This window comes from Vibrio sp. JPW-9-11-11 (genome assembly GCF_013369335.1).
In the GTDB taxonomy this organism is placed as follows: domain Bacteria; phylum Pseudomonadota; class Gammaproteobacteria; order Enterobacterales; family Vibrionaceae; genus Vibrio.
Genome location: NZ_SZQJ01000002.1, coordinates 1 through 57,671, shown reverse-complemented (window position 1 = coordinate 57,671; position 57,671 = coordinate 1). Strand labels below are relative to the sequence as shown.

At 48.4% G+C, this 57,671-nt stretch carries 52 protein-coding genes, 1 tRNA gene and 2 rRNA genes (1 of these 55 running past the window's edge); 30 read left to right on the top strand and 25 right to left on the bottom strand.

All coding sequences use genetic code 11. The annotated features are described in order from the left end of the window. From FCU94_RS01180 to crp, 3 genes are all read left to right on the top strand, one after another. Window positions 1–154 carry the 3' portion of a YheU family protein gene (locus tag FCU94_RS01180; protein WP_176286757.1) on the top strand. The gene continues 59 nt to the left of window position 1, outside the view, so only the last 154 of its 213 coding nucleotides appear in the window; the start codon falls outside the window, past its left edge; it ends in the stop codon at window positions 152–154. Window positions 155–245: 91 nt separating this feature from the next. Next, entirely contained in the window at window positions 246–1,115 is an 870-nt protein-coding gene (locus tag FCU94_RS01175) for a phosphoribulokinase (RefSeq protein ID WP_176286756.1), read from the top strand. A gap of 242 nt (window positions 1,116–1,357) precedes the next feature. Next, the gene (gene crp, locus FCU94_RS01170) at window positions 1,358–1,990 is read left to right on the top strand and encodes a cAMP-activated global transcriptional regulator CRP (protein WP_004410522.1); all 633 of its coding nucleotides are present in this window, start codon (window positions 1,358–1,360) and stop codon (window positions 1,988–1,990) included. A 75-nt stretch (window positions 1,991–2,065) separates the two neighbouring features. Here the strand turns inward: crp and FCU94_RS01165 are convergent, their stop codons facing one another. From FCU94_RS01165 to FCU94_RS01140, 6 genes are all read right to left on the bottom strand, one after another. Next, window positions 2,066–2,857 (bottom strand): DUF1338 domain-containing protein, encoded by a 792-nt coding sequence (locus FCU94_RS01165; RefSeq protein ID WP_176286755.1) that lies wholly within the window; start codon window positions 2,855–2,857, stop codon window positions 2,066–2,068. 162 nt (window positions 2,858–3,019) lie between these two features. Beyond that, window positions 3,020–4,477: a succinylglutamate-semialdehyde dehydrogenase gene (astD, locus tag FCU94_RS01160; RefSeq protein WP_176286754.1), complete on the bottom strand. Its 1,458-nt coding sequence runs from the start codon at window positions 4,475–4,477 to the stop codon at window positions 3,020–3,022. Window positions 4,478–4,493: 16 nt separating this feature from the next. Continuing rightward, on the bottom strand, window positions 4,494–5,513 hold the full coding sequence (gene astA / locus FCU94_RS01155; protein ID WP_176286753.1) for an arginine N-succinyltransferase: 1,020 nt from the start codon (window positions 5,511–5,513) through the stop codon (window positions 4,494–4,496). A gap of 138 nt (window positions 5,514–5,651) precedes the next feature. Beyond that, on the bottom strand, window positions 5,652–6,866 hold the full coding sequence (locus FCU94_RS01150; RefSeq protein ID WP_176286752.1) for an aspartate aminotransferase family protein: 1,215 nt from the start codon (window positions 6,864–6,866) through the stop codon (window positions 5,652–5,654). Between the two features lie 400 nt (window positions 6,867–7,266). Then, window positions 7,267–7,854, bottom strand: a complete 588-nt coding sequence (locus FCU94_RS01145; protein WP_176286751.1) for an aminodeoxychorismate/anthranilate synthase component II — start codon at window positions 7,852–7,854, stop codon at window positions 7,267–7,269. Between the two features lie 69 nt (window positions 7,855–7,923). Beyond that, the gene (locus FCU94_RS01140; protein WP_176286750.1) at window positions 7,924–8,403 is read right to left on the bottom strand and encodes a MarR family winged helix-turn-helix transcriptional regulator; all 480 of its coding nucleotides are present in this window, start codon (window positions 8,401–8,403) and stop codon (window positions 7,924–7,926) included. Between the two features lie 121 nt (window positions 8,404–8,524). On the opposite strand from FCU94_RS01140, the gene FCU94_RS01135 reads away from it, so the two are divergent. Then, window positions 8,525–9,415 (top strand): EamA family transporter, encoded by an 891-nt coding sequence (locus tag FCU94_RS01135; protein WP_176286749.1) that lies wholly within the window; start codon window positions 8,525–8,527, stop codon window positions 9,413–9,415. Window positions 9,416–9,432: 17 nt separating this feature from the next. Further along, window positions 9,433–10,026, top strand: coding sequence for an NAD(P)H-dependent oxidoreductase (locus tag FCU94_RS01130; protein WP_176286748.1), 594 nt, complete (start codon window positions 9,433–9,435; stop codon window positions 10,024–10,026). Between the two features lie 62 nt (window positions 10,027–10,088). Here FCU94_RS01130 and FCU94_RS01125 read toward each other — a convergent pair whose 3' ends face one another. Both FCU94_RS01125 and FCU94_RS01120 read right to left on the bottom strand, forming a co-directional pair. After that, window positions 10,089–12,692 carry an ExeM/NucH family extracellular endonuclease gene (locus FCU94_RS01125; protein WP_176286747.1) on the bottom strand — a complete coding sequence of 868 codons (2,604 nt, stop codon included), beginning with the start codon at window positions 12,690–12,692 and terminating at the stop codon, window positions 10,089–10,091. A 350-nt stretch (window positions 12,693–13,042) separates the two neighbouring features. Continuing rightward, the gene (locus tag FCU94_RS01120) at window positions 13,043–13,558 is read right to left on the bottom strand and encodes an FxsA family protein (protein WP_176286746.1); all 516 of its coding nucleotides are present in this window, start codon (window positions 13,556–13,558) and stop codon (window positions 13,043–13,045) included. A 329-nt stretch (window positions 13,559–13,887) separates the two neighbouring features. Between FCU94_RS01120 and aspA the strand changes: the two genes are divergently transcribed. The 6 genes from aspA (at window position 13,888) to FCU94_RS01090 (ending at window position 22,781) form a co-directional block, all read left to right on the top strand. Beyond that, window positions 13,888–15,339: an aspartate ammonia-lyase gene (gene aspA / locus FCU94_RS01115; RefSeq protein WP_176286745.1), complete on the top strand. Its 1,452-nt coding sequence runs from the start codon at window positions 13,888–13,890 to the stop codon at window positions 15,337–15,339. Window positions 15,340–15,487: 148 nt separating this feature from the next. Then, window positions 15,488–16,795: an anaerobic C4-dicarboxylate transporter gene (locus tag FCU94_RS01110; protein ID WP_176286744.1), complete on the top strand. Its 1,308-nt coding sequence runs from the start codon at window positions 15,488–15,490 to the stop codon at window positions 16,793–16,795. 490 nt (window positions 16,796–17,285) lie between these two features. Continuing rightward, window positions 17,286–18,734 carry a YfcC family protein gene (locus tag FCU94_RS01105; protein ID WP_176286743.1) on the top strand — a complete coding sequence of 483 codons (1,449 nt, stop codon included), beginning with the start codon at window positions 17,286–17,288 and terminating at the stop codon, window positions 18,732–18,734. A 673-nt stretch (window positions 18,735–19,407) separates the two neighbouring features. Further along, window positions 19,408–20,631 carry an arginine deiminase gene (gene arcA / locus FCU94_RS01100; RefSeq protein ID WP_176286742.1) on the top strand — a complete coding sequence of 408 codons (1,224 nt, stop codon included), beginning with the start codon at window positions 19,408–19,410 and terminating at the stop codon, window positions 20,629–20,631. Window positions 20,632–20,686: 55 nt separating this feature from the next. Then, window positions 20,687–21,598 (top strand): carbamate kinase, encoded by a 912-nt coding sequence (gene arcC, locus FCU94_RS01095; protein WP_176286741.1) that lies wholly within the window; start codon window positions 20,687–20,689, stop codon window positions 21,596–21,598. 172 nt (window positions 21,599–21,770) lie between these two features. After that, complete coding sequence (locus tag FCU94_RS01090) at window positions 21,771–22,781, top strand: ornithine carbamoyltransferase (RefSeq protein WP_008078865.1); 1,011 nt, start codon at window positions 21,771–21,773, stop codon at window positions 22,779–22,781. Here the strand turns inward: FCU94_RS01090 and FCU94_RS01085 are convergent. Next, entirely contained in the window at window positions 22,778–22,960 is a 183-nt protein-coding gene (locus FCU94_RS01085; protein WP_176286740.1) for a hypothetical protein, read from the bottom strand. The two genes, FCU94_RS01090 and FCU94_RS01085, sit on opposite strands and share 4 nt — an antisense overlap. A 243-nt stretch (window positions 22,961–23,203) precedes the next feature. Here FCU94_RS01085 and pyrB point away from each other — a divergent pair, with 243 nt between their 5' ends. From pyrB to FCU94_RS01040, 9 genes are all read left to right on the top strand, one after another. Next, window positions 23,204–24,133, top strand: a complete 930-nt coding sequence (gene pyrB / locus FCU94_RS01080; RefSeq protein ID WP_176286739.1) for an aspartate carbamoyltransferase — start codon at window positions 23,204–23,206, stop codon at window positions 24,131–24,133. Window positions 24,134–24,150: 17 nt separating this feature from the next. After that, a complete protein-coding gene (gene pyrI, locus FCU94_RS01075; protein ID WP_176286738.1) occupies window positions 24,151–24,615 on the top strand; it encodes an aspartate carbamoyltransferase regulatory subunit in 465 nt (154 codons plus the stop codon). Between the two features lie 294 nt (window positions 24,616–24,909). Then, the gene (locus tag FCU94_RS01070) at window positions 24,910–25,398 is read left to right on the top strand and encodes an arginine repressor (RefSeq protein ID WP_176286737.1); all 489 of its coding nucleotides are present in this window, start codon (window positions 24,910–24,912) and stop codon (window positions 25,396–25,398) included. A gap of 142 nt (window positions 25,399–25,540) precedes the next feature. Then, window positions 25,541–27,340 (top strand): protein-disulfide reductase DsbD, encoded by a 1,800-nt coding sequence (locus FCU94_RS01065; protein ID WP_176286736.1) that lies wholly within the window; start codon window positions 25,541–25,543, stop codon window positions 27,338–27,340. A gap of 245 nt (window positions 27,341–27,585) precedes the next feature. Beyond that, complete coding sequence (locus FCU94_RS01060; protein ID WP_176286735.1) at window positions 27,586–28,221, top strand: response regulator; 636 nt, start codon at window positions 27,586–27,588, stop codon at window positions 28,219–28,221. A 104-nt stretch (window positions 28,222–28,325) separates the two neighbouring features. Continuing rightward, window positions 28,326–28,955: a MarC family protein gene (locus FCU94_RS01055; protein ID WP_176286734.1), complete on the top strand. Its 630-nt coding sequence runs from the start codon at window positions 28,326–28,328 to the stop codon at window positions 28,953–28,955. A 213-nt stretch (window positions 28,956–29,168) separates the two neighbouring features. Then, complete coding sequence (locus FCU94_RS01050) at window positions 29,169–29,432, top strand: DUF4212 domain-containing protein (protein ID WP_176286733.1); 264 nt, start codon at window positions 29,169–29,171, stop codon at window positions 29,430–29,432. A 12-nt stretch (window positions 29,433–29,444) separates the two neighbouring features. Next, window positions 29,445–31,172 (top strand): sodium:solute symporter family protein, encoded by a 1,728-nt coding sequence (locus tag FCU94_RS01045; protein WP_176286732.1) that lies wholly within the window; start codon window positions 29,445–29,447, stop codon window positions 31,170–31,172. Between the two features lie 95 nt (window positions 31,173–31,267). Then, window positions 31,268–31,750, top strand: a complete 483-nt coding sequence (locus FCU94_RS01040) for a hypothetical protein (protein WP_176286731.1) — start codon at window positions 31,268–31,270, stop codon at window positions 31,748–31,750. Between the two features lie 224 nt (window positions 31,751–31,974). Here FCU94_RS01040 and cysE read toward each other — a convergent pair whose 3' ends face one another. The 5 genes from cysE to epmA all read right to left on the bottom strand — a co-directional run bounded on the left by cysE (window position 31,975) and on the right by epmA (window position 36,237). Continuing rightward, window positions 31,975–32,796, bottom strand: coding sequence for a serine O-acetyltransferase (gene cysE, locus FCU94_RS01035; protein WP_176286730.1), 822 nt, complete (start codon window positions 32,794–32,796; stop codon window positions 31,975–31,977). 47 nt (window positions 32,797–32,843) lie between these two features. Beyond that, on the bottom strand, window positions 32,844–33,875 hold the full coding sequence (gpsA, locus tag FCU94_RS01030; RefSeq protein ID WP_176286729.1) for an NAD(P)H-dependent glycerol-3-phosphate dehydrogenase: 1,032 nt from the start codon (window positions 33,873–33,875) through the stop codon (window positions 32,844–32,846). 183 nt (window positions 33,876–34,058) lie between these two features. Beyond that, window positions 34,059–34,526 carry a protein-export chaperone SecB gene (secB, locus tag FCU94_RS01025; RefSeq protein WP_176286728.1) on the bottom strand — a complete coding sequence of 156 codons (468 nt, stop codon included), beginning with the start codon at window positions 34,524–34,526 and terminating at the stop codon, window positions 34,059–34,061. 160 nt (window positions 34,527–34,686) lie between these two features. Continuing rightward, window positions 34,687–35,121: a rhodanese-like domain-containing protein gene (locus tag FCU94_RS01020; protein WP_176286727.1), complete on the bottom strand. Its 435-nt coding sequence runs from the start codon at window positions 35,119–35,121 to the stop codon at window positions 34,687–34,689. 144 nt (window positions 35,122–35,265) lie between these two features. Continuing rightward, window positions 35,266–36,237: an elongation factor P--(R)-beta-lysine ligase gene (epmA, locus tag FCU94_RS01015; protein WP_176286726.1), complete on the bottom strand. Its 972-nt coding sequence runs from the start codon at window positions 36,235–36,237 to the stop codon at window positions 35,266–35,268. Window positions 36,238–36,677: 440 nt separating this feature from the next. Between epmA and frdA the strand changes: the two genes are divergently transcribed. Genes frdA through frdD form a run of 4 tightly spaced genes read left to right on the top strand, consistent with a single transcriptional unit; the run spans window position 36,678 to window position 40,017 of the window. Next, complete coding sequence (gene frdA / locus FCU94_RS01010; RefSeq protein WP_176286725.1) at window positions 36,678–38,483, top strand: fumarate reductase (quinol) flavoprotein subunit; 1,806 nt, start codon at window positions 36,678–36,680, stop codon at window positions 38,481–38,483. Beyond that, window positions 38,483–39,241 (top strand): succinate dehydrogenase/fumarate reductase iron-sulfur subunit, encoded by a 759-nt coding sequence (locus tag FCU94_RS01005; RefSeq protein WP_176286724.1) that lies wholly within the window; start codon window positions 38,483–38,485, stop codon window positions 39,239–39,241. Before frdA ends, FCU94_RS01005 begins: the two co-directional genes overlap by 1 nt. 2 nt (window positions 39,242–39,243) lie before the next feature. Further along, window positions 39,244–39,627: a fumarate reductase subunit FrdC gene (gene frdC / locus FCU94_RS01000; protein WP_176286723.1), complete on the top strand. Its 384-nt coding sequence runs from the start codon at window positions 39,244–39,246 to the stop codon at window positions 39,625–39,627. Window positions 39,628–39,639: 12 nt separating this feature from the next. Beyond that, a complete protein-coding gene (gene frdD, locus FCU94_RS00995; RefSeq protein WP_176286722.1) occupies window positions 39,640–40,017 on the top strand; it encodes a fumarate reductase subunit FrdD in 378 nt (125 codons plus the stop codon). 56 nt (window positions 40,018–40,073) lie between these two features. Here the strand turns inward: frdD and FCU94_RS00990 are convergent, their stop codons facing one another. From FCU94_RS00990 to priA, 6 genes are all read right to left on the bottom strand, one after another. Further along, window positions 40,074–41,477 (bottom strand): SPFH domain-containing protein, encoded by a 1,404-nt coding sequence (locus FCU94_RS00990; RefSeq protein WP_176286721.1) that lies wholly within the window; start codon window positions 41,475–41,477, stop codon window positions 40,074–40,076. A 234-nt stretch (window positions 41,478–41,711) separates the two neighbouring features. Then, window positions 41,712–43,046 carry an HslU--HslV peptidase ATPase subunit gene (gene hslU, locus FCU94_RS00985; RefSeq protein WP_176286720.1) on the bottom strand — a complete coding sequence of 445 codons (1,335 nt, stop codon included), beginning with the start codon at window positions 43,044–43,046 and terminating at the stop codon, window positions 41,712–41,714. Between the two features lie 41 nt (window positions 43,047–43,087). Continuing rightward, a complete protein-coding gene (gene hslV, locus FCU94_RS00980) occupies window positions 43,088–43,630 on the bottom strand; it encodes an ATP-dependent protease subunit HslV (RefSeq protein ID WP_176286719.1) in 543 nt (180 codons plus the stop codon). Window positions 43,631–43,765: 135 nt separating this feature from the next. Further along, window positions 43,766–44,314: an SPOR domain-containing protein gene (locus FCU94_RS00975; protein WP_176286718.1), complete on the bottom strand. Its 549-nt coding sequence runs from the start codon at window positions 44,312–44,314 to the stop codon at window positions 43,766–43,768. A gap of 117 nt (window positions 44,315–44,431) precedes the next feature. Next, window positions 44,432–45,439, bottom strand: a complete 1,008-nt coding sequence (gene cytR / locus FCU94_RS00970; RefSeq protein ID WP_176286717.1) for a DNA-binding transcriptional regulator CytR — start codon at window positions 45,437–45,439, stop codon at window positions 44,432–44,434. A 351-nt stretch (window positions 45,440–45,790) separates the two neighbouring features. Then, window positions 45,791–47,992, bottom strand: a complete 2,202-nt coding sequence (gene priA / locus FCU94_RS00965) for a primosomal protein N' (protein WP_176286716.1) — start codon at window positions 47,990–47,992, stop codon at window positions 45,791–45,793. A gap of 280 nt (window positions 47,993–48,272) precedes the next feature. Here priA and rpmE point away from each other — a divergent pair, with 280 nt between their 5' ends. Both rpmE and FCU94_RS00955 read left to right on the top strand, forming a co-directional pair. Continuing rightward, window positions 48,273–48,491, top strand: coding sequence for a 50S ribosomal protein L31 (gene rpmE / locus FCU94_RS00960; RefSeq protein ID WP_176286715.1), 219 nt, complete (start codon window positions 48,273–48,275; stop codon window positions 48,489–48,491). A gap of 260 nt (window positions 48,492–48,751) precedes the next feature. Next, window positions 48,752–50,029, top strand: a complete 1,278-nt coding sequence (locus FCU94_RS00955; protein ID WP_176286714.1) for a malic enzyme-like NAD(P)-binding protein — start codon at window positions 48,752–48,754, stop codon at window positions 50,027–50,029. 84 nt (window positions 50,030–50,113) lie between these two features. Here FCU94_RS00955 and metJ read toward each other — a convergent pair whose 3' ends face one another. Next, window positions 50,114–50,431 (bottom strand): met regulon transcriptional regulator MetJ, encoded by a 318-nt coding sequence (metJ, locus tag FCU94_RS00950; protein ID WP_176286713.1) that lies wholly within the window; start codon window positions 50,429–50,431, stop codon window positions 50,114–50,116. 215 nt (window positions 50,432–50,646) lie between these two features. On the opposite strand from metJ, the gene FCU94_RS00945 reads away from it, so the two are divergent. The 3 genes from FCU94_RS00945 (at window position 50,647) to metF (ending at window position 55,342) form a co-directional block, all read left to right on the top strand. Next, a complete protein-coding gene (locus FCU94_RS00945; protein WP_176286712.1) occupies window positions 50,647–51,813 on the top strand; it encodes an O-succinylhomoserine (thiol)-lyase in 1,167 nt (388 codons plus the stop codon). Continuing rightward, the gene (locus tag FCU94_RS00940; protein WP_176286711.1) at window positions 51,813–54,227 is read left to right on the top strand and encodes a bifunctional aspartate kinase/homoserine dehydrogenase II; all 2,415 of its coding nucleotides are present in this window, start codon (window positions 51,813–51,815) and stop codon (window positions 54,225–54,227) included. Before FCU94_RS00945 ends, FCU94_RS00940 begins: the two co-directional genes overlap by 1 nt. Window positions 54,228–54,451: 224 nt before the next feature. Next, a complete protein-coding gene (gene metF, locus FCU94_RS00935) occupies window positions 54,452–55,342 on the top strand; it encodes a methylenetetrahydrofolate reductase (protein WP_176286710.1) in 891 nt (296 codons plus the stop codon). A 69-nt stretch (window positions 55,343–55,411) separates the two neighbouring features. Here metF and zapB read toward each other — a convergent pair whose 3' ends face one another. After that, window positions 55,412–55,654 (bottom strand): cell division protein ZapB, encoded by a 243-nt coding sequence (gene zapB, locus FCU94_RS00930; RefSeq protein WP_176286709.1) that lies wholly within the window; start codon window positions 55,652–55,654, stop codon window positions 55,412–55,414. Between the two features lie 315 nt (window positions 55,655–55,969). Here zapB and glpX point away from each other — a divergent pair, with 315 nt between their 5' ends. Then, entirely contained in the window at window positions 55,970–56,977 is a 1,008-nt protein-coding gene (glpX, locus tag FCU94_RS00925) for a class II fructose-bisphosphatase (RefSeq protein ID WP_176286708.1), read from the top strand. Window positions 56,978–57,217: 240 nt separating this feature from the next. Here glpX and FCU94_RS00920 read toward each other — a convergent pair. From FCU94_RS00920 to FCU94_RS00910, 3 genes are all read right to left on the bottom strand, one after another. Then, window positions 57,218–57,294, bottom strand: a tRNA-Asp gene (locus tag FCU94_RS00920). 68 nt (window positions 57,295–57,362) lie between these two features. After that, window positions 57,363–57,478 (bottom strand): 5S ribosomal RNA (gene rrf / locus FCU94_RS00915). A 91-nt stretch (window positions 57,479–57,569) separates the two neighbouring features. Next, a 23S ribosomal RNA gene (locus tag FCU94_RS00910) occupies window positions 57,570–57,671 on the bottom strand; the annotation flags it as partial.

Sequence of the window (57,671 nt, the reverse complement as noted above, 5' to 3'; positions counted from 1 at the left end):
TGTACTTCGAGAGGGCACTGACTACGGCGACAAAGAGATCTCATTGCAAGAAAAGGTTGACCAAATCAAGCCTCAACTTGAGTCAGGCGAGGCCGTCGTGGTCTACTCTGAACTGCATGAGAGTGTTGATATTCAGATGAGAAACAAGTTCTGAGCATTTAACGCACGTCATACAGTGACTCGCAGAAAAAGCGTGTTATAGTGGTCAGCGTTTACAGGAAAGTTATTCACAGACAAGGTTTGTCATGTCAGCAAAACACCCTATTATCGCGGTGACGGGTTCATCTGGCGCCGGGACGACAACGACTTCAGAAGCGTTTCGTAAGATGTTCAATATGATGAACATCAAACCCGCTTGGGTTGAAGGCGACAGCTTCCACCGTTTCACCCGCCCAGAAATGGACGTCGAAATTCGCAAAGCCCGTGAGCAAGGCCGCCATATCAGTTACTTTGGTCCTCAAGCCAATGATTTTGGTGCACTGGCTGAGTTTTTCCGCAAGTACGGACAAGAAGGCATCGGCCAAGTTCGTCGCTATCTACATACTTTCGATGAAGCCGTGCCTTACAACCAAATGCCGGGTACGTTTACGCCGTGGCAAGACCTGCCGGAAAACTCCGACGTGATGTTTTATGAAGGGTTGCACGGTGGTGTGGTCGATGGCGATGTCAATGTCGCACAGCACGTAGACTTCCTGATAGGCATGGTCCCTATCGTTAACTTAGAGTGGATTCAAAAATTCGTTCGAGACACCCGCGATCGCGGCCACTCGCGCGAAGCGGTAATGGACTCGATTGTTCGTTCGATGGATGACTACCTCAACTACATCACGCCGCAGTTTTCGCGCACGCATATTAACTTTCAACGCGTACCAACCGTCGATACCTCTAACCCACTCAACGCCAAAGGCATCCCGAGTTTAGACGAAAGTTTCGTCGTCATTCGCCTACGTGGGATAAAGAATGTCGACTTCCCTTATTTACTCGCCATGATTGACGGCTCTTTTATGTCACGTCACAACACCCTAGTGGTACCGGGCGGGAAAATGAGCTTTGCGATGGAATTGATTGTCAGGCCAATCCTGCAGCAATTGATTGAAACTGGAAAAATTGGCTAGGGCTCACAGCCAAAACACGATTACTTTTCATACCGTGATCATGTGCACATTTTTGCTTACTAAAACCCTATTCGGACCCGATTAAAATCAAGAAATCGTTTTCGAAAAAGGATACTATTTGATACCGAAACACAAGTTGGCTTGCAGCATTGATAAAGTGCTCTTATCCTAGTAAGTCTTGATTTAAGGCTTGCTACAACATGGAAAGCAGCAAGCGTACCCTGCAGAGGAAGTGAGATATTATGGTTCTAGGTAAACCTCAAACCGACCCTACATTAGAGTGGTTCCTTTCACATTGTCATATTCATAAGTACCCTTCAAAAAGCACGCTAATTCACGCGGGCGAAAAGGCGGAAACTTTGTACTACATCGTTAAAGGTTCTGTAGCGGTTCTTATCAAAGACGAAGAAGGTAAGGAGATGATCCTTTCTTACCTAAACCAAGGCGACTTTATCGGTGAACTTGGCTTATTCGAAGAAGATCAAGAACGTACCGCTTGGGTTCGTGCAAAATCTCCTTGTGAAGTAGCGGAAATCTCATTCAAGAAGTTCCGTCAACTGATCCAAGTGAACCCAGATATCCTAATGCGCCTTTCCGCGCAAATGGCAAGCCGCCTACAAGTGACTAGCCAAAAAGTGGGTGACCTTGCCTTCCTTGACGTGACAGGCCGCATCGCACAAACGCTACTTAACTTAGCGAAGCAACCCGATGCAATGACGCACCCAGACGGCATGCAAATTAAGATCACCCGTCAAGAAATCGGCCAAATCGTTGGCTGTTCTCGTGAGACTGTGGGTCGTATCTTGAAGATGCTAGAAGAGCAAAACCTGATCTCTGCTCACGGTAAAACCATCGTGGTCTACGGTACTCGTTAATTTCGTTTAACGTATGAATATTGAAAGCCACCCATGGAAACATGGGTGGCTTTTTCTTTTCATTCCCGAAGCAGGTTAGCCGTTGGTACTCTCGAAAATCTTGTCTGCGGATGCCGCAACAAACCCTGGATACAACTCGCCGTTTTCCATCGGGTATCGCTTAGCAAACTCGTAAAAACCGCCAGGAATCATTTCACTGCCTTCGCTAAACTGCACCGCGACTTTATCCGCCATAGTCGACGACTGCTCGAGTAACACTTCGGGCGTGCCTTTTACTTCACCACCAAACTCGTTAATAGTAAATCCGGCGTCACGAAGATGGTCATTCACCCCTTTCACTTCATCAAACGCATTAAGCTGGTTAACGCTCACGGTAAAGTGGTTGGCTCCGTAGCCATGCGCAGCTAACCAAGCCGCGTACTCGCTCTCTTTAGCAAGCGTTTGAAAATCCGCGTAACTCAGATCCCACAAACGTCCACCGTATAAGAACTCATGACCTTTTAGCTTATCGGTGTCTACTTGCTCTACTAGCTTGGCAACGATCGCTTGTAAATCACTAGAGCACTCATCCACTTTCAGCTCACTGATGAAGACTTTTGGCTGTTTCGGATCTGGGTGCTCGTAGTGCTTAGCGACCAATTTTTTACTTTCAAAAACATAATCGCCACATGGCTTGTAGCCCGCATCTAGAAAAGGCTGAGCTAAGGTTGCGATACCAAGCGGGGCAACATTGAATGTGCGTAGGGCAATGTGGTCATTAATGAGCGCGTCATCCTCTTGCAGCAATTGATGCACTTTTTCAGCAGAGGGACACAAGCGTTGAATATAGTCACTCCATAACGACTGGAATAAAACATCTGGCGACATACCGCCTCCTTGTTGGGGTTGTTTACGTTATATAGTTGTTTGAGTTATAAAAAAGGCTACCGGACCGACGTGTCCAGAAAAGTCAATCCGATAGCCTTCAGCCTGTGACGTTGCTATGCCCCCAGCTCGGGGGCAAAAAAGGGAACTTATTCTATTATTTTTTTAGAGTTCAACACCCGGGCTCAAGCTAGCGGGTAGCTCAGTGGCTTCGCCTTCCATTGAGGCCATTGGGTAAGCACAATAATCGGCGGCGTAAAACGCGCTCGGACGTAAATTGCCCGACGCCCCAGGCCCACCAAATGGCGCATCACCACTGGCTCCGGTTAACTGGCGGTTGCGATTGACGATGCCTGCGCGAATGTGGTCGACAAAGTACTCCCACTCGCTGTCATCGGTTGAAACTAAGCCCGCCGACAAGCCAAACCGCGTGTCGTTGGCCAGTTCAACGGCTTGCTCCAAACCTTGGTAGCGAACCACTTGCAATAGTGGGCCAAAGTATTCTTCGTCTGGTAGCGCTTCAATCGCGGTGACATCAATGATGCCCGGCGTGACGAATGCGGCTTCACCCGCTTTCGCTTCAACTAGGCTGTTACCACCAAGCTGTTGCAAGTTTGCTTGCGCTGCCAAAATAAAGTCGGCGGCGGCTTTCGAGATCTGTGGGCCCATAAACGGAGCTGGCTCGGCAAATGGCTGGTCGACACGAATCTTATTGGTCGCTTCAACCAATTTGTTGACCAACAGGTCACCTTTTTCACCGATAGGCACATACAGGCGACGCGCACAAGTACAGCGTTGCCCCGCACTGATAAAGGCCGACTGAATAATGGTATAAACCGTCGCATCGACATCACCATAGTGATCAGAAATCACCATAGGGTTGTTGCCGCCCATTTCTAGAGCGAGCATTTTGCCTGGTTGTCCTGCAAACTGACGGTGAAGAATATGACCTGTGTTGGCGCTGCCCGTGAATAGCACACCATCAATACCTTTAGACTCAGCTAGGGCGATGCCGGTTTCTTTAGCGCCTTGCACCAAGTTGATCACGCCTTTTGGCAAGCCCGCTTTTTCCCACAACTTCATCGCAAACTCACCCGTTAGCGGGGTTTGCTCTGAAGGTTTGAATACCACAGTGTTACCGGCGAGCAGCGCAGGCACGATATGACCATTTGGCAAGTGCCCCGGGAAGTTATACGGGCCAAATACCGCCATCACACCCAGCGGTCGATGGCGCAATACAATCTGATTGCCCGCCGCTTCGCGTTGTGTCTCACCGGTACGTTGATGATAGGCACGAATAGAAATCGCAATCTTGCCCGCCATCGCCGCGGCCTCAGTGCGCGTTTCCCAAATCGGCTTACCGGTTTCTTTAGCAATGATTTCAGCTATTTGCTCACTGTGCTGTTTGACCTGTTCGGCAAATGCCAGCACCACGGCTTCACGTTCGGCAAAGCTGAGTTTTTTCCAACCGACGAAGGCGTGGCGTGCCGCCGTTACAGCTTGTTCCACTTGATCTGGCGTTGCACTCACGCCTTGCCAAATCACCTCGTTGTTGTATGGGCTCGTCGAGTCCATCGGCTCGCCTTCTCCTGCGAGCCACTCTCCTGCAATCCAATGTGTCATGACTAATATCCTTTATTTACTGAGGCAACATACGCACAAACTCACCCTCTTTCACCTGCAGCGCTTCAGCGACCGTTGGTGAGAGGATCACAGAGTCCGTTTCTTTGTCGTACGCCGCTTTCGCTGCGGTTGCGCGGAAGTGTTCAAATGAGGTATTCGCAATCAGGAAATCTTGCGAGCTTGAGTGTTCGGCAACCGTCACCTTGGCGCGAATTGAGTGGCGTACCGACTCAATATTGCGAAGATCACATTCAACCGTCGGGCCTGCATCAAAAATGTCGACGTAGTTGCGGCAAGTAAAGCCCTCTTTTTCTAGTAGTCTCAGTGCGGGCTTAGTGTTTTCGTGCACTTTACCGATCACTTCTTGTGCTTCTTTGCTCAATAAGTTGATATAAATCGGCAGTTTTGGCATCAGATCTGCGATAAAGCCTTTAGCCCCAATACCAGTCAGATAATCGGCCATGGTGAAGTCAATCGAGAAAAAGTGTTCTTGCAGCCACTGCCAAAACGGCGAGTTGCCGTCGTCATCTGAAACACCGCGCATTTCAGCAAAAATGGTTTTCGAGAAACGGTGCGGGTGCTCGGCCATCATCAAAAATCGACATTTCGACATCAAGCGTCCATTCAATCCTTGACGGAAACTCGGACGTAGAAACAGAGTACAAATCTCACTACAACCGGTGTAGTTGTTACCAAAAGTCAGAAGTTTAACCGTATTATTAACGCCCAGTTTGCGTGATGAATGAACCACGGTACTAATATGGTAGGAGTAAAAAGGCACATCCCACCCGATTGACGCTTCAATACCCGTACAGCCTGCCACTTCGCCGGTTTCATGGTCAAAACCGACCATCAAATAACCTTCGTCACCGGGTTCGGTCACTTTGGGTTTAGCAAAGCTGTACTCTGAATGGGTAATGCGATTGGTTAACAGTTCTTCGTTAACCGGTAGAGATGTGAATCCGTGACCCGACTCCACTGCGCAGGTATGCAGCGCGTCGTAATCCGACATTGCGATAGGGCGAACAACCAGCATCGATACTTCCCTCCTGATGCGGGATACCAATGCTACCAGTCCTCTATTCGTTGTTGCTACGCAATAACCCGAATAGAGGACCAGTAGCACTGGTATTGGGAGAGCTATGACAAAACAGCCCTCCGGTTTGTTGAATTATTATTTAACTAATGTCGCTAGTGCTTTATCTAGGCGATCGAGTCCTTGTTGAATTTCTTCTTCAGTGATAACCAGTGACGGAGTAAAACGCACCACGTTTGCCCCTGCCACCAACACCATCAAACCTTGTTTACCCGCCGCTACAAGTACGTCACGAGCACGGCCCTGCCACGCTTCGTTCATTGCGGCACCAAGCAATAGGCCTTTACCGCGAATTTCGGCAAAGATGTGGTATTTGTCGTTAAGCTTAGTTAACCCCTCACGGAATAGCGCTTCGCGCTTCGCCACACCGGCAAGCGTTTCAGGTTGGCTCACGACATCAACCACCGCTTCTGCTACTGCACAGGCCAGTGGGTTACCGCCATAAGTTGAGCCGTGAGTGCCGACTTTCATGTGCTGCGCGAGCTCAGTCGTGGTTAGCATCGCACCGATTGGAATACCACCACCGAGTGATTTTGCGGTACTTAAGATATCTGGCGTGACACCGAGACCTTGGTAAGCATAGAAATTACCTGTACGGCCATTACCGGTTTGAACTTCATCAAAGATCAGCAGTGCATTGTGCTTGTCACACAGCTCGCGTACGGTTTGAACAAACTCGTCGGTTGGTGAAATGATGCCGCCTTCGCCTTGCAAAGGTTCCATCATAATTGCACAAGTACGGTCTGAGATGTGCTCTCGCAACGCATCCACATCGTTGTAAGGCAAGTGAGTGACATCGCCTGGTTTAGGACCAAAGCCATCTGAATATGCCGCTTGCCCACCGACCGTGACGGTAAAGAATGTACGGCCGTGGAAGCCTTGAGTGAAGGCGATGATTTCTGACTTTTCTGGGCCAAATTTATCGGCCGCGTAACGACGAGCAAGCTTAAGTGCGGCTTCGTTCGCTTCTGCACCTGAGTTAGCAAAGAAGACTTTTTCAGCAAAGCTCACTTCGGTGAGTTTTTTCGCCAAGCGAAGAGCGGGCTCGTTGGTCATGACGTTACTAAGGTGCCAAAGCTTTTGCCCTTGTTCAGTCAATGCATTGACCATCGCTGGGTGACAATGACCTAGACAGCTCACGGCGATACCACCAGCAAAATCGATATATTCATTGCCTTGCTGGTCCCATACGCGAGAGCCCTCGCCTTTTACTGGGATCATTTCCATTGGGTTATAACAAGGCACCATCACCTCATCAAACAAACCGCGTTCTACTTTATTTTCTACAGTCATTGCACATTCCCTCTCGATACCGCATGCATAGCGAATATGGTGTCCTTACTTCGATTCAATGAAATAAGATATTGTTTTGCCATTAAGCAATCACGGCATTGTATTTACATTTAATTAACCATTTCAATAGTGATTTATTCTTTTTAGTTACCCGTTCGGAGGGCAACACTCACCATCTATGAGTATTTATGCATCACGCCATCACTTTTATGAAGCAATATATTCTTATAGCAAAGATAAGCTTAGGTTAATCATAGTCTCAATAAGGGCTGGAGCGTAGGCGCGACAAACTGCTCGCATAGTTTTTCACAGACTATTCAAGTGGGGAATTATGAAAGAAATGTTAAGAAAGGTGATCTTAGTCAGGCTTTAGCATGGCGAAAAAACCTGACTAAAATGTTTAAAGTGGTTGGCGCGCGATAAAATTAGCAAGGATCTGGTGCCCTTGCTCTGTTTTAATCGACTCGGGATGAAACTGCACCGCATCAATCGGCAGAGTTTTGTGTTGGTAGCCCATGATCTCGTCCATTGAGCCATCCTCTCGCTCCGTCCAAGCCGTGAGTTCAAAGCAGTCAGGCAAAGTGCCATTTTTGACCACCAGAGAATGGTAGCGCGTCACGGTAAGAGGATTGTTCAAGCCAGCAAACACACTGCGGTTATTGTGGCGGATCGGAGAAGTTTTACCGTGCATTACCTGCCGAGCGCGCACCACCTTTCCACCAAACACTTGCGCAATCGCCTGATGCCCTAAGCACACCCCTAAAATCGGCAACTTGCCAGCAAAGTGCTCTATCGCCACCAGCGAAATGCCTGCTTCATTCGGCGTACACGGCCCAGGTGAGATAACCAAATGGCTCGGCTTCAGCGCCTCAATCCCTGCGATATCAATCTCATCGTTACGCACCACTTTCACTTCAGCCCCTAACTCGCAAAAATATTGGTAGAGGTTGTAAGTGAACGAGTCGTAATTATCGATAATTAACAGCATTGGCGTACATCGTAGAAACCTGAAAGCGAGTATTGTGCCGCCTTTTTATCTAAACGCAAGTCCGATCCGTTACTCGACTTCAGCTTGTAGGAATTTACTCAGTAAACTCTCTAACGCGGCTCGCTCTGCGGGCTCCAAGCAAGTTAGATGCCGTTCCATACTGGCCACGTGCGCTTCCAATACGTTATCTAAGAAGACGATACCCTCTTGCGTTAATGTCACTCGGTTACTTCTGCGGTCGCTTTCGCTCGCGACACGGTGTACCCAGCCTTTTTGTACCAATCCCTCTAAACGGGTACTGACCGCACCAGACGAGAGCATGAGTGTTTTATAAAGAGTGGTGGGGGTGACGGGTTCAATGCTCCGCCTTAGCGTCGCCAGAATATCGAACTCGATCGCACTGATCCCGGCCTCTGAACACACTTGTGCATTGAGCCGCTCCCAGAAGATGGCCGCACGGCGAATCCGCCCTACCACGCCCATAGAAGAACAGTCTAAGTCAGGTCTCGCTTGCTGCCATTGCTGCAGGATTTTATCTACACCGTCCATATTTCTCTTTCACAGCCATTACCAAAAATAAATCTTTTAAAAAAGATACTTGACCAAAAGAAAAAACGCCATTACTTTTAAAAAACAATCTTTCAAAAAAGATACTTTTAAGGAAGGAAAAATGATACATATTGAAAGGATTCAAGCAATCCTGCTCACTGCGATTGCCCCTATCGTGTGGGGCAGTACCTATATCGTCACCACAGAGCTGTTGCCAGCAAACAGCCCTCTGCTCGCCTCTACGATCCGCGCTTTGCCCGCAGGATTGTTGCTCATTGCATACACTCGCCGCCTCCCCAGCCAGCACTGGTGGGGAAAACTCGCTTGTTTAGGGGCACTCAATATCGGGCTGTTCTTTTACTGCCTATTTTTCGCCGCCAGCTATCTCCCTGGGGGAACAGCGGCGCTAGTCATGTCGAGCCAACCTATCGTTGTGATGCTCCTTAGCGGGCTAGTGCTCAAAACTCGCATCGCTTTAAGACACGGTATCGCCGCCATTTTCGGGATAGTAGGAGTGGCACTGATCGTCATTAACGAAACGGTGCAGCTCAGTGTGCAAGGCATCATTCTGGCTGTGCTGGGGACATTAAGCATGGCAACAGGCGTGGTATTGACGAAGTACTGGGGGCGCCCAGACAACATGTCGATACTCGCTTTCACTGGCTGGCAACTATTGGTAGGCGGCGTACTCTTGCTACCTGCGGCGTTATGGCTTGAGGGCATCCCGGAGGCCATTTCACTGAAAAATATTGCAGGATATAGCTACTTAACCCTAGTCGGGGCGGTGATGGCTTATGCGTTGTGGTTTAGAGGCATCGAGCGCCTTCCTGCCACTAATGTTGCGTTTCTCGGCTTTCTCAGCAGCGTCTCGGCCAGCCTGTTAGGGTTCGTATTTTTAGATGAAACGCTCACACCTATGCAGTTATTAGGCGCGGGAGCGATACTGATTTCGATCTTTTTCGCCTCCGCTACACAAAACTCAACAAAACAACACCCACTCATTACGGATTGAACCAAAAGGAAACAACGATGAAATTGACTATTATCTCTGGCAGCCAAAGAGCTCACTCACAAAGCCTCAACGTGGCGCGCTTTCTCCAGCAACATAGTTTGCAAGAGTTCGACCAAGTGGAGATTCTTGATCTCTATGAATTGAATCTGCCCTTTTGGAATGAGGGGGTGTGGCAAGGCAGTGAAGAGTGGGACGTCTGGACACCAATCGCGCAATCATTGAAACAGTCCGACGCGTTTGTGTTTATCACACCAGAATGGCACGGCATGGCCACGCCAGCGCTGAAAAATTTTCTCTTACTGACAACAGCTAACGAATTGGCACATAAACCTGCGCTATTAGTCAGTGTGAGCGTGAGCATCAACGGTGTTTATCCGATCAGCGAACTGCGCATGACTGGCAGTAAAAATAATCATGTGTGCTTCTTGCCCGATCACCTGATCGTGCGCAACAGCGACATACTGATCGATGAAAACGCCGATAGCGATGACCACCACTTTGTTGCGCGCACCCAATACACATTAAAACTACTCAGCAGCTATGCCAGCGCCCTTGCGCCAATACACCGCGATATGCTGCCGCTGGGCAAAGACTTTACCTATGGGATGTAATAGTTAGAGATAACAAAACGCCAGCCAATTAATTGGCTGGCGTTCACATGTCAACTAATCACTTAGCGGCGACGACGCCACAGCGCTAGGCCGAATAGCGACATCATGGCACCTATGCCAAAAGAGCCGCCCATCTTCAGTTCAAGTACCGCAGGATCGTGGTCTGATGAACGGAAGTGATCGCTGTACTTGGGCAGGTCACCTTTGTACTCGTCGTTGTAGTCAAACAAGGTCGATTCGCCACCGTTAATGTGCCAGTCTGTGGCATCCACAAAGTGCTTCTCTAGGCTTGGGCTAATCAACAAGTGGTCGAGCGCGCCGACTTCATCGTTGAACGAGTAGCTCCAGCTGTTTGGATGCGCTTTCGCTACTGCATTGATATAGCCGTAACTGTCGGTGATCACGGCACCTTGGTCGCCAAACTGCATTTCGCCACCAATGTAAGTGTTACGTGCGGCTTTGATGGTTTTGCCGTACTTCTCTTGACTGTAATCGGTCAGTACTAACATTGGGTCTTCCATGCCGTAAGAGTTCATGTCACCCAAGATCACTTTATGACCATCGATCTCTTTCAGTGCATCACCCAGTGCAACGGCGGCCGCTACACGGAAGTTTTCACACGAACCTTGTTTATCGAGATCTTTGCCGCCTTGACCACCTTGCTCAACAGGTGCCGCATCTTCCCAACACTTAGAGCCTTTTGATTTAAAGTGGTTGATTGCAACGGTGAGCGTCTCTTTGGTGCCTTTCACTTTAAAGGTTGGCGCTAGAGAATCACGTTGGTAGTTCTTACCGTCTTCAATCACTTTGCCTTTATCGTCTAGCACCTCTGGCGCTTGCTGGCTTGGCATAGCAATCACGCGAGACTCTTTAAGCTTGACCATTTTAGGACGATAGATCACCCCAGTAGTGATCACATCGGTGCCGATGTAGTCATTTTCATCCGCGACTTGGTCGCCATTACTATCGACAGCAACAAAGGCGTAGCGATCTTTCTTACGCTCAATGCGCTGGTTAAGCTGCTCAACCAATTGTTGAATAGCACCGCTTTGACCAAAGCCGTTGTTCTCAATTTCCATCAGGCCAATGATGTCTGCGTCGAGGCGTAGAATCGCGTTAACGATCTTCGCTTGTTGTACTTCGAACTCTTCAAAGTTGTTGGCACCACGATTGTTGCCATGTGGGTTGGCGTCGCCACCAAATGGCGAGTTAAAGTAGTTCAACACGTTGAACGTCGCGATACGTAAGTCGCCCTCTTTCATTTCAATATCTTGCGTGCGTGGGTCGTTGCGTACAAAGCTTTCGCTAGTTAAGGTATTGGTTGGGATCAGGCGGTAGTCACCATAGTTGTAGGTGATCACACCTTCTAGGCCGACGATGGTGTCGTCGACACGGATGTAATCTTCGGTTGAGCCATCTTGGTCAACATCTGTGCGACCAAACTCTGGGTAATAAGGAATTTGACCATTGGCCGCTTTCTGATCGGATTCGACATACAGACGGCGCTCTGCGTTTTCGATACTCTGCTGCTTAGCCAGTTCCGAGCCTGCAGCGAAGTTTTGGTTTGGCTGCATACTGATGCGGCCTTGAGCGAGGACCATATTATTACGACGCGCTGCGTAGTCGTAACCAAAGGTACGGGTCACACGCATATCGAGCGCTTCTGTGGTGCGCACTAGCATGCCTTCGTAGCGCTCTAGAGTACGGTCAAAGTTGGCATCACTGGCTAAGATCTCAATATCTGTCGCGCTTGGCGCCGCTTGTTCGCCTTGCTTCACCCAGTTGTTGTTCTCTGCTTTGAGTTGGGTGTGATTGTAGTACTCTTGCACCTTACCTTTGACACACACCACATCCCCCGCTTTTAGCTCAGAGCTTGATTGGTTAGTGTGTACAAACAAACCTTCAGACGTTTGTGGATTGTAGTCGTCAGTTAACGCTTGTAGGTAGAAGCCTTTGGTTAACCCTGTCGTTACAGCGCTGACCACACCTTTAACGAAGAACTCTTCATCTGTAATGTATGGGTAGCCGTTGATAAACGGTGAGGTATCCCCTTCGCCTTGAATCTCTTGGATTGCAGTGAAGCTTGGCGTCTGGCCATCTTGGGTACAAGTGAACGGTTCCGGTGCTGTGCCGCCATCAAGGGTGCCTAAACCCTCAATGCTGTCTTTCGCCAGCGATGACCATTGAGAAGCGTCATAGGTAGAAGAGGGCGTCATCGCATCCGTATTACGCACAAGGGTAACGTCTTTAGCAAAGTTGTCGCTACCGCCATCCACATTACCAATCACATCATGCACCGCACCGTCTTTTAGCAATGCCATTGGGTCGTTGCCATTAAAGTTCGTCGTTGCACTGTTTAACACATCGGCAACGGCTTTAATGTCATCACTGGCACTCGTATGTGCCACCACCATAACGCTTTGCGCCGCCAGCATTTGTCCATTTAATGAGAGCTTACTGCCCCATTCGCCTGCGCCATTGCTCTGTTTAGCCAGCTCATAGCCATCCAACGACACTGCGCTATCACCTGTATTGGCAATCTCAATCGCTTTGTTGTAGCTACCACCTTCTACATATTGAGAGATGATGATGTCTGCCATCGCTGGAGAAGAAAGAACGCCGGCAACCACTGCGGCAAGGAGTGTAGGAGTTAATTTTTGTTTCATGTTATCCACCATGCATCGCTTTCAGTGTTGAAGCTCAACGAGAAAGCGTGTTCCAAATCACTTTTTGTGTGACGAGTTATTTTAAAACCATGCTCAGTGTTGATGTTTTTTATGAAACTAAAAATTACATTCAGTGACAGTGAGATTTCGATCTCATAGATATGATGAATAATTGAAGCGCGGTCAAACTTTCAACATTCGAGGATAACAGAAGTTTCAATAATGAGACTATTGCATTGAATTAATTAAGCTTTTGCTAATAAATAGAGTAAGTACTCAACCGTTAGCTTATCACTCAAGATCAAAAAAGGCGCGTTGTTACGCGCCTTTAATAAGTGATTCACGTTTGGTTAGTTGAGCCGATTACGATCATCGTCATCGTCTTTGCGTTGGTACTCACCCTCAAAGGTATTGCCGGATGAATCATGTCGCTTGAAAGGGTCTTGATCAAACGGTCCTTGCTCGAAAGGTTGGCCATTGAAGCTACCGTGAAATCCTCCTCCCACAGACTTAACCACCATTTTACTCATCAAATATTTAGCAATGGCCGCTCGAGGCGCGGGTAGCAAGACCAGCATACCGAGCGCGTCAGTCATAAAACCGGGCGTTAATAACAGCACGCCAGCCACCGCGAGCATCACACCTTCAAAAATCTGTTGTGCTGGCAGTTCCCCTTGCTGCAAGCGCGCTTGCACTGACATCAGAGTCTGTAATCCTTGACTACGCACCAAAGACGCACCAACAAATGCAGTAACCAGCACTAAGGCGATGGTCGGCCATAGCCCCAAATAACCACCGACTTGAATAAAAAGCCCTATTTCAATGATAGGAACAAAAATAAAGAGTAGAAGTAAGATAGGAAACACACGCCCTCCTTTGTTGAGATCAGTGTACGTGCAAAGGTGAAAGAGCTCAAACGAAAGCGGTAACGATTCGTGTCTATCACTCGCCCGGACCCGAGCTTTTCCTCGCTTCAAAAAAGGCGATATCTACCCTGCTCATAGTTTGCAGAACTTTAAGAAAATAAAAGCAAAAAAGGTGATCAAGTTACTATTTTTATGCGCTAGGTACAGTATTATGTGCCACATAAGTCAGGACGGATTATACAGCCAAAAACTCTGCCGAATGGATTCTTAAACTACAGATATGGCTAGAAGTTACCCTTAATATCAGAATAAATCTCTAAGGATCCTGTATGGCTACCCTAACTGATGCCCCTCAAATGGCAACTCCAGCAACCCGCATCGAAGAAGACTTACTCGGCCAGCGTCATGTTCCTGCCGACGCTTACTACGGCATTCACACTCTGCGCGCCATTGAAAACTTCAATATCTCCAACATGACCATCTCAGATGTCCCTGAGTTTGTTCGTGGTATGGTCATGACTAAGAAAGCCGCCACCCTTGCCAATAAGGAGCTGGGCGTAGTACCAAAAGACGTCGCGAACTATATCATTGAAGCGTGTGATGTGATCCTTGAAACAGGTAAGTGCATGGATCAGTTCCCTTCAGACGTGTTCCAAGGTGGTGCGGGCACCTCGGTCAATATGAACACCAATGAAGTGATCGCCAATTTGGCATTAGAACTGATGGGCAAGGAAAAAGGCCAGTACCAGTTCATCAACCCGAACGATCACGTGAATAAGAGCCAATCGACTAACTGCGCGTACCCAACCGGATTCCGTATCGCGGTGTACAACAGCGTGGCCAAACTCATTGAAGCAATTGAGTACCTAAAAGGCGCGTTCGAGCTCAAGAGCCAAGAGTTCAAAGACGTGTTGAAGATGGGCCGCACACAGCTTCAAGACGCGGTGCCAATGACAGTCGGTCAAGAGTTCCACGCTTGGGCTGTGACCTTAAATGAAGAAATCCGCGCCCTTGAGTACACGTCCAAACTACTGCTGGAGATCAACCTAGGCGCCACAGCTATCGGTACTGGGCTTAACGCTGCACAAGGCTATCAAGCCGCGGCAGTGAAACATCTCGCTGAAGTGACAGGTTTAGACGTGGTTCCCGCGGAAGACTTAATTGAAGCGACCTCAGACTGCGGCGCTTACGTGATGACCCACGGCGCGCTAAAACGCCTAGCCGTTAAGCTATCTAAAATCTGTAACGATCTGCGCCTGCTCTCTTCGGGTCCTCGCGCGGGCCTTAACGAGTTGAACCTGCCGGAATTGCAAGCGGGCTCATCCATCATGCCAGCGAAAGTCAACCCAGTAGTGCCTGAAGTGGTTAACCAAGTGTGCTTTAAAGTATTGGGGAACGACAACACCATTTCGTTTGCAGCAGAAGGCGGTCAGCTCCAGCTCAACGTGATGGAGCCCGTGATTGCGCAAAGCATGTTTGAATCTATCTCTATCCTATCAAACGCGTGTATCAACCTACGCGACAAGTGCATCGACGGCATCACGGTCAATAAAGAAGTATGTGAAGCATACGTTTACAACTCTATCGGTATCGTTACTTATCTCAACCCATACATTGGTCACCACGAAGGAGACATTGTCGGTAAGATCTGTGCAGAAACTGGCAAGAGTGTGCGCGAAGTGGTTCTAGAGCGCGGGCTACTGACGGAAGAAGAGTTGGACGATATCCTCTCGGTGGAAAACTTCATGCATCCAACCTATAAAGCCAAACGCTACGAATAGTCGCGTGATAAAGGGCCCTCGCGGCCCTTTTTTCGGCCTTTTAGCCATTTCCTTACTTTTGCAAAGGATTTAATTCCCATTATCTAACTAGTTAGAACCTGAATAGTTAGATAATCAGAATCATCATTCACATTAGAGAGGTATCAATATGGTAGCAGTCGAACTCATTGTCGTTCTGCTCTTTATCTATTTAGGAGCAAGAACTGGCGGAATTGGCATTGGTTTAGCGGGTGGCGCGGGCGTGATCGCTCTGTCGCTGGTGTTGGGCGTCCCCACCAGCCAAGCGTTTATCCCTGTCGACGTTATTCTTATTATCATGTCGGTCATTACCGCGATTGCGGCGATGCAAGTCGCCGGTGGTATGGATTGGTTAGTACAAGTGGCCGAAAACTTTTTGCGTAAACACCCTGAGCGCATCACCTTCTACGCGCCGATTGTCACCTTCCTTATGACCTTGATGGCCGGTACGGGTCACACCGCGTTTTCCACTCTACCAGTCATTGCTGAAGTGGCGAAAGGTCAAGGTGTTCGCCCATCTCGTCCACTGTCGATTGCGGTGGTTGCCTCACAAATTGCCATTACCGCTTCGCCCATTTCTGCCGCTGTCGTCGCGTTTGCGGCGATGCTTGCACCAATGGGGGTTGACTACTTAACCCTGCTGGCCGTCTGCATTCCAACCACGTTTGTCGCCTGTATGATTGGCGCTTTTGTCGCGAACTTTATGGGCGGTGAACTCAAAGACGATCCCATTTATCAAGAGCGTCTCGAGCAAGGTTTAATCAAACTGAGCGGTGAAACAAAACGTGAGATTTTACCTACCGCCAAAACCGCGACTTACATCTTCTTGGCCGCGATTGGCTTTGTTGTCTGTTATGCCGCGGCGATATCAGGCTCTGTTGGCCTAATCAAGGATCCTGCCCTGGGCCGAAACGAAGCGATCATGACCGTAATGCTAGCGGCGGCGGCCGCGATAGTGTTGATCACCAAAATTGACGCAGCGAAAATTCCTTCTGCGGCGACATTCCGCTCGGGCATGACGGCCTGTGTGTGTGTACTCGGTGTAGCTTGGCTTGGCTCCACTTTTGTCAACGCGCACGTCGACGGCATCAAAGACGTCGCGGGCGCGCTGCTAGCAGACTACCCTTGGATGCTGGCCATGGTGTTGTTCTTCGCTTCAATGCTGCTTTACTCACAAGGTGCAACTACGGTAGCGCTAATGCCAGCAGCACTTGCGATTGGTGTCGCGCCACTCACAGCCGTGGCTTCATTTGCGGCAGTGAGTGCACTATTCGTTCTACCAACCTACCCAACTCTATTGGCAGCAGTAGAAATGGACGATACGGGATCAACACGGATTGGTAAGTATGTATTTAACCACCCATTTTTCATCCCAGGTGTGGTGACTATCGCCTCTGCCGTTGCCCTTGGTTTCACCTTTGGCGGCCTACTCATTTAGGCATGTAGTAGATTAATTAAACCGCAATAACAATAAAGGGAGCTTAGCTCCCTTTTATTTTACAAAGTGTAAAAAAACCTAGCTCACATTGTATTTTTGACTTTAATCAATAAAGTATTCAAAAACTTTCCCTGCATTTAAATCCGCCGCTTTGAATAAAATTCCGCATTATTTTTGGCCCCGATAAACATAAGGCTAAAACCCTACAAAAAAAGAATAGATCAGGAATATTAATCCACCTATTGCAACCAAATAATCGGCTATTTATGTGAGCAAAAACAGACCACCAAACCAGCAGTATAATTTTGTGAAGATCACCAAAGTTACTCACCGTTTAATGCTTTTAAAATAGCGTTATAGGGTATGAGCCAACCCAAATTTTAATCCCTAATACCAATAACTTACTCTGCAAAGGGTGAATTATTTAATAACTATTAGTCGCTGATTCACTTTTATTTATTGGTATATAAATAAAAGTAAGGAGATCGCTATGACAACTCAAACTGTACCTACCGAAGAAAAAAAAGGCGGCTTCTTTGCCAACTTTAAGTTCCCTTCCGCCTACACGATTCTGTTTGTTCTTATTGCCCTAGTGGCGATGCTGACTTGGATTGTGCCTGCGGGCCAATACGACCGCGCAATGAACGAAGACTTAGGGCGAGAAGTGCCCGTCACTGGCACCTATCAAGCGGTTGAAGGCAACCCTCAAGGCGTGATTGATGTGCTCCTTGCTCCTATTGATGGGTTCTACGATCACAACAGCTACGAAGCCGCAGCTATCGACGTTTCCTTATTCATCTTGGTGATCGGTGGTTTCCTTGGCCTAGTGACCAAAACAGGCGCAATTGACGCGGGTATAGAGCGCGTCACGCACCGCCTAGAAGGTCGCGAAGAGATGATGATACCGATACTGATGGCGCTATTTGCCGCCGGCGGGACCATCTATGGTATGGCGGAAGAGTCGTTACCTTTCTACACCTTACTCGTCCCTGTGATGATGGCTGCACGCTTTGACCCGGTTGTTGCCGCGGCGACCGTTCTGCTTGGCGCAGGGATCGGCTGCTTGGGTTCCACCATTAACCCATTTGCCACCGTTATTGCCGCCAACGCATCGGGCATCCCTTTTACCGACGGCATCATGCTACGCGTGATCATGCTCGTGATTGGCTGGGCTATCTGTGTGGCTTATGTGATGCGTTATGCACGCATGGTACGTCAAGACCAATCTAAATCTATCGTTTACGACAAATACGACGAAAATAAAGCGCACTTCCTCGGCAACCAATCTGAAGAAGGCTTAGAGTTCACCACTACCCGCAAAGCGATTCTTGCCATCTTCGGTGCTTCGTTCGGTGTGATGATTTACGGTGTCTCAGTAGCAGGCTGGTGGATGGCAGAGATATCTGCGATGTTCCTCGCTGCAACCATTATCGTCGGTATTGTCGCGCGTATGAGCGAAGAAGAGTTCACCAACAGCTTTATTGACGGCGCTCGCGACCTACTCGGTGTTGCCCTAATTATAGGTATCGCACGCGGTATCGTCGTGGTGATGGACCGCGGTATGATAACAGACACCATTCTTTACTCTGCAGAGCAGATGGTGACAGGCCTATCGTCAGTGGTGTTCATCAACGTGATGTTCTTCTTAGAGATTCTGCTATCGTTCCTCGTACCATCGACCTCAGGTCTAGCGGTACTCACCATGCCAATCATGGCACCACTGGCAGACTTCGCCGGCGTTGGTCGTGAGCTGGTTATTACGGCTTACCAATCGGCCTCAGGTTTGGTCAACTTAATTACTCCTACCTCAGCTGTAGTAATGGGGGGCTTGGCGATAGCACGCGTGCCTTATGTCCGCTGGGTTAAATGGGTGGCGCCTCTTTTGGCTATCTTAACCCTATTCTGTGTTGTGGTATTGAGCGTCGGTGCGTTGATTTAACCTCACACACGAACAAAGTTTCTTTTCCTAACCCTGGCTCACAGGACGTGAGCCCCTCTCAAAGCCGCCTTGTGCGGCTTTTCTTGTTGTTGAAGTCATGGAGTGGTTTCCGCTTCACCTGCTGCCAAGCTATTACCCGTCTCGCTAGCTTATTCATTAGAAAAAGTACCCTTATTAATAAAATTTAATTATTAATTTCTCTCTCCAGCCAACATAATTAAAATAATAATATGTGACCAACACAGCATTTATTAGCAAATATTTTGTTATAAACCGAACAAATAACACCCGAAAAGCAATTATCTATAATGAATCATTGCATATTTCCACTTTATTCACTGCGCTATCATTAATTTTATAGTGCATATTTTTCCTATTAATTAATCCTCATCTAGCATCTTGGATATTGACCTGCATAAACTTCCACATCCAGTGGCTATTTAGGGGTGTTACAGCAAGATAACAACTGCATAGATATTGTTAAAACCCTTATAGAACAGGGGTTGAAGCATAAAAAACGAACTGTGACTGACCTCTAAGATTCCCCGACCAACAAGCGTAATATGAATTCCAGAAACAAAATAAGTGAATAAATTAATTCACGCTTCTATTCCCTACAAATTAATTATTAGTTTTTAAATAAAGACTAATTATAAATAAGAGAGATACGATCATGAGTAAGTTTTACGTAGGTTCTGAAATCGGTCAATTACGTCGCGTTCTGGTTCACCGTCCTAGACGAGCTCTGACTCACTTAACTCCATCTAACTGCCACGAACTGCTATTTGATGATGTACTAGCCGTTGAACGTGCAGGTAAAGAGCACGATGTATTCACTCAAACGTTACGTGAGCAAGGGGTTGAAGTGCTTCTTCTAACTGACCTACTCGCAGACACGCTAGCGGTGCCAGAAGCGAAAGAGTGGTTGCTCAATCGCCAAGTGTCTGACTACCGTTTAGGTAAAACATTCGCTAACGACGTTCGCTGCTACCTAGGTGATCTTCCAAATCTAGAACTCGCAAAAATTCTAACAGGTGGCCTTTCTTACGCAGAGATGCCAATGAAGTCTTCTTCAATGATGCAAGGCCTACATGCGCCAACAGACTTCATCATTGAGCCACTACCAAACCACCTATTCACTCGCGATACTTCTTGCTGGGTTTACGGCGGCGTTTCGATTAACCCAATGGCGAAACCGGCTCGTCAACGTGAGACCAACCATGTACGTGCCATCTATCGCTGGCATCCAACCTTCGCCGGTCAAGACTTCATCAAGTACTTCGGCGACGAAGAGAACATCAACTACGACAACTCGACCATCGAAGGCGGCGACGTCTTAGTTATCGGTCGCGGCACCGTGCTTATCGGCATGTCTGAGCGCACCACCGCACAAGGTGTTGAACACTTAGCATCCGGCCTATTCAAGCACGGTCAAGCCAAGCAAATCATTGCAATGGAGCTACCAAAACACCGTTCTTGCATGCACTTAGACACCGTCATGACACACATGAACGAAGACACCTTCTCGGTTTACCCAGAAGTGGTACGCAAAGATGTCAAATGTTGGAGCCTAACTGGTGACGAGTCTGGCGCTGTTAACGTGAAAGAAGAAGGCTACTTCGTTACGGCCATCGAAAAAGCATTGGGCGTCGACAAGCTCAACCTCATCACTACCGGAGGTGACAACTTCCACGCTGAACGTGAACAGTGGAACGATGCCAACAACGTTCTCACCGTCAAACCAGGCGTCGTGGTGGGCTACGAAGGCAACACTTACACCAACGAAAAATACGACAAAGCAGGCATCACTGTACTTCCTATCCCAGGTGATGAGCTAGGTCGTGGTCGCGGCGGCGCGCGCTGCATGAGCTGCCCAATCGAGCGTGACGGCATCTAAGTAAGTGATTAAAAGGCGAGAGTTTGGCTCTCGCCACTGCAGAGAGATTTTCAACATGACAAAACAAACAGTTGTTGTAGCACTAGGCGGTAACGCTCTACTTCGTCGCGGTGAGCCATTAGAAGCAGAAGTACAACGCCACAATATCGAAATCGCGGTTAAGACCATTTCTGAAATCGCACAAGAGTACAACGTGGTGCTAGTGCATGGTAACGGCCCACAAGTTGGCTTATTAGCACTGCAAGGGTTGGAATACAAAAAAGTAGCCCCTTACCCACTCGACGTATTGGGCAGCGAAACGCAAGGCATGATCGGTTACATGCTGATGCAAGAGTTTAAAAACCAGATGCCTAACGTTAACGCGACTTGCATGCTTACCCAGATGACCGTTGACCCTAGCGACCCAGCCTTTGCGGACCCAACCAAGCCAATTGGGCCGATTTACGAAGAAGCAGAAGCGCGTGAGCTGGCAGAGAAATACCACTGGACCATCAAACCAGACGGCAAACACTTCCGCCGCGTGGTGCCAAGCCCACAACCGACTGGCATTGTCGAGCACGAAGCGATCACCGCACTTATCGAACAAGGTCATTTAGTGATTTGTACTGGTGGCGGCGGCATCCCAGTCAAACGCGAAAACGGCAAGCTTGTTGGTGTGGAAGCGGTCATCGACAAAGACATGTCAGCAGCATTCCTCGCGAAACAGCTTGATGCGGATGCGCTGCTTATCCTCACTGACGCCGATGCTGTTTATCTCGATTGGGGCAAACCAACCCAACACGCACTGCGCGGCACAACGCCAACTGAGCTGGCGAAATACGAGTTTGATGCAGGTTCCATGGGACCAAAAATCGAAGCCTCGTGCGAGTTCATCAAGCAAGGCGGAAAAGTGGTCGGTATCGGCTCGCTAGAAGATGGCCTACGCATCCTTCAAGGCACCGCGGGCACCAATATCACTAAAGGCTAAAAACCTATAGCTGGAGCGAGCCATCGAGAGGTCACCCCTCGTTGAATCAAGACACTCATGCCTCGCTCCCCACTGTGGCAAACACTTAAAGCAACCAACATTATTAATTGCTGCGTTTTCTTACCTCTTTCCCTGCAATAAGAGAGCGCTAAACCCTAAGAAGGAAAACATCATGGCTTTCAACCTACGCAACCGTAACTTCCTAAAACTACTAGACTTTACTCCACGTGAAATCCAACACTTCTTGGATCTTTCTGCGGAGCTGAAAAAAGCAAAATACAACGGCTATGAGCAACCTCGTCTAAAAGGCAAAAACATTGCGCTGATCTTCGAAAAAACCTCAACTCGTACTCGTTGTGCATTCGAAGTTGCCGCTTTTGACCAAGGCGCTCAAGTTTCTTACTTAGGCCCATCGGGTTCTCAAATCGGTCACAAAGAGTCAATGAAAGATACCGCTCGCGTTCTTGGCCGCATGTATGACGGCATCGAGTACCGTGGTTTCGGTCAAGAGATCGTTGAAGAGCTAGGCGCTTACGCTGGCGTGCCAGTATGGAACGGCCTAACAGACGAATTCCACCCAACTCAAATCCTAGCTGACTTCCTCACTATGATGGAGCACGGCCGCGGCAAACAGCTACACGAAATGAAGTTTGCTTACCTAGGTGATGCGCGCAACAACATGGGTAACTCACTCATGGTGGGCGCGGCGAAAATGGGCATGGACATCCGTCTAGTCGCACCAAAAGCGTTCTGGCCAGAAGAAGAGCTAGTAGCAACATGTCGCGAAATCGCAGAAGAGACAGGTGCGAAAATCACTCTAACTGAAGACGTTCAAGAAGGCGTTCAAGGCTGTGACTACCTATACACTGACGTATGGGTATCGATGGGCGAAGCGAAAGAAGCGTGGGCTGAGCGTATCAACCTAATGATGCCTTACCAAGTCAACATGGAGATGCTAAAAGCAACAGGCAACCCACATGTGAAATTCATGCACTGTCTACCTGCCTTCCACGGTGAAGATACCACGGTAGGTAAGCAACTAGCGGCAGAATACCCACAACTGAAAGATGGCGTAGAAGTGACAGATGAAGTGGTTGAGTCTAAACACTCTATCGTCTTCGATGAAGCAGAAAACCGTATGCACACCATCAAAGCAGTGATGGTTGCGACACTAGGCGACTAATCTCTCCTAGTCAGTGTATTTTGCAGGGAAATGCGGGTGGCGTTCTCAGCCTTGAAAAGGCAGTGAATAAAGCCCGCATTTTTTTTCATCCCGCGTTCAGCCAAAATACCACTAAAACGGCCAAAGCCAAGTTGCAACAAAGGACGAGAAAAGAGGCTCAAAATCAGCCAAGTTCGCATAAAAATCCATTTTCTGGATAGTTCACGCAAACGCTTGCGTTGCTAGTTTTTGTCCGTATAATCCTCCGCAATTTGTCTAGGAGAACATAAGTGAAGCAGCTCAATGCAACCCAACGTTGTTATAAAACGCGCCCTGAATCGGGGACGTTCGCTGTTCTATTTTTTGTCTCCGTCGATCTACCATCAGCCTCCTATTTTTAGGGGGCTTTTTTTTGTCTGTCATTTACGACGAGGAAGTAAGCTATGGCGCATTCGTTATTCAAAAAGCACATTATCTCTATCCCTGAGCTCAGCCGTGAAGAACTGGAGTTGATCGTCGACACGGCGGCTAAATTGAAAGCAGAACCGAACCCAGAACTGCTTAAAAACAAGGTCGTGGCGAGCTGTTTCTTTGAACCATCGACTCGTACTCGCCTCTCGTTTGAGACGGCGGTTGAACGCCTTGGAGGCAGCGTGATTGGTTTTGATAACGGCGGCAATACCTCTCTGGCGAAAAAAGGCGAGACATTAGCTGACTCGGTTCAAGTGATCGCTTCTTATGTCGATGCGTTTGTGATGCGCCACCCACAAGAAGGAGCTGCCCGTTTGGCTTCTGAGTTCTCAAAGGGTGTACCGATTGTTAACGGCGGTGATGGTGCCAACCAACACCCAACTCAAACCCTGCTCGATCTGTTCTCTATCTATGAAACCCAAGGTACGCTCGATAACCTCAATGTCGCGTTTGTCGGTGATTTAAAATATGGCCGTACCGTTCACTCGCTGACTCAAGCCTTAGCCAAGTTCAACAACGTGCGTTTCTTCTTTATCGCACCCGACGCACTGGCCATGCCAGAGTACATCTGTGAAGAGCTTGAAGAAGCAGGCATCAAGTTCAGCATGCACAACAACATTGAAGAAGTGGTGCCAGAGCTGGATGTGCTGTATATGACTCGGGTACAGAAAGAACGTTTTGATGAATCAGAGTACGCGCATATGAAATCAGCCTTTATCCTAACGGCAGCAACCTTGGAAGGCGCGCGCGACAATCTCAAAGTGCTACACCCACTCCCACGCGTTGACGAGATCACCGTTGATGTCGATAAAACCAAACACGCTTACTACTTTGAGCAAGCAGAAAACGGCGTCTACGCGCGTGAAGCATTGCTTGCCCTTGTTCTTAACGAAACCCTTTAATCTGCAGGAGACTTATCATGGTGAAACAAACTCAACTACAAGTAGAAGCGATTCGTAATGGTTCAGTCATTGACCATATCCCTGCAAACGTCGGCATTAAAGTGCTCAAACTGTTCAAGATGCACAAGGCCAACCAGCGCATCACTATTGGCTTAAATCTGCCTTCATCGGCGCTCGGTGGCAAAGACTTAATCAAGATTGAAAACGTCTACCTGACCAAAGAGCAAGCCAATCAACTGGCTCTGTATGCGCCTAAAGCTACGGTCAATCAAATCGAAGAGTACAAGGTCGTTAACAAGCTCAACTTGGTGCTACCTGATAGCATCGAAAGCGTATTCGAGTGCCCGAACAGCAACTGTATTTCGCACGGCGAGCCAGTCGAGAGCCGCTTTAAAGTGCAGCAAAAACACGAGAGCGTCCAACTTAAATGTCACTACTGTGAAAAAGTATTCTCTCGTGAAATCATGACCGAGGCGCGTTAACCCGGCACTGCAGCCGTACCATTCAATACCTACCCTTATCACTGGATAATTATTCCTTGAGTGAAATAATTATCCAGTACCGCTAGAATATAACTCTAACTATTTTGTAATTAACTAGTTGTTTGTTTGGCGATCCCATTCACAAAGCCACATATACTTTGGTGGTATTATCCAGTAAATGACTAATTCACCGCAGAAGTGAACGCTCAAGACTCGCCAGCCCCGTAAGGAAAGAAGGGCGCTGATTGTTGCATGGACGAACCACCCTACGTCATGTTTTTTTGAGGAGTTCCCATGAGTGAAACTCTAAATCCAACCACGATTGATTACAGTGAAGACAAAACACTGACTGCTGCATGTAAGCGCTTACTGCAACAACAAAGCTTTACCACTCAAAACGAGCTCCGTGAGGCCCTGATTAACATCGGTTTTGAAGGGATCAGCCAGTCGACCGTTTCTCGGTTACTTTCGCAACTGGGCGTGGTAAAGGTACAAAATGCCTGCGGTAAGAAGGTCTATTGCATTACCGTCGAAACCGCTCCCGTTCGAGTTGAGTCTTCTATCTCGTCTCAAATCGAATTTATCACCCACAATCAGGCCATGGTGGTGGTAAAAACCCACCCAGGCAGCGCGCAACTGGTCGCGCGCCTAGTGGATATTGACCCACATACAGAAATTTTAGGGACCGTCGGCGGCAATGACACTGTATTGGTGATCCCGAAAGATATCGATCATATCGATGCGTGCGAGCGCGTCGTGCGCGCGCGTTTAGGCGTTGCATAAGGGTTTTACCGCGCCACCTCACCGTGAGGTGGCGGCTCACTTTATGCCTATCAAACATTTCTGACCTTAGGGTGAAACTAATTCCCCCTTTCTCCTGTCTGATTGAGTTAAAATAAACCAAATTTTACTCTTGTGACGATTTATGCGCTTCGCCTTTTCTGTATTTTTGCTCTGTTTCAGCGTTATCTCTGCGCCAGCGATGGCATTATTTGGTAACTCAAACGCTGCGCCTAGCTTTACCGACAACACTGGTTTCACCAATAACAATCGCTTCGTTCCCGTTGACCAAGCCTTTCCTTTTAATGCCTTCCAGCAAGGCGATCGCCTGATGCTCGATTGGCAAGTGAAGGAAGATTACTACCTTTACCAGCACCGAATCTCTGTGGCGGGGGAAAACGTCGAGCTTGGTGAAATCAATATGCGCGACGGTGAGCCGTATAAAGATGAATTTTTTGGTGACGTTAACATCTACACTTCACCTCTGTTTGTCGAAGTGCCTCTGCTCAACTATCAATCTGGCGCCCGTGTGATCGTCCAATATCAAGGCTGTGCCAAAGCAGGGTTCTGTTACCCGCCAGAAACGCGCATTGTCGATATCACCAGCTTTCAGTTTTCTGATGCCGAAACAGTGATGACAAAACAACCGGCCGATGCCTCTACCCAAGGGTCAGCTAACGTCGCACCTCAATCCAGCGATGCCAGCCTTGCCTCTAAACTCAGTGACACCTGGTGGACGCCAGTTCTGTTTTTGGCGCTCGGTATAGGTCTCGCGTTTACGCCCTGCGTTCTGCCTATGTACCCCATTTTAACCAGTATCGTGCTCGGCAGTGGCAAGCTGAGTCATGGTCGCGCGCTGGGCCTCGCGTTCATCTATGTGCAAGGCATGGCGCTCACTTATACCCTACTAGGGCTCGTTGTCGCTTCCGCTGGGCTGCAGTTTCAGGCCGCCATGCAGCACCCTTACGTCTTGATCGGCTTAAGTGTCCTGTTCATCGCGCTCGCTCTGTCGATGTTTGGCCTCTACACCCTGCAATTACCGAGCGGAATGCAAACTTGGCTCAATAACCTCAGCAATAAGCAGCAAGGTGGCAGTACACTCGGCGTCTTCGCGATGGGTGCGATTTCAGGTTTGGTCTGCTCGCCCTGCACCACGGCGCCGTTATCCGGTGCCCTACTGTATGTGGCGCAAAGCGGTGATCTTTTGACTGGCGGCATCGCTCTATACGCTCTCGCGATCGGCATGGGGATTCCGCTAATGTTGGTGGCCGTATTTGGCAATAAGCTACTCCCCAAAGCAGGCAACTGGATGGACCGAGTCAAAACCCTGTTCGGTTTCGTGTTGCTGGCGGCGCCTATTTTCTTACTCGAACGTATCTTACCGCCAGTGTGGGCAACCGGTTTGTGGTCCGTGCTTGGTATCGCCGCTTTTGGCTGGCTTTATCATGTTAAAAACAGTTTGGAGTTCGGCGGTTGGAAACAGAGCACCATTGGGATCATAGCAGTGCTCGGGCTGTTTGCGTCTGCACAACCCGCTTTACAATACTATTTCGCGGCCCCAGCTAGCGAGCAACAAAATCAGATCGAGTTTATTCGTGTTAGTAATGTCGACCAACTAGAGCAGCAACTCGCGCTAGCCAAGCAAGCGGGTAAACCTGTAATGCTCGACTTTTACGCAGACTGGTGCGTTGCGTGTAAGGAGTTTGAGAAATACACCTTCCACCAGCCACAAGTCGAAGCCAGATTAAAGAACTTTGTGTTACTGCAAGCAGACGTTACCCGCAACCAAGTCGAAGACATTGAGCTACTGAAAAAGCTTAACGTGTTAGGCCTGCCTACGATCGAGTTTTGGTCAACGGATGGCGCTAATGTCACCGGTGGGCGAATTACCGGTTTTATGGATGCCGATACCTTCCTCGAGCATTTGGACACCCATAACCTTTAAGCAATTCAAACAGCGCCAGTAAGTAAATTGGTGCTCTTGCAGTTAGCGACCAAGTACCAGCCAAAGTGAGCAAATATCCATAAACGGCGTAGCAGAAATGGGCATTTGTTGGCTTTGGCTGATATCAATATGCAATATCGCTAATAAAACCCGATACAGTTCAGACTTTTAGCGAATAAATATTGTCCACAAATGCAAAGGTGTTAATAATTCTATTAACCAAACCTTCATAAGTAGTTAACGTCATGGATTCGACTTACACCATAATCATCGCTGATGATCACCCGCTATTTCGCAACGCGCTGTTTCAATCGGTGCATATGGCGGTCAGTGGCGCGAACCTACTCGAAGCAGACTCACTTGAAGCACTACTGACGCTGTTAGCCAAAGAGCAAGAGCCCGATTTACTGCTGCTTGATCTTAAAATGCCAGGCGCTAATGGTATGTCAGGCTTGATCCAGTTACGCGCGGAGTACCCAGACCTACCGATAGTCGTCGTGTCTGCCAGCGAAGAGTCCGCAGTGGTTACCCAAGTAAAAAGCCACGGTGCGTTTGGTTTTATCCCTAAGTCGAGTGATATGCGAGAGCTGGTCAGTGCATTGAATCAAGTTCTCAATGGCGAACCCTTTTTCCCAGAAGGTTCAATCACCAACAATGCGGCATGCAATGACTTAGCGGAAAAAATTGCCACTTTAACGCCTCAACAATATAAAGTTCTCGGTATGCTATCTGATGGCTTACTTAATAAGCAGATTGCTTATGAGTTAAATGTTTCAGAAGCCACTATTAAAGCCCATATGACCGCAATCTTCAGAAAGTTAGGGGTAAAAAATCGCACTCAAGCCGTTATTTTACTTCAACAGCTTGAATCTGAAACTTAACTAACGCCAATCTGACACTTTCTAATACTACATTTTGCTAAACTCACCGAGTCAGGCAACAATCTGATTTACCCCTCTGTTCACTAACTCTGGGAGTACATCTCTTGCTAAGTGTCTTAATCACTCAATTCGTTGTTTTATGGGCCGTGATTGATCCGGTCGGCTCTGTTCCCGTCTATCTGTCACAAACTCATCACTTAACCGCGAAGCAGCGCAGACTTGTTGCGTTAAAAGCGGTGGGCATCGCCACTGGTGTGCTGCTGTTTTTTCTTGTGGTGGGCCAGCTTTTACTTGAAGCAATGCAAATCCCCTTACCCGCCTTCCAAGCTGCTGGTGGATTAGTACTGCTGCTATTTGCGCTAACCATGATCTTTGGCGAATCCAAACCCGAACAAGAAGCCAAACTATCACAAGAGGTAAGCCATTCCGACCTGGCTGATCTCGCGGTATACCCACTGGCGATTCCATCAATTGCTTCACCAGGTGCGATGATGGCAATCGTGATGCTCACCGACAATCATCGCTATTCGTGGATAGACCAAGGTTTGACTGCCGCGGTAATGATTTCAGTGCTGTTGATTACTTTGGCTTTACTGCTTGGCGCTACCCACATACAAAAATGGATTGGCAATGTTGGCGCCGCCATTATCAGCCGAGTAATGGGGCTTATTTTGGCCGCCGTGGCGGTGAACAATCTGCTGATGGGGATCAAAGAATTCTATCTCGGTGGCTAAAATTCACCTAAATAGACCCGCAAACGTTAGACTTTCGGCTAATTTAACACAACATTAACATCACATTTTCTCATCAACTACCATTAAGCGCCTTATTTTGCGGCGCTTTTTGTTTTTTACACCCCGACTAAAGTTGAAAAGAGTTCTTGCCCTACCCTTGCTAATGTAGATATTGAAACATTTTCTTAACAACAAACACGTAAGGAGACGGCAATGGCGTTTGAAAGTCAGGAACGAGCCAAGGCCTACTGGGATAAAAACGTAAAACTGATGATCTCTTTGATGGTCGTTTGGTTTGTCGTTTCATTTGGCTGCGGCATTTTATTTGTCGACGTACTTAATCAATTTCAACTAGGTGGTTACAAGCTAGGCTTCTGGTTTGCTCAGCAAGGCTCTATCTATACCTTCCTAGGTATTATTTTCTACTACGCGTGGAAGATGCGCCAAATCGACCGTGAATTCGGCGTAGATGAGTAAGGAGTAACTCAGATGGATTTGAAAACTATCACTTACCTCGTAGTTGGTGCGACTTTTGTCCTCTACATCGGGATTGCGATTTGGGCACGTGCAGGCTCAACGAAAGAGTTCTATGTTGCAGGCGGTGGTGTTAACCCAATCGCTAACGGCATGGCAACCGCAGCAGACTGGATGTCAGCCGCATCGTTTATCTCTATGGCGGGTCTGATCGCCTTTATGGGTTACGGCGGCTCAGTCTTCCTAATGGGTTGGACAGGCGGTTACGTACTTCTCGCGCTTCTACTTGCCCCTTACCTACGTAAGTTCGGCAAGTTCACAGTACCAGAGTTCGTAGGTGAGCGTTTCTACTCAAACGCAGCGCGTATCGTGGCGGTTGTGTGTCTTATCATCGCGTCGGTCACTTACGTTATCGGTCAGATGAAAGGTGTGGGTGTTGCGTTCGGCCGTTTCCTAGAAGTGGATTACTCTACTGGTCTTCTGATCGGTATGTGTATCGTATTCATGTACGCAGTAATGGGCGGCATGAAAGGGATTACTTACACGCAGATTGCTCAATATTGCGTACTCATTTTAGCTTACACTATTCCAGCAATCTTTATCTCTCTGCAGCTAACGGGTAACCCTCTACCTCAGATAGGCCTAGGTAGTACTATCCAAGGCACCGATGTGTATCTGCTCGATAGGCTCGACCAGGTGGTCACCGAACTCGGCTTTAGTGAATACACCACCCAAGTCCGTGGCGATACACTCAACATGTTCGTTTACACTATGTCACTGATGATCGGTACGGCGGGTCTGCCACACGTAATCATCCGTTTCTTCACTGTACCTAAGGTTCGTGACGCACGTACTTCTGCAGGTTGGGCTCTAGTCTTCATCGCTATCCTATACACGACTGCTCCAGCAGTATCGGCAATGGCTCGTCTAAACCTAATGGATACGGTTAACCCAGCTCCAGGCCAGCACCTTGCTTATGATGAGCGTCCAGACTGGTTCAAGAACTGGGAGAAAACAGGTCTACTTGGTTTCGAAGATAAAAACGGTGATGGCAACATCCAATACACATCTAGCGCAGCCACCAATGAGCTAAAAGTTGACCGTGACATCATGGTACTGGCTAACCCAGAGATTGCGAAGCTACCAAACTGGGTCATCGCTCTAGTGGCAGCAGGTGGTCTGGCAGCGGCACTATCAACGGCGGCAGGTCTATTGCTGGCTATTTCGTCCGCGATATCACACGACTTAATCAAAGGCGTTATCAATCCGAATATATCTGAGAAGAAAGAACTGCTCGCCAGTCGAATCTCGATGGCGGTGGCGATTGCAGTGGCGGGTTATCTTGGCCTCAACCCACCAGGCTTTGCCGCAGGTACAGTAGCACTGGCCTTTGGTCTCGCCGCATCGTCCATCTTCCCTGCACTGATGATGGGTATCTTCAGCAAGGGTATCAATAAGGAAGGCGCAATCGCAGGTATGATTGCGGGTATCAGTATCACTCTATTCTACGTGTTCCAGCACAAAGGCATCCTATTTGTCGCGGACTGGACTTACCTAGAAAGCTGGGGTAGCAACTGGTTCCTAGGCATCGAGCCAAACGCATTTGGTGCAATTGGTGCACTGTTTAACTTCATCGTCGCCTTTGCTGTATCGAAAGTAACAGCTGAAACGCCACAAGAAGTGAAAGATCTGGTTGAACACGTACGTGTACCAGTCGGTGCTGGCGAAGCAGTCGACCACTAATAATAATACTCAACACACAAAAGCCCCACTCGGGGCTTTTTTATTCTCTATTTTCAGTTAACGTTATTGAAGTCTGTTGTAGCAAGGAAGCCAAGATGTTCAAAAATAAGCACTTTCTCATCGCCTTACTGATCGCCCCTATCTTATCTTTGATTGCCTATTTCGGTACCGACCTCGCGCTTAGCGAAAAACCGCATGCAGCAAAAGAAGGCGCCACTTATAAATTGGCAGCAAAGTCGAACTGTCGTTATACCAGCGGCTTGTGTGATATGGAGAACGGTGAATTCAAAGTGCAATTTCGCTCTGAAAAGCTGACATCCCAAGAACTCGAGCTTTCACTGAAAGCGGCGTACCCTCTTGATGGCGTCAAGTTATCGATCGTCGCTAACCCAGAGAAGAGTGTTCAGCCTAAGGATATGCAGGCAATGGATGAGAGCGGCAAACACTGGACAATTTCACTGCCCAAACCCACTTCTGAAGAGAGTTGGTTACGCGTCGCGATCCAGTCAGAAGGCACGCTCTATTACGGCGAAACTCAAACCGCTTTTGTTAAATACGAGACCTTGTTTACGGAATAGAGCAGCGAGAGATTTTTTAAAGGGTTGACGCATGGCGTCAACCCTTTTTGCTACCAACAAATAACTGTCATCCTCGAAAGGAAAGCGAGACCGAGTTAGGGATCTCTTTGAGCAAGTAGACAACCTTAGAGATTCCCTACTCGCTCCTTCATCACTCTATGGAATGACAGCTCCGCCGGCTCTCAAAGGGCGAAGTCCGATCTCGAAGCTAAGCGTTGTCGACGCTATATACCGTCACCGCCAATAAAGCTCTGTGAGCGACCATTAAACTGTTGGTCCATATCGAGAGAAGGTTTCTCTGTTTTCGGCCGGCCCACAATCTTCGCAGGCACTCCAGCCACCGTGGTGTGTGGAGGCACAGGCTGAAGCACCACTGAACAAGAGCCAATTTTAGCCCCTTCACCGACTTCAATATTACCGAGAATTTTAGCCCCAGCGCCAATCATGACACCCTCGCGAATTTTCGGGTGGCGGTCACCGCACTCTTTACCTGTACCGCCCAGAGTCACGTCTTGAAGAATGGAAACATCGTCTTCAACCACAGCCGTCTCACCAATCACAATACCTGTCGCATGGTCGAGCATGATGCCACGGCCAATACGCGCCGCGGGATGAATGTCGACCTGACAGGCAACCGAAATTTGGTTTTGCAGATAGGTGGCAAGGGCGATTCGTCCTTGTTTCCACAACCAGTTCGCCACTCGGTAACCTTGTAAGGCATGGTAACCTTTGAGATACAAAAGTGGCATAGAATACATTGCAACAGCAGGGTCGCGGTTAACCGTCGCACAAATATCGCAAGCCGCCGAGGCGCTAATACTCGGATCAGCGTTTAACGCTTCTTCTACTACCTCGCGTACCGCCATAGCCGGCATGGATGCCGTCTTGAGTTTATTGGCGAGAATATAACTCAGTGCCGCACTTAAGCTATCATGCTTAATAATGGTCGCGTGGTAGAAGCTTGCTAACATTGGCTCCTGTTCGGACAGCTCGCGAGCTTCTCGAACAATGGTTTGCCATACCTTCTGTTTTTCACAATGTTTCATGGTATTCCCTAGCACTGGTCAATCCTCGACCAGTGTCACTACGTTCTTTAGGCTTCGGCTCTTTTGTCGCGCGCTAACAGATCTCGCGCGGCCAAATGGGCATCTTTATCTTGATACAATACTTGATATATTTGGTCAACAATGGGCATTTCCACCCCCATGCGTTCAGCGAGCAAATAGACCTCTTTGGTATTGCGATACCCTTCCACCACTTGGCCAATTTCTTGTTGCGCGGTATCGACATCTTTCCCCTGCCCAAGCGCCAAGCCAAAGCGGCGGTTTCGTGACTGGTTATCAGTACAAGTCAACACTAAGTCGCCCAGACCCGCCATGCCCATAAACGTTTCTGGCTGAGCCCCCAGCGCCGCCCCCAAACGCGTCATTTCGGCGAGGCCTCGAGTAATCAGTGCGGTGCGTGCATTGGCACCAAAGCCAATGCCATCAGACATTCCGGCGCCAATTGCGATAACGTTCTTCACCGCACCGCCTAACTGCATACCGATAAAATCGCTGTTGGCGTAAACACGGAAGGTCTTACTACAGTGGATTTTTTCTTGCAGCTCCGCCACAAATTGAGCGTCAGGCGAAGCCACGGAAATGGCGGTTGGCATGCCCATCGCAAGCTCTTTCGCAAACGTTGGTCCGGATAACACCGCCAGAGAGTAGCCATCACCAAGAATATCGTGTGCGACCTCTTTGAGCAGTCGCCCTGTTTCTGGCTCTAACCCTTTGGTCGCCCAGCAAATTCGTGAGTCATCGTTCAAAAACGGCTTGACGTTATTCAGCACAATGCCAAACACATGGCTTGGCACCACGACCAACAGATCTCGACTGGCTTGAACGGCTTTCTCTAAGTCCGATTCGACAATCAATGACTCCGGAAATTCGATACCAGGTAAAAATTCATGGTTGGCACGGTCAGCTTCTAACCGAGCCATATGTTCTGGTTCATGGCCCCAAATTACTACGTTGGCACCATTACGTGCCAGAGAGATAGCTAAGGAGGTGCCGTACGAGCCCGCTCCCAGTACTGTCATGGCAATCTCTTTGTTGTAGCCATTATTGGTCTTATCTTTCATTGTTCCGCCTGGTTCTGATCAAGACTAGAATTTTGTGGATAGTCTCTCGCTCTGTGAGCTAAAGAGTAGCAACAAACGCCCAGTGATATAAATACAAATAAAAAATGCACAGTGCATCATACGTGTGACGCTCTGTGCATTTTGTACCAACTCTCTAAGCCAATGCCGAGAGTGATGCAGTCATTACGCTTCTGCTTGATCTTCTTGCTGAGCTTGCTGCTGCAGGTAGTTCATAAACAGAGCGTCAAAGTTGACTGGCGCTAGGTTAAGCTGTGGGAAAGTTCCTTTCACAACTAGGCTTGAAATTGTTTCGCGTGCGTATGGGAACAGGATGTTCGGGCAGAATGCGCCCAGACAATGAGCTAGCTGGCCCGCTTCCATGTTATCTGCGGTGAAAATACCACCTTGTTGTACTTCACATAGGAAAGCGGTGTCTTCTGCATTCTTCACTGTCACCGTTAGGCGTAGAACCACTTCATAAACACCTTCGCCCAGCTCACGGCTTTGCGTGTCTAGGTCTAGCTTCACGTCAGGGTTCCACTCTTTTTGGAACATATCTGGTGAGTTTGGCGCTTCGAAAGAGACGTCTTTTAGGAAAATACGTTGAATTGCGAAGTTTTGCGCGTCTTGTTGTGGTGCTGCTTCAGCCATTTTAAAAATCCTTTAATCCTGCAATAAATAGTCTGCATCGAGACTAACCGAGAGCGGTGACTATGACTAGGTTTCCAATGAAATTCGTGGAACTCTTCACATCTCTCTAAAACAAACGCTGACTTTTCAATCAGCGCTTAAAGTATCGGGTGAGGTTGAATTACTTCTTCCCTTTCACCAATGGCATGTTCGCTTCACTCCAAGCAACCAAACCATTCTTCAGCAAGTTGACGTTCTCAAAGCCTGCTTTCGCCAATAAGTTAGCACTCTCTTGTGCGGTTTGACCCGACTTACATACCACAATGATTGGGTCGGATTTGTGGTTTTCAAGGCTGGCAAAATTACCCGCTTTGATATCAGACGGCAAAATGTGAACTGCATCGGTAATATGACCTTTACGGAACTCATCTTTGCTGCGGATATCGACAACCACACCATTTTCACGGTTCATCAGTTGTGTGGTTTGCGCCGCGGTGATCTCTTTGTAGGCCGCCGTCGTTGATTTAACGATATTCATAATTAGGGCGATCAATAGACCAACCCAAACCAGAGAGAGAATCATGTTCTCTTGAAAAAATGCGATATACTCTTGCATGTCCTGTGCTCTCGATAATAGCGCTGCTTGCCAACTGTGTGGAAATCAGCAGCACTAGGCTAAAATTCAGATTGGGAGTATAACGAGGATAAAGAGGCTACGCGAGTCAAAAGCACTCAGAATAAGAATCTGTTGCACATTTCTCTAGGCGCGCGGAAAAGGAAAGGCGGTAATTTGATCGATATGATCACAACCGACCGCCAGCATAACCAAGCGATCGATCCCAAGTGCAACACCTGAACACTCTGGCAATCCCGCTTTCAATGCAGCGATAAGATGATGGTCAATCGGCTGTGGCTCTAACCCCATGTCGATACGTTTCGCGTTGTCTTGTTCAAAACGAGCCAACTGCTCTTGCCAGTTATCCAGTTCATGAAAGCCGTTCGCCAGTTCGATACCTTTGAAATAGACTTCAAAACGTTCTGCTACTCTAGAGTCGCTAGGATTCATTCTCGCCAAAGCAGCTTGTGAAGCAGGAAAGTCGTAGACAAATGCGGGCACATCCTGACCAATCTTCGCTTCAACCCCAACACTAAAAAGCAGTTGCAACAAGGTATCGCGGTCTTGCTCAGGCTCGGCAATGTCACTCAAGCCAAGCGTTGCCGCTGCTTGTTTCAACGCCAGCATTGACCCTTCTAGCGGGCAGACGCCCAACACATCAATGAACGCTTGTTGATACGTCATCCGCTGGGCTAACCCGCACTGCAGAACCCGTTGCAATAATGCATCCATCTCATCCATCAGTTGATGGTGGTTGAAGCCAACCCGATACCACTCGAGCATAGTAAACTCAGGGTTGTGATAACGCCCACTCTCTTCGTTGCGAAACGCTTTGTTGATTTGATAAATACAGCCACTCCCTGCGGCCAATAAACGCTTCATGTGGAACTCAGGGCTGGTCATAAAATAGAGTTTACGACCTTGGGCGTAACCAGGCCCGACAAACTCTGTCTGAAACGTGTGGAGATGAATGTCGGTCACAGTCGCGTGGCTCATGGCCGGCGTGTCCACTTCAAGTACATTGCGCTGATTAAAAAAATCACGAATTTGACGGATAATCCCTGCACGCTGACGAAGCTGCGCAATAGACGCGGTGGGTTGCCAATCAGTAGTCATACTCTCAATCTCATCATTCAATCACACGGCGAACATAGCAATTTTGCTGCAGTTTTCCTAGCGGAATCATGCCGCTAACACCGAGCCAATCTGAAGCCAGTTTTTTTCGTACTACAATTAAATTTACATGATCTCAATCTCGCGCTATCTGCCCGAGAAATAGTGTGTAACAAGCCAGTAACAAGCGCGCCGAACATCATTTAGTTCATTGTATTTTCCTGCGTGATTACAGTCACATAACCTATATTTTTTATGCCCTTGCATGCATTACTGATGCAAAAACCCAATTACATCAATTTTTCTACATATCAGCTCTTCTACACTAACCCTAACACTTTTGGGGACTTAAACGCCCTGCCCACTTGGTAACAAGCAAAACGCAGGTCGCCCTTTAACTATAACAAGCGGGTTACTCCGCAATTTCACACTGGAGGATAACTGTGCAAACTATCATCACAGATATCGCAGTCATCGGCGCAGGCGGCGCTGGTCTTCGTACTGCTATTGCAGCAGCTGAAGCAAACCCTGACTTAGAAGTCGCACTGATTTCCAAAGTTTATCCAATGCGTTCCCACACCGTGGCTGCAGAGGGTGGCTCAGCAGCAGTTATCAAGGATGAAGATAGCTTAGACAATCACTTTAACGACACTGTCGGTGGTGGTGACTGGCTATGCGAACAGGATGTCGTTGAATATTTTGTAGAAAATGCGACTCGAGAAATGATCCAGATGGAGCAGTGGGGCTGCCCATGGAGTCGTAAAGAAAACGGCGAAGTCAACGTCCGTCGCTTTGGTGGCATGAAGGTTGAGCGCACTTGGTTTGCCGCTGACAAAACTGGCTTCCATATGCTTCATACCCTATTCCAGACATCAATGAAGTATCAGAACATCAAGCGCTTTGACGAATACTTTGTCGTTGATCTAATCGTAGACGACGGTGAGGTACAGGGCTTGATCGCAATTCACATGTCTGAAGGTGAATTGGTCACGATTAAAGCCAAGTCTGTGGTACTGGCCACTGGTGGCGCAGGTCGTGTTTATCACTGTAACACCAACGGCGGTATTGTGACTGGTGACGGCATGGCGATGGCGTATCGTCACGGCGTACCACTACGCGATATGGAGTTCGTTCAATATCACCCAACTGGCCTACCCGGTACCGGCATCTTGATGACGGAAGGGTGTCGCGGTGAAGGCGGTATCATCGTCAACAAAAATGGTTACCGTTACTTGCAAGACTATGGCATGGGCCCTGAAACGCCCGTGGGTCAACCCAAGAACAAATACATGGAACTCGGTCCACGCGACAAGGTTTCGCAGGCATTCTGGCACGAACAACAGAAAGGCAACACCATCAAGCATGCGCTAGGTGACGTCGTACATCTCGACCTTCGCCATCTCGGTGAAGAGTATCTTCAAGAACGCCTACCATTTATTTGTGAACTGGCGAAAGCCTACGTTAACGTTGATCCCGCCAAAGAGCCGATTCCAATTCGTCCGACGGTTCACTACACCATGGGGGGAATCGAGACCAATGGCGAGTGTGAAACGCGTATTAAAGGCTTATTCGCCGTGGGTGAATGTGCTTCCGTTGGTTTACACGGGGCCAACCGTCTCGGCTCCAACTCACTCGCCGAGTTCGTGGTATTTGGTCGCGTAGCGGGTGAACAGGCGGTTCAACGCGCGGCTGAATTCAAAGGCTGGAATGAAGCTGCAATTGAAGCGCAAGTGAAAGCGGTTGAAGCACGTATCCAAGCCTTGATGAATCAAGAAGGTGATGAGAACTGGGCCGATATCCGCACTGAAATGGGTCACACCATGGAAGCCGGTTGCGGTATCTACCGCCAAGAAGACCTGATGCAAGCGACCATTGATAAGATCACTGAGCTCAAAGAGCGTTACAAGCGCATCAGCATTAAAGATAAGGGCAAGGTGTTCAATACCGACCTGCTCTACGCAATCGAAGTCGGTTACGGCTTAGAAGTCGCAGAAGCCATGGTGCACTCTGCGATTCTACGCAAAGAATCTCGCGGTGCGCACCAACGTCTTGATGAAGGTTGCACAGAGCGTGATGATGTTAACTTCCTTAAACACTCTCTCGCATTCTTCAAGCAAGACGCGGCGCCAAGTATCGACTATAGCAAGGTGACAATCACTAAGTCGCAACCTAAAGCACGTCTCTACGGTGAAGCCGCTGAAAAAGCCGCAGCAGAAGAAGCAGCGAAGAACGCAGAGGAGCAAGCATAATGTCAGCCAACCGTATTCAGAAAGTCGATATTCTGCGTTACGACCCAGAAAAAGACGCAGAGCCGCATTTACAAACCTTCGAAGTGCCTTTCGATGAAACCATGTCAATCCTCGACGCCATTGGTTATATCAAAGATAACCTAGACAAAGACCTCTCTTACCGTTGGTCTTGTCGCATGGCAATTTGTGGCTCGTGTGGTGTGATGGTCAACGGCGTACCTAAACTGGCGTGTAAGAGCTTCTTACGTGACTACCCAAATGGTGTGAAAATCGAACCATTAGCGAACTTCCCAATCGAAAAAGATTTGATTGTCGATATGACGCCGTTTATCGAACGTCTCGAAGCGATTAAACCTTACATCATTGGTAACGATCGCAAACCAGAAGACGGCACCAACTTGCAAACGCCAGAGCAAATGGCGAAATACAAACAGTTTGCGGGCTGTATTAACTGCGGCCTGTGCTACGCAGCCTGTCCACAGTTTGGTCTCAACCCTGAGTTCATTGGCCCAGCCGCACTGACACTGGCACACCGTTACAATCTCGATAGCCGTGACAATGGTAAAGCCGAACGTATGCAACTGATCAATGGCGAAAATGGCGCTTGGGGTTGTACTTTCGTTGGCTACTGTTCTGAGGTTTGTCCGAAAAACGTAGACCCAGCAGCAGCGGTAAACCAAGGCAAAGTCGAATCTTCAATGGATTTTGTTATCGCAATGCTTAAGCCTGATGGCAAGCCGGTCAAAGAGGAGGCATAAGGATGAGTAACCGCAAACCTTACGTTCGTGAAATGAAACGCACTTGGTGGAAAGATCATCCTTTTTACCGCTTCTACATGCTACGTGAAGCGACCGTGCTGCCACTAGTCCTATTTACCTTGTTCTTAACCGTCGGGTTAGGCGCGTTAGTGAAAGGTCCGCAAGCTTGGCAAACCTGGTTAGACTTTATGGCCAACCCTATTGTTGTGGCGATCAATATCGTCGCGCTACTAGGTAGCCTACTTCATGCCCAAACGTTTTTCAGCATGATGCCGCAAGTCATGCCGATTCGCCTGAAAGGCAAGCCGATTGATAAGAAGATCATTGTTCTGACTCAATGGGCGGCAGTGGCCTTTATTTCCCTCATTGTACTTATCGTGGTGTAAGGAGCAGTAACGATGAAACCCAACTACTCTGTAAACAGAACACCCAACCGCTCCGACGAACCCATTTGGTGGGGATTGTTTGGTGCGGGCGGCACTTGGTTTGCCATGATAACACCCGTCACCATTTTGGTTCTCGGTGTGCTTGCGCCACTTGGCATCATTGATCCTGAGTCGCTAAGCTATGAGCGCGTCGCAGACTTCGCCACCAGCATCATCGGAGCACTGTTCATTATCGCAACTTTAGCCTTGCCGATGTGGCACGCCATGCACCGAGTTCATCATGGTATGCACGATCTGAAATTCCACACAGGCATCGTCGGTAAAGTGGCGTGTTATGCCTTCGCAGGTTTGATCTCCGCCCTCGCGGTAATTTTTATTGCGATGATCTAGTCCAACGACATAAAGAAAAAGCTGGCCGATGCCAGCTTTTTTTATTGGTCAAAACGTTAGTTTTGCACCACCTTTTTAGTTTGATCCATCAAACCAAGAGCACCAAATCCAGTAATCACATCCAGATTTGTGGTCAACCCGCTTTGGTCCCCACCACCAATGTAGTTTTGGGGCATCTGCACTTGGAAGTTCTGCAGATTGTTGTAGAGCGAATTCGCAACATCTCGATTCAACTCGGCCAAATAGACTTCGCGGTTAGCACCTAGAGCCGCATACTTAGCTTTTAGTATTTCCGCCTCAGCACGCCCTTTTTCAAGAATCGCTTTCGCTTCGAATTCAGCCGAAAGTGCATTGGCTTTTTGAATCGCTAAGTTCGCTTCAGCGATCGCCAGTTCTTTCTCTTTGTCGACTTCAGCCAAGCGTTTGGTCTTCTCTACCTCGACAATTTCACGCTCTGCAATTTGACGCGCGACTTCGACCTCTTTTTGCTGAGAGATAATCGCTAGCTCTTTCTGGCGCTGAGCATCCTGCACTTCGCGAGTACGTTGAATCTCTTTACGTAGCTGCTCGGTCTCGGCTTGTGCCTTCGACGTTTCTTGCTCTTGAATCGCACGAATTCGATCAGCCACGAGACGTTTTTTATCTGCCAGCAACTGGTCAAGCTGCTTCTCGGGTTGAGGATCGCCTATCGTTACCTGCGTCACTTGAATACCGTACTGCTGCAGCGGATTGTCCTGACGTACCGGTTGGCCCGAAACATCAAGCACTGGCACGGTTTTCCACACCAACTGATTGGTCCGTTGCAGTTGGTTGGCATTCGACTGGTCGACGCCAACCGGGGCTAAATCCAACTCTTCCACCTCCACTTGACGACGCTCGGTGGTGTAAATTCCATTCCGTAGCTGGTCACCTAGCTTCGACTTGAACTGGTTCAAACCACCTTGGAAAAACTCCTCACCTGTGTATTGTGTCGCGGTGATCACGGTCACATTGCGGGCATTTTTAACCAGTAACGCATCAATCAAGTTGCTGTTATTACGAAACTCTCGGTGCATTTTTATCATTGCTTGAGGGTCGTTACTCAACTTGAAGCGAAATGTCACCGGGATCTGACCGATGTAGGTGTCCGCAAAGCGAACTTGCACTGGGTCAAGGCGCTGATAGAAATCTTCACCTTTGCTATTACCGAATGAAACGGTAATCACCTGGTCGTACTTGGTTATCTTTGACAGAAATGGCATACGAAAGTGAATACCGGGTTCGGTAAACACATCCAGCTCACCCGTCATATTGTTTTGGTGTACATAGCTGTAGCCAGCGTCTGTCATCAATACCGAGCTATTCACGGTTAACCCCAAGGCAAGCAACGGAACACCATATACCGCTGCTCTAAGCGTGCGGTGAAGAGTCTGACGTCGTTTCTCCACCTTTGAGCTTTGTCCTAAGCCAAGATCATTCATTGTTTTTCTCCATTTAATGTTGATTGAGTTACATAAACCATTCAAAAACAAGATGTTGCTAGTAACTCTTCAACACAACCAAATGTAACAAAATATAAGACAAAGGAATAATCGAAAGATTGATTAAATTTGTGAGTTATTCCCGAATAATTCACATTGGCAATGAGAGAGAGCAGAGATCAAAAAAGCCGACACTAAGGTCGGCTCAATTAATAAGGGGCGCGTTGAATGCGATTAAAGAATGAAGCGACTCAGGTCTTCGTCTTCAACAAATTCACCAAGGCGTGTCTTCACATACTGATCATCAATAACCAGCTTGGTGCCTGCTTTGTCAGTCGCATCAAATGAAATCTCATCCATTAGACGTTCCATCACTGTATGCAGGCGACGAGCACCGATATTTTCCGTGGTTTCGTTGACTGTCCACGCCGCTTCAGCAATCTGTGTAATGCCTTCGTCGGTAAACTCGATATCGACCTGTTCTGTTTTCATCAGTGCTATGTACTGCTCGGTCAAAGACGCTTTGGGTTCAGTCAGAATACGCTTGAAGTCATGGCTTGATAACGCTTCCAACTCAACACGAATTGGCAGACGACCTTGTAGCTCCGGAATCAAATCCGATGGTTTAGCCACTTGGAAAGCGCCTGATGCAACAAACAGAATGTGATCCGTTTTGACCATACCGTGCTTGGTCGACACTGTGCTCCCCTCAATCAACGGTAGCAGATCACGTTGCACCCCCTCACGAGACACATCCGGACCCGAGCTCTCACCACGCTTACAAATCTTGTCGATTTCATCGATAAATACGATACCGTTGTTCTCAACATTGTAGATGGCTTGCTCTTTCAACTCTTCTTGATTGACCAGCTTAGCTGCTTCTTCTTCCGTCAATGCCTTGAACGCATCTTTGATTTTAAGTTTGCGCTTCTTCTTGGTATCACCCGCTAGGTTTTGGAACATGCCTTGCAGCTGGTTGGTCATCTCTTCCATACCAGGAGGCGCCATGATCTCTACGCCCATTTGTGGCGCGGCCACATCAATCTCTATCTCTTTGTCGTCTAGCTTGCCTTCACGTAGCTTCTTACGGAACACTTGGCGCGTGTTCGAAGCCGTGTCGTCTTGCTGTTCGTTTTGACCCCAAGCGTCACGCGCTGGCGGCAATAGTGCATCTAAAATACGTTCCTCTGCCTGCTCTTCGGCGCGGAACTTCACTTTTTCCATCGCCTGCTGGTGAGTCATTTTGATCGCCACGTCGGTCAGGTCACGGATAATGGTTTCCACTTCCTTACCCACATAACCCACTTCGGTAAACTTAGTCGCTTCCACTTTAATAAACGGGGCATTAGCCAGCTTCGCCAAGCGACGCGCAATCTCGGTTTTACCCACACCGGTTGGGCCAATCATTAGAATATTTTTTGGGGTAACCTCAACACGCAAACTCTCTTCAAGCTGCATGCGGCGCCAGCGGTTACGCAGAGCAATGGCGACCGAACGTTTGGCTTTTTCTTGACCAATAATATGGCGATTAAGTTCGTGGACAATTTCACGAGGTGTCATTTCAGACATAATTCAGTTCCTTAAAAATTTGGTGACCACTATTTTTGGTTTTACTCAGCGTGTTCGGCAGAGGTTTCTAGTTCTTCAATAGTGTGATGATGGTTGGTGAAGACACAAATATCACCCGCGATTTTGAGTGACTTCTCCGCGATTTCACGCGCATCTAAATCGGTATTTTCTAATAGTGCGGTTGCGGCAGCCTGAGCAAAGTTACCGCCAGAACCAATCGCAATCAGATCGTTTTCTGGCTGCACCACATCGCCGTTACCCGTGATGATCAATGAGGCCGTTTCATCGGCCACCGCAAGCAAAGCTTCCAACTTTCTCAAAGCACGGTCACTACGCCAATCTTTCGCCAGTTCAACCGCCGCTTTGGTTAAATGGCCCTGGTGCATTTGCAGTTTGCTTTCAAAGCGCTCAAATAGGGTAAACGCGTCTGCAGTACCACCCGCAAAGCCTGCCAGTACTTTATTGTTGTAAAGGCGACGCACTTTGCGCGCATTGCCCTTCATTACTGTGTTACCTAGCGACACTTGTCCATCACCAGCGATGACGACTTTGTTATTACGACGTACAGATACAATGGTAGTCACGAGTAGGGCCTCATAATAATTTTGATTCAGTGATAGAAACAATATGAGGCTGACGAAATGGGAATTCAAGGGGAAGGCAGGGAGTAGCAGCGCCCGAAAAAAAACGAACCCGCTAGGGTTCGTTATTTCGTCAATTTATTGTGCTTCTTTCCAAATCGCACACGGCTCTATCTTAGCCCGCTGCAGTTTGTGCTTGTCACGTTCTGCATCGCGCTTGAACTTATAAGGGCCAAGAACCACGCGATACCAACTGCTGTTTTCTTTTTTACGAATCTTGCTGTTGATACCTTGGAACGCAATATCAAGCTTGCGCGATTCAGCGTCTTTTGCGTTCTTAAACGCGCCGCACTGCATGATATAAGGAATGTCAGAAACCACTTGTTCTTTGGCTTGGACTTCGACTTCACGACTCGGCAGCGATTCAACATAATCCCACTTTTCTTCCGGTGGTGGAGGCAAGGTCGTTTTCGGTTTAGGTTTCGGCTTTGGTTTCACCGGCTGAGTCACAGGTGTCGGTGGCTCAGGGTCTTGACTGAGCAAATACAACCCATAACCAAAGGCGGCCACTAACAACACGGCCAATAGACCACTGCGCCATGGTTTACCACGTGGTGTAGTTTTCTTTTTAGCTGGCTTGCGGCTAGTAGTGCCACGCCCTCTTTTTACATAATCTCGATTGGCCACGACTGAATATCAATGAAATAAATTACAACTGAGCGATATGTTAAAGCAGATTGCTACCCGATGACAGTATTGAAATGGAAGCGGCGCATCAAAATGCGCCGCTTGGTTTTAATCTAGCTATACGATACGTGGTGGTGCCGCACTATCACGAACCACCAGGGTCGTCTCAAGTAAACGCGACCCTGCCCGCACGTCGTGGCCGCGCAATAGCTCAAGCATCATTAGCATCGCTTGGCGGCCAATTTCGTAACGAGGCTGCGAAATCGTCGTTAACGGTGGATCGCAGTACTGCGCGAACTGAATATCATCGAAACCAACCACCGACAGATCGTGTGGCACTCGAATGCCTAGTTTTTTCGCTTCTTGAATAGCACCAATCGCCATCGCATCATTGTGACAGAAAATAGCGGTAGGCGGCTCATGCAACGACAACAACTGTCGTACAGCACGGGCTCCCGATTCAAAGGTGAAATCGCCAAACGCACGATAGTTCGGGTTCATAGTCACGCCCGCTCGGCGCAGCGCTTGCTGGTAACCTTGCTGGCGGAAATTACACAAGGCAGCTGCCTGCGGCCCCGATATTTCTGCGATGCGCTTATGCCCCATTTGAGTCAGATAGTTGACCGCTTCAAACGCCGAGGTCAAGTTATCGATATGCACCGTAGGAAGTTCAAGTTCAGGCGCATACTCACACGCCATGACCATAGGGGGTAAATTTTTCTGCTCAGGTTTACTGACATCAAAGGGAAGGTCGGTTCCGAGCAACAACATGCCGTCGGCTTGCTTGGTGAACACTAAGTTCACAAAAGAACTCTCCCGTTTTTTCTGCTGTCCACTATCCCCGAGTAGCACGATATAGCCGTGCTCCATCGCCGCGTCTTCAATGCCGCGAATGATTTCAGTGTAATAAGGATCACAGATGTCAGGAATGATCGCGATGATCGTTTTGGATTCGTTGCGGCGCAGATTCCTTGCCAACGAATTTGGTGAATATCCAGCTTCTAAAACAGCGTCTTCTACTCGTTTTCTCGTCGCTGATGATACTTTTTCCGGATTCATTAGCGCACGTGAAACCGTCGCTGTCGAAACTCCCGCAAGCTGGGCAACATCCTTCATTGTCGCCATAGTTTACTAACCTCTTAAATATTCCGATCCGGTAGCCAATGCCACCCAAGCCTCTAAATAAAACATCATGTCTTCAGTGCAAAACCGAACGCACGAAATTGCAGGCTACAACCTATCTTCTAATTACTTGCCTTAAGCAATCGTTTAACTTGCAAAGTATGATGTAAAAACAATGCATTGTAACTCACCTAGTGTATTCATTTCACAACGCAAAGTTACGGGAGATTTAACAAAATTAGTGGTCGGTAGGTGACGAACATCACAAATAAATGAAAAAGCTGTGCATAGGGAACGCTGTAGTGATGATTTAGCCGCGCCGTCGATCAAGTATGCCACCCGATGCGCAAATGACTAGCTCAAGTCTTGCGGCTCGATATCGAGTGTCCAACGCACTTTTTTAGCATGGGGTAACAACGCAATGGCCGGCTTAGCACTGGTTAACAGCTTTTGCATCACGGGGCGGCTCTCGGTTTGTAGCAGTAACTGCCAACGGAACTTACCCGCTCGCTTCGCTAATGGCGCTGGCGTCGGTCCTAGCACTTGGCATCCATGGTCAAAAAGCGGATGCGATTCTAAGGTATGGCGCACTTGACGTAAAAACGCTTCCACCAGCTCGGACTGATTGGCCTCCGCGCGAAACAAAGTCAAAAATGAGAAAGGCGGTAACTGAGCCACCTTGCGCTCTTGTAAAGCGGTTTCAGCAAAATGACGGTAGCTTTTATTGAGCAGGGCTTGAAGTAAACTGTGCTCAGGATGGTGAGTTTGTAAAATCACCTCTCCCGGTTTACTCGCACGGCCTGCTCGACCTGCTACTTGAATGAACAGCTGCGCTAAGCGCTCAGAAGCACGGAAATCACTACTATAGAGAGAGCCGTCCACATCCAATAACGCGACTAAGGTTACGTCAGGAAAGTGATGGCCTTTGGCCAGCATTTGGGTACCGATCAGGATTTGATAGTCGCCACGGCGAATAGACTCCAACGCGCTTTCTAAGCTGCCTTTGCGCCGTGTGCTATCACGATCGATACGTATTGTTTTGTAATCAGGAAACAGCTCTGCTAATTGCTGTTCGAGCTGTTCTGTCCCTACCCCGACAGTCACTAAATGGGTCGAGCCACAGCCTTGGCATTGATGAATGATGGGTTGCTGCGAACCGCAATGATGACAACGGATCTCGTTACTATGTTGATGGTAGGTGTAATAGGCATCACATCGCTTGCATTCAGCAATCCATCCACAATCATGGCACATTAATGCTGGCGAAAAACCGCGTCGATTGAGAAACAACATCACCTGATTGCCAGCGCTGAGATGTTTGCGCATCTCGGCAATCAAAGGCGCCGATAAACCGCTTTCCAAATAGAGCCCTTTTACATCCAGCACTTTGTTAGTGGTCGCGGTCGCATTGCCCGCTCGCGCACTCAGGACTAAATGATGATATTTACCGGCTAACGCATTGTATAGGGTCTCGAGCGCGGGGGTCGCAGAGCCCAGGACAATCGGGATCTGCTCTTTACTCGCGCGCATGACCGCCACATCGCGGGCATGATAGCGCAAGCTGTCTTGCTGTTTGTATGAGGCGTCGTGCTCTTCATCCACGATAATAATGCCGAGGTTGGCAAACGGCGTTAGTAGCGCTGAACGGGTACCGATAACGATACCTGCGGCTTTATCTCGGGCACTCAGCCAAGCATTCAAGCGTTCGGTTTCATTGAGCCCAGAGTGAATCACTTCTACGGGGACATTGAATCGCTTTTTAAAGCGATTGATGGTTTGTGGCGTTAGCCCTATTTCAGGCACCAACACCAGCGCTTGGGCGCCTTTCTCAAGTACCGGTTTGATAAGATTGAGATAAACTTCGGTTTTACCCGAGCCAGTCACCCCTTCGAGCAAATAACAGCCAAAGCCCTCACCACTGTTAACCGTCGCAATCGCCACCGCTTGCTCTGCATTAAGCTTTGGTTTATCGACCATAGCTTCAATATCTTGCGGCCATTGACTCGCCTCTGGTTTCTGTTCAACCGATTCAATCCAGCCTTTTTCTGTCAACGTTTTAAGCACCGATGACCCGACCTCTTGATCGATAAACGCTTGGTGCGCAACGGGTCCAGCTTCTAGCATATGCATGACCTTAGCCTGCTTTATCGCTCGACCAAAGCCCTGCATCAGTTGATCGCGACCCTGGCTGGTTAATCGCCAAGAAACCAAAGTAGCAAAATCCGCAGGCTTACCTTTGCGCAGCGCACTCGGCATCGCGTTGAACAGCGTATCGCCGAGAGGATATTGATAAAAGTGACTACACCACTGCAATAACGAGTAGAGCGTTTGCGGCCATACGGGTTGACTGTCTAACACTTGCTGGATCGGTTTAAGCTTGCTTTGATCAAACTGTGACTCGTGGGTCAATACAGTCACAATCCCCACGAGAGTTTGACGACCAAATGGCACAGAGACACGCCCACCAATAACAGGAAACAGATGGTTGGGAATCAGATAGTCAAATTGTTTATCGAGTGGTACGGGTAAGGCAACTCGAGCAATTGTTGGTCGCATAGTGGCTATCAAGCTCTTGGAGAGGGAACGTCGATTAGTCTAAGGGAAAAGCCTTAGACAAGAAAGAGACACCGCCAGGTAACTCAATGCCTCTTGCGGCTAAAAAAGTAGCAGTTTTCTTCGCTAACGGGTTGATCCCTGTGCCACGATTCATTACTATATCGCGCCTTAGTGATATGGCTTGCCAAGTGGCAGCGGTGTCCAAGCAATTTTTATTAACTACGTGTGGTGTCCGGCTTAGCATCGGATAGCGACACGGCCTATATTCAGAGGTTCTCCCATGAAAGCTGGTATCCACCCAGAATACAAAGCTGTAAAAGCAACTTGTTCTTGCGGCAACTCGTTTGAGTTCAACTCAACGCTAGACAAAGATTCTATCCACCTAGACGTGTGTGACAAATGTCACCCATTCTACACTGGTAAGCAACGTATCGTTGATACAGGCGGCCGTGTTGATCGCTTCAACAAGCGTTTCGGTGCTCTATCAAGCAAGAAGTAATGACTGCTTAGATATCGAATCAAGAAAAGGACGCTTAGGCGTCCTTTTTTGTTGCCTATAATAGGGTTCTCAGCGAGTAATCAGAGCATTGTGTTATTCACTGCCTGGCGACCTAGCGATATCTCTTGAGATCTGGTCTTATCAGCCGACTTTTACAACTTTTTATTGCTTCCGCTCGCATTCTGACCTATGCAGCTTGACTTAGTTACTCTAAAATGGATTTCCCCTTTCCTTATAACGATTAACGAGTACCTACACCTATGTCTGATGACAATCGTCAAGAACTATCCCCCGAAGAACAATTTCGTCAACACGCATTGGATTACCATGCCTACCCTACCCCAGGCAAAATTTCGGTCGAACTCACCACGCCAGCTGAGACAGCAAACGACCTTGCTCTCGCTTATAGCCCAGGTGTGGCCGAACCCGTACGCGAAATCGCGCAAAATGTTGATAACGTCTACAAGTACACTGCGAAAGGTAACATGGTTGCGGTTATCTCTAACGGCACGGCGATTCTTGGTTTAGGTAATCTAGGCCCAATGGCATCAAAGCCTGTGATGGAAGGTAAAGCACTGCTATTTAAGCGCTTTGCAGGTCTTGATTCGATTGATATTGAAGTGAAACACCGCACTATCGAAGAGTTTGTTGATACTGTCGCCAACATTGCAGATACCTTTGGTGGCATCAACCTTGAAGACATCAAAGCCCCTGACTGTTTTGAGATTGAAAAGCAGTTAATCGAGCGTTGTGATGTGCCTGTTTTCCACGACGATCAACACGGTACCGCGATTGTAACGGCTGCAGGTATGCTGAACGCGATTGAGTTACAAGGAAAGAAACTACAAGACGCAACGATCGTATGTTTAGGCGCAGGCGCAGCCGCGGTTGCATGTATGGAGCTACTGATCAAATGTGGCGCTATGCGTGAGAAAATCTACATGCTTGACCGTAAAGGCGTGATTCACACTCGTCGTGATGACTTAAACGAGTACAAACAACTGTTTGCCAACAACACTGACAAACGTACGTTAGAAGATGTGATTGAAGGTGCTGACCTGTTCCTCGGCGTATCCGGCCCGAACCTGCTTGCTCCTGAAGCGCTGGCACTGATGGCTGAAAAACCTGTGGTCTTTGCTTGCTCAAACCCAGATCCAGAGATCAAACCAGAGCTTGCTCTGCAAGTTCGCCAAGACCTAATTATGGGCACCGGCCGCAGTGACTACCCAAACCAAGTCAACAACGTGTTGTGTTTCCCATTCATTTTCCGCGGTGCACTCGATGTACGCGCCAGTGAAATCAATGATGAGATGAAACTTGCCGCCGTCGAAGCGATTCGTCAGCTAGCCAAAGAAGAGGTCCCTGCTGAAGTACTGACAGCTTCAGGCAGTGACGCGCTCTCTTTTGGTCCAGATTACATCATTCCGAAGCCAATGGACCCAAGGCTGCTACCTCGAGTCGCTAAAGCGGTGGCTCAAGCTGCCGTTGATTCAGGTGTGGCACGTATCGAAATGCCAGAAAACTACATGGCCGAGTAAGCGTGCACCATTTGCAAAAAAACCGCTGTTTGATACAGCGGTTTTTTTATTGGGCGAGAAGCGAAAAATGAGGTGCGATCTATCTTATTCGTCAAATGCTTCAAACTCGATGCCCATTTCGGTCATCAGTTTTTTTACTTCTGCCGGAATATCATCCGGGCGATCTTTACGCAAGTCTTCGTCCGTTGGTAGAGGCTGCCCAGTGTACGCATGCAAAAACGCTTCACACAGCAGTTCGCTGTTGGTCGCGTGGCGCAGGTTATTGATCTGACGACGTGTACGCTCATCAGTTAAAACCTTCAATACTTTCAATGGAATAGAAACCGTAATCTTCTTTACTTGTTCACTTTTTTTTCCATGCTCAGCGTATGGGCTAATGTATTCGCCATTCCAGTCTGCCATTGCGCACCTTTGTAAATAATTGTGTTTAAAATTAGAAACCGCAATTTTAGCGGGATTTATGTCCACAAGCAAAGACATATGGACGTCTAGAAGTGTTGACGTCCGCATTTTTGGCAAGTAAAGTGGGGAGATATGGAGCAGGAAACGCTGTTTTTACCCGTTCAGGTATAGCGTATTACCCACAACAAGTCACGATCGTTCGAAAGGAAACACCTATGAGCACCCGCAAACCAGCCACAATCGCGGTACGTACTGGTATCGAGTCAGACACTCAACATCACGCCGTTGTTCCACCGATTTACCTCTCGACGAACTATGGTTTCCCTGCGTTTGGGGAAGTACCAAAATATGACTATACCCGCTCAGGTAATCCTAATCGTGGACTACTAGAAACCGCGCTTTACGAGCTCGAATCTGGCAAAGGCGCGGTGGTGACCAACTGCGGAACATCGGCACTCAACCTTTGGGTATCGGCATTCTTAGGGCCTCAAGATTTAATTGTCGCCCCTCACGACTGTTATGGCGGCACCTATCGTCTGTTTAACACGCGAGCGAATAAAGGGGATTTCAAAGTCCGATTTATCGACCAATCAGATCCACAAGCCCTCGCCGAGGCATTGAGCCAAAAGCCGAAACTAGTGTTACTCGAAACCCCATCCAACCCACTTGTGCGTGTGGTCGACATCGAACAAGTCTGTCAGCAAGCTCATCAAGTTGGGGCACTGGTGGCGGTCGATAACACTTTCTTGACTCCCGTGTTCCAAAAGCCTCTCGAGCTTGGCGCCGATTTTGTTATCCATTCTACGACCAAGTACATCAATGGCCACTCCGACGTTATCGGCGGTGTGGTGATTACCAAAACCGAGCAACATGCTGAAGAGCTCGCCTGGTGGGGCAACTGCCTAGGTGCGACAGGAACGCCTTTTGATAGCTATATGACTCTGCGTGGAATCCGTACCTTAGGCGCGAGAATGAAAGCGCACGAAGAAAGTGCCAATGCCATTTTACACTATCTGCAAAGCGAGCCTTTGGTCGGCACCATCTATCACCCAAGCCTTCCCGAGCACCCAGGGCATGAGATTGCCAAGAAACAACAGAGTGGCTTTGGCTCTATGCTTAGCTTTGAGTTTGCAGGCAGCTTTGACCAGCTAAAAGCCTTTGTCGGCCAGCTTGAACTATTCTCTTTAGCCGAATCACTGGGTGGCGTTGAGAGCCTTATTTGCCACCCAGCCTCTATGACTCACCGAGCAATGGGTGACGTCGCACTAGCGGAAGCGGGGATTTCTCAACTCTTGCTGCGCCTCTCTGTCGGCTTAGAAGACAGCGAAGACCTCATCGATGACCTAAAGCAAGCCTTTAAGGCCGTGAAGGAGGTGCAATAATGTCTGTCACACCTCGCCAACTGCATAAATTTGGTGGCAGCAGCCTCGCTGACCCAGATTGCTATCAACGCGTCGCCGGCATCTTGAGAGAATACTCAAATAGTGACGACTTAGTCGTCGTGTCTGCCGCAGGAAAAACCACCAACCGATTGATTGCCTTTGTTGAAGCGCTGCATAAAGATGGCCGACTTGCCCACGAGGCTTTGCAATCCTTGCGTCAATATCAGTCCGAACTGATCGAATCTCTCATCGAGGGCGACGCTCAGCAGCAGTTACTAGCGACACTACACGATGAATTCAGCACGCTCGGCGAGTTGACCGCTCCCCTAACCGACGCTGACAAAGCAGCCGTGCTTGGGCATGGCGAAGTATGGTCTTCACGTCTACTGGCCGCCTTGCTGAATCAAATGGGATTAGCCTCGGTCGCGCAAGATGCGCGCGCATTTTTACGCGCCGAGCCAGGAACACAACCAGAAGTTGACTTCGGTAGCTCTTACCCGCTGATGAAAGAAACCCTTGTTCAGCATGCGCATCATCGTGTGGTGATCACCGGCTTTATGGCTCAAGACATGCAAGGGCACACTGTGTTACTTGGCCGCAATGGCTCAGACTATTCTGCCACCGTAATTGGCGCGCTCGCTGAAGTTAATCGTGTGACCATCTGGAGTGATGTCGCGGGCGTATACAGCGCCGACCCAAGGCTGGTCAGCGATGCTTGTTTACTGCCGCTACTTCGACTTGATGAAGCCAGTGAACTGGCTCGCCTAGCCGCCCCTGTGTTGCACAGTCGCACGCTGCAGCCCGTCGCCCAAAGCGCCATGGACCTTCACCTGCGTTGTAGCTATCAACCCGAATCAGGGTCGACTCGCATTGAACGCGTGCTGGCATCAGGACGTGGAGCCAAGATCATTTCTTCTCTTGATGAAGTCCTGCTGATCCAATTGAGTTTCGCCGCCGGCCACAACTTTGAACGCGTTGAACGCGAAGTATTAGCGAGCCTCAAACGCGCACAACTTGAACCTCTCACCTATGAGGTCCAACCCGACAAGCATCGTATAAACCTAGCCTATACCAATGAAATCGTCGGGGGCGCACTAGAGCACCTGCAAGACGTCGCTTTTGAAGCTGAGCTAAAACTCAAAGAGGGTTACGCTATGGTGGCCGCGGTTGGCGCTGGTGTAACCAAAAACCCGAATCACTGCTATGGTTTTTACCAACAACTCAAAAACGCACCAGTCGAGTTCATCTCTGAATCGCTCTCAGGCTTGAGCTTAGTGGCGGTATTACGCCAAACAGATACCAATCCACTGGTGAAGTCGATTCACAGTCAGCTCTTTCAAGCACAGAAGCGTGTCGCTATCGCCTTATGTGGCAAAGGGAACATCGGCTCAAGTTGGCTAACTCTGTTTAGCGAACAAAAAACCGAGCTAGAAAAGCGCCATGGGATGAACTTCGAGCTGGTCGCCGTAATTGATAGCCAAACATACTGGTTTAATCCAGCAGGAATAGATGCAGCTCAAGTCAACGCTCATTTCGATGAAGAAGCCGTGAGTCATCAAGACGGCGACTGGATTGCTAAGCTGGGCGCGCTGCAGGGTTACGATGATTTAGTCGTACTCGATGTCACTGCAAGCAAAGATCTCGCAGGTCGCTACCTGGAAATAGCCGAGCAAGGAATGCATCTCATATCGGCCAATAAGGTCGCAGGTTCAGCATCAAGTCAGTATTATCATCAGGTACAAGATGCCTTTGCTAAGATCAATCGACACTGGCTCTATAACGCGACGGTTGGCGCAGGCTTGCCGATTAATCACACGGTCCGAGATCTGCGTGAAAGTGGTGATGATATTACGGCATTATCCGGTATCTTTTCTGGCACCTTATCTTGGCTATTTCAACAATATGATGGCAGCGTGCCTTTTGCAGAACTGGTCGATCTCGCCTGGCAACAAGGCCTCACCGAACCCGACCCAAGAAGCGATCTTGATGGTTCGGATGTGATGCGCAAATTAGTCATCCTCGCACGTGAATCAGGCTTAGCACTTGAGCCCGAAGCGGTCAAAGTCGAAAGCTTAGTGCCCAATGAGCTGACTGAGCTATCGCTCGATGAGTTTTTTGATAACAGCCAACTTCTCAGTGAGCTACTCGCAGAGCGGCTGCAAAAGGCGCAGCGTGAAGACAAGGTTCTACGTTATGTTGCCCGCCTAGAGAAAAACGGCAAAGCCACGGTTGGGGTAGAGGCACTCAGCAAAGAGCATGCACTCGCGAACCTGCTTCCCTGTGACAATATTTTTGCTATAGAGAGTAAATGGTACAAAGACAATCCACTGGTTATTCGAGGCCCTGGCGCGGGTCGAGAGGTGACCGCAGGCGCGATTCAGTCGGATCTTAACTTGCTTTCTAGTCTTCTTTAACAACGCCAAGGCGCTAGTATTAACCTAGCGCTTTTTTTTCACTCAAACAAAGTCTGCACGAGCTCATCATTAAGTTGAAAACCTCTCATTATTAACTTGAGGAAAGTTCATGCTGACAGAGTTGACTTTAAAACGTATTCAATACATTCTGTAGACATATAGACGTCTAAACGTCGATTTAAGATTACAGTTTGTTGGCAGGGCTGCCACAGGGAGAGAGTAAGATGGGATACACACACGCCAGTCATATCGACGCTTTAAATCAGAATATTGCTGAACTGTCTGACAATATTAATGTGTCATTTGAGTTTTTTCCGCCAAGTAACGAAAAAATGGAAGAAACACTGTGGAACTCCGTGCACCGTCTAAAAGATCTCAAGCCTAAGTTTGTTTCTGTTACCTATGGGGCAAACTCAGGAGAGCGAGATAGAACGCACTCGATCATCAAAGAAATTAAAGCCAATACTGGCTTGGTTGCCGCCCCGCACTTAACCTGTATTGACGCATCCCGAGAAGAACTGATCCAAATCGCAGACGATTACTGGGCCAACGGTATCCAAAATATTGTCGCGCTACGTGGTGACATCCCACCTGGTGGTGGTCAACCAGATATGTACGCCTCTGACTTAGTAGAGCTATTAAAAGCGCGCCATGACTTTGACATCTCCGTCGCTGCTTTCCCAGAAGTCCATCCTGAAGCCAAAAGTGCTCAGGCAGACCTACTGAACTTAAAACGAAAAGTCGACGCTGGCGCAAACCGAGCTATCACTCAGTTCTTTTTTGATGTTGAAAGCTATCTACGCTTTCGTGACCGCTGTGTCGCCGCAGGAATCGATGTCGAAATCGTACCGGGCATTCTGCCAGTCTCGAACTTCAAACAGGCTTCTCGCTTTGCGGCGCAAAATGCGGTGAAAGTACCAGGCTGGATGGCTAAGCAGTTTGAAGGTCTAGATGATGACCCTACCACTCGCCAACTGGTTGGCGCCAGCCAAGCCATTGACATGGTGCGCATCTTGAGTCGTGAAGGAGTCAAAGATTTCCACTTCTACACTTTAAACCGTGCCGAAATGACCTACGCACTTTGTCATACTTTGGGCGTGCGTCCTCAAGTATAAAGTGTTTTAGAATATGAACGAAAAAGGCTGAACCTAAGTTCAGCCTTTTGTTATTTGAGGGAGCGATGATTACTCGACTTCGTCCATCTTACCCAGCAGGTTACGGATGCGTTCTTGCCAAGCCGTATGCTCTTGCTGCATTTGCTGTGTTTTCTGCTCTAGCTCTTCTCGACTGCTACGCAGTTCATTGGCTTCCGCAGCTAGCTGCTCTTTCTCTTCTTTTAACTCTTCCACTTCCATCTGTAAAAGGGCGATTGTATCAACAGCAGTTTGAATTTTTGCTTCTAATTGTTCTAGTACTTCAAAAGACATCTTAGCCTACCTATAGGTTATTCTGAGAAGAGTTTTGATCATCGGTGACCAAAACCTTATTTACTTACCATTCTACTCAGGCAAGAGCAGAGAAACACTCCCTATATTGTAGTTTTTGCACCATTCGATTAAAAATCCAGCGCAAATTGACAATACCCTAACTTCGTTGGTGTTGAGAGACGTTGAGCCCCAATTTAACCAGTATGATTGATCCAGTTCAATGGCTCGAGCGTCAAAAAAGCAAACGTTTCCTTTTTGATATGCTAAAATTCCGCCGATTCAAATTCTCTCTTTCCCCTTTATATTGGAGTCATCATGAAACGCGATTTAGCAATGGCCTTTTCTCGAGTTACCGAAGGCGCTGCCCTTGCAGGATATAAATGGCTTGGCCGCGGCGACAAGAATGCCGCAGACGGTGCCGCCGTAGAAGTCATGCGTAGCCTATTGAACAAAACCGAGATCAGCGGCGAAATTGTGATTGGTGAAGGCGAAATCGATGATGCACCTATGCTTTACATCGGAGAACAAGTTGGCCTTGGCGGCGACGCAGTAGATATCGCAGTCGATCCTATTGAAGGTACGCGAATGACCGCTATGGGCCAATCCAATGCACTAGCCGTATTGGCAGCCGGAGAAAAAGGCAGCTTTCTAAAAGCACCTGACATGTACATGGAGAAGTTGGTCGTCGGCCCAGGAGCTAAAGGCTGCATCGACCTTAACAAGCCACTCAAAGAAAACTTAGAGAACATTGCCGCTGCACTTAACAAATCTATCGATACATTAGTGGTCATCACCCTAGCTAAACCTCGCCATGACGATGTTATTGCCGAAATGCAAGCCATGGGAGTGCGAGTATTTGCTGTACCAGATGGTGACGTTGCGGCATCTATTTTAACGTGTATGCCCGATAGCGAAGTGGATGCAATGTACTGCATCGGCGGCGCTCCAGAAGGCGTTGTTTCTGCCGCGGTGATCCGAGCTCTTGATGGCGATATGCATGGACGATTACTACCACGCCATGAAGTCAAAGGTGATAACGAAGAAAATCGAATTTTTGGCGCTGCTGAGCTCAAACGTTGTGAAGAGATGGGCGTTCAAGCAAACGTGGTACTTGCAATGGAAGACATGGCTCGCAGCGACAACGTTATTTTCTCGGCGACCGGCATTACTAAGGGTGACTTATTGGAGGGGATTGCTCGTCAAGGCAATATCGCGACTACGGAAACCCTGCTAATTCGTGGCCGTTGTCGTACTATTCGCCGTATCAAATCGACTCACTACTTAGAGCGTAAAGATCCTGAGGTCAGAGACTTTATCCTTTAACAGGGAAATATCAAGTCGATATAAGGTCAGCTGTTGCTGGCCTTTTTGTTATCTGGGTATAGGTACAGCGCGTTGTGGGCATTATGTGCTTTAAAACGACAAAAGCCAGTCCTAAGACTGGCTTTCTAAATAAGTGGCGGACGGCTGGGGGTGCAGGCAACCGGGACTCGTTGGTCGAAGACCAAAATAACCTGATAGAAACGAAAAGACCTCAGCATTTCTGCTGAGGTCTGGAATAAGTGGCGGAGCGGACGGGACTCGAACCCGCGACCCCCGGCGTGACAGGCCGGTATTCTAACCAACTGAACTACCGCTCCGCACTGGTTAGACTCTAAGTCTAAGCTTTTGCCTTTAGATTTTTCTAAAATCTAAAAACGAAATGTAAGCCTGGCGATGTCCTACTCTCACATGGGGAAACCCCACACTACCATCGGCGCTAATTCGTTTCACTTCTGAGTTCGGCATGGAATCAGGTGGGTCCAAATCGCTATGGTCGCCAAGCAAATTCTTTAATTCGGAAAGCTGTTATTGTGTTCTCTACACATTCAAATCTGTTCTTGCTTTGAGTCCATCAAAACCCTTTGGGTGTTGTATGGTTAAGCCTCACGGGCAATTAGTACAGGTTAGCTCAACGCCTCACAACGCTTACACACCCTGCCTATCAACGTTCTAGTCTCGAACAACCCTTTAGGAC

Excerpts from the sequence above, each read along its gene's own strand:
- FCU94_RS01175 (WP_176286756.1), top strand. The coding sequence starts at position 246 with ATGTCAGCAAAACACCCTATTATCGCGGTGACGGGTTCATCTGGCGCC.
- crp (WP_004410522.1), top strand. The coding sequence starts at position 1,358 with ATGGTTCTAGGTAAACCTCAAACCGACCCTACATTAGAGTGGTTCCTT.
- FCU94_RS01165 (WP_176286755.1), bottom strand. The coding sequence starts at position 2,857 with ATGTCGCCAGATGTTTTATTCCAGTCGTTATGGAGTGACTATATTCAA.
- astD (WP_176286754.1), bottom strand. The coding sequence starts at position 4,477 with ATGACACATTGGATTGCAGGAGAGTGGCTCGCAGGAGAAGGCGAGCCG.
- astA (WP_176286753.1), bottom strand. The coding sequence starts at position 5,513 with ATGCTGGTTGTTCGCCCTATCGCAATGTCGGATTACGACGCGCTGCAT.
- FCU94_RS01150 (WP_176286752.1), bottom strand. The coding sequence starts at position 6,866 with ATGACTGTAGAAAATAAAGTAGAACGCGGTTTGTTTGATGAGGTGATG.
- FCU94_RS01145 (WP_176286751.1), bottom strand. The coding sequence starts at position 7,854 with ATGCTGTTAATTATCGATAATTACGACTCGTTCACTTACAACCTCTAC.
- FCU94_RS01140 (WP_176286750.1), bottom strand. The coding sequence starts at position 8,403 with ATGGACGGTGTAGATAAAATCCTGCAGCAATGGCAGCAAGCGAGACCT.
- FCU94_RS01135 (WP_176286749.1), top strand. The coding sequence starts at position 8,525 with ATGATACATATTGAAAGGATTCAAGCAATCCTGCTCACTGCGATTGCC.
- FCU94_RS01130 (WP_176286748.1), top strand. The coding sequence starts at position 9,433 with ATGAAATTGACTATTATCTCTGGCAGCCAAAGAGCTCACTCACAAAGC.
- FCU94_RS01125 (WP_176286747.1), bottom strand. The coding sequence starts at position 12,692 with ATGAAACAAAAATTAACTCCTACACTCCTTGCCGCAGTGGTTGCCGGC.
- aspA (WP_176286745.1), top strand. The coding sequence starts at position 13,888 with ATGGCTACCCTAACTGATGCCCCTCAAATGGCAACTCCAGCAACCCGC.
- FCU94_RS01110 (WP_176286744.1), top strand. The coding sequence starts at position 15,488 with ATGGTAGCAGTCGAACTCATTGTCGTTCTGCTCTTTATCTATTTAGGA.
- FCU94_RS01105 (WP_176286743.1), top strand. The coding sequence starts at position 17,286 with ATGACAACTCAAACTGTACCTACCGAAGAAAAAAAAGGCGGCTTCTTT.
- arcA (WP_176286742.1), top strand. The coding sequence starts at position 19,408 with ATGAGTAAGTTTTACGTAGGTTCTGAAATCGGTCAATTACGTCGCGTT.
- arcC (WP_176286741.1), top strand. The coding sequence starts at position 20,687 with ATGACAAAACAAACAGTTGTTGTAGCACTAGGCGGTAACGCTCTACTT.
- FCU94_RS01090 (WP_008078865.1), top strand. The coding sequence starts at position 21,771 with ATGGCTTTCAACCTACGCAACCGTAACTTCCTAAAACTACTAGACTTT.
- FCU94_RS01085 (WP_176286740.1), bottom strand. The coding sequence starts at position 22,960 with ATGCGAACTTGGCTGATTTTGAGCCTCTTTTCTCGTCCTTTGTTGCAA.
- pyrB (WP_176286739.1), top strand. The coding sequence starts at position 23,204 with ATGGCGCATTCGTTATTCAAAAAGCACATTATCTCTATCCCTGAGCTC.
- pyrI (WP_176286738.1), top strand. The coding sequence starts at position 24,151 with ATGGTGAAACAAACTCAACTACAAGTAGAAGCGATTCGTAATGGTTCA.
- FCU94_RS01070 (WP_176286737.1), top strand. The coding sequence starts at position 24,910 with ATGAGTGAAACTCTAAATCCAACCACGATTGATTACAGTGAAGACAAA.
- FCU94_RS01065 (WP_176286736.1), top strand. The coding sequence starts at position 25,541 with ATGCGCTTCGCCTTTTCTGTATTTTTGCTCTGTTTCAGCGTTATCTCT.
- FCU94_RS01060 (WP_176286735.1), top strand. The coding sequence starts at position 27,586 with ATGGATTCGACTTACACCATAATCATCGCTGATGATCACCCGCTATTT.
- FCU94_RS01050 (WP_176286733.1), top strand. The coding sequence starts at position 29,169 with ATGGCGTTTGAAAGTCAGGAACGAGCCAAGGCCTACTGGGATAAAAAC.
- FCU94_RS01045 (WP_176286732.1), top strand. The coding sequence starts at position 29,445 with ATGGATTTGAAAACTATCACTTACCTCGTAGTTGGTGCGACTTTTGTC.
- FCU94_RS01040 (WP_176286731.1), top strand. The coding sequence starts at position 31,268 with ATGTTCAAAAATAAGCACTTTCTCATCGCCTTACTGATCGCCCCTATC.
- cysE (WP_176286730.1), bottom strand. The coding sequence starts at position 32,796 with ATGAAACATTGTGAAAAACAGAAGGTATGGCAAACCATTGTTCGAGAA.
- gpsA (WP_176286729.1), bottom strand. The coding sequence starts at position 33,875 with ATGAAAGATAAGACCAATAATGGCTACAACAAAGAGATTGCCATGACA.
- secB (WP_176286728.1), bottom strand. The coding sequence starts at position 34,526 with ATGGCTGAAGCAGCACCACAACAAGACGCGCAAAACTTCGCAATTCAA.
- FCU94_RS01020 (WP_176286727.1), bottom strand. The coding sequence starts at position 35,121 with ATGCAAGAGTATATCGCATTTTTTCAAGAGAACATGATTCTCTCTCTG.
- epmA (WP_176286726.1), bottom strand. The coding sequence starts at position 36,237 with ATGACTACTGATTGGCAACCCACCGCGTCTATTGCGCAGCTTCGTCAG.
- FCU94_RS01005 (WP_176286724.1), top strand. The coding sequence starts at position 38,483 with ATGTCAGCCAACCGTATTCAGAAAGTCGATATTCTGCGTTACGACCCA.
- frdC (WP_176286723.1), top strand. The coding sequence starts at position 39,244 with ATGAGTAACCGCAAACCTTACGTTCGTGAAATGAAACGCACTTGGTGG.
- frdD (WP_176286722.1), top strand. The coding sequence starts at position 39,640 with ATGAAACCCAACTACTCTGTAAACAGAACACCCAACCGCTCCGACGAA.
- FCU94_RS00990 (WP_176286721.1), bottom strand. The coding sequence starts at position 41,477 with ATGAATGATCTTGGCTTAGGACAAAGCTCAAAGGTGGAGAAACGACGT.
- hslU (WP_176286720.1), bottom strand. The coding sequence starts at position 43,046 with ATGTCTGAAATGACACCTCGTGAAATTGTCCACGAACTTAATCGCCAT.
- cytR (WP_176286717.1), bottom strand. The coding sequence starts at position 45,439 with ATGGCGACAATGAAGGATGTTGCCCAGCTTGCGGGAGTTTCGACAGCG.
- priA (WP_176286716.1), bottom strand. The coding sequence starts at position 47,992 with ATGCGACCAACAATTGCTCGAGTTGCCTTACCCGTACCACTCGATAAA.
- rpmE (WP_176286715.1), top strand. The coding sequence starts at position 48,273 with ATGAAAGCTGGTATCCACCCAGAATACAAAGCTGTAAAAGCAACTTGT.
- FCU94_RS00955 (WP_176286714.1), top strand. The coding sequence starts at position 48,752 with ATGTCTGATGACAATCGTCAAGAACTATCCCCCGAAGAACAATTTCGT.
- metJ (WP_176286713.1), bottom strand. The coding sequence starts at position 50,431 with ATGGCAGACTGGAATGGCGAATACATTAGCCCATACGCTGAGCATGGA.
- FCU94_RS00945 (WP_176286712.1), top strand. The coding sequence starts at position 50,647 with ATGAGCACCCGCAAACCAGCCACAATCGCGGTACGTACTGGTATCGAG.
- FCU94_RS00940 (WP_176286711.1), top strand. The coding sequence starts at position 51,813 with ATGTCTGTCACACCTCGCCAACTGCATAAATTTGGTGGCAGCAGCCTC.
- metF (WP_176286710.1), top strand. The coding sequence starts at position 54,452 with ATGGGATACACACACGCCAGTCATATCGACGCTTTAAATCAGAATATT.
- zapB (WP_176286709.1), bottom strand. The coding sequence starts at position 55,654 with ATGTCTTTTGAAGTACTAGAACAATTAGAAGCAAAAATTCAAACTGCT.
- glpX (WP_176286708.1), top strand. The coding sequence starts at position 55,970 with ATGAAACGCGATTTAGCAATGGCCTTTTCTCGAGTTACCGAAGGCGCT.